This is a genomic window from Rhodococcus sp. NPDC055112, assembly GCF_053607505.1.
Genome location: NZ_JBSGTR010000021.1, coordinates 1 through 57,671 on the forward strand (window position 1 = coordinate 1; position 57,671 = coordinate 57,671).

Genomic DNA, 57,671 nt, shown 5'->3' on the forward strand with positions numbered 1-57,671 from the left:
GGTGGAAACGAAGTTGTTCTGGAAACGGTGGGCGGCATCGCTTCTGAACTCGATCACCGCGTAGTCGCCGCCATCGACGACCGTCTTGTCGAAGGAGCCGAGGAGAAGGAATGGGGTTCCCCCCTCCCTCACCTCCGTGGCCCTCCACCCGCCCGCGTTTTCGGGGTGCCGGTCACAGTGTCCGGCGGTGATGTTCACCACGTCGCCGTCACCGTCGGTGCCGTTGAAACCGAACGAGCATTCTTTATCGGCGGTGTCGCCCATGGTGTATCGGGTGCCACCCATGATGGCGTCGGGGGCCGGCGTGGGCTTGGTGGTGGTGGTGGTGGGCTTGGTGGTGGTGGTGGCTGCGGGTGCGACGGTGATCTGCTGGGTGGTGGTGGATCCGGTGACGCCGTCGCGGCCGGAGAAGGTGGCCGTCATGGTCAACTTGCCAGCGGTCTCGGGGGGGTACCACTGCTCGGTGGCGGTGCCGTCGGCGCCGACCGGCACCTCTTCGTGGTAGTGGGGGTCCTCGAATACGACGGTGCCGCCCGCTGCTGCGGGGCTGACCTTTGCCTTCAGCATGATGAACTTGCCGCCGGCGATGGCTCCCTTGATGGGGTCGAGGGTGATCGTGGAGGCAACCGGGTTACTGCCTGCGGGTGAGACCGTGACTTGCTGGGTGGTGGTGGATCCAGCGACGCCGTCGCGGCCGGAGAAGGTGGCGGTGATGGTGTGCTTGCCGTCGGTTTGGGCGTACCAGATCCTGGTGGCAGTGCCGTCGGCCTCGACCTGTTCGGTGGCGATGATGTCGTTGCCGTCCTTGAATTCGACGGTGCCGCCCGCTGCTGCGGGGGTGACCTTCGCCTTCAGCGTGTACTCATTGCTGTCGGGTGCGGCGGTGATGGGGTCGAGGGTGATCGTTGAGGCCACGGGGTTGGTGGTGGTCGGTTCGGTGGGCTTGGTGGTGGTGGTGGTGGGTTCGGTCGGCTTGGTGGTGGTGGGCTTGGTCGGGTCGGACGAGCCGGAGGAACCGAGTGAGCCGAGCCCGGACAGGTCGGACGAGCCAGCCGGTCCCTTCGCCACGCGCACGAAGTTGAGGAAGTCGGGCAGCTGCAGGCCCTGACCGCCCGCGGCGGTGTCCTTGACGTCCAGCGCGATGTCGTTGGCGGCGGGGTCGATCGCGGTGCCGTTGACGAGGCCGGCCAACGGCGCGGGGAGCTGCTGAACCCAGCCGTTGACCTGGCCGAGCAGATCGGACAGGACCTTCTCGCTGCGCGCCTGGTCCTTGACCTGATAGCCGGCGGCCTCGACGGCGGTGCGGGCGGCGGCCTTGTCCGGTCCGTCGGCCAAGCCGACCAACGGCACGCCTGCCGCATCGAGCCACACACCGGCGAAGGCGGTGGGGAACTTGCCGCGCAGCGTCTCGGCGAACCTCACCAGCTCCTGCCCGGTGTCGGCCCGCTCGAGGTACTGGGCCGGGCTGAGGCCGAGATCGCGCTGGATCGCGGCCACCATCTCCGCGGGCAGCGCCGGTGCCGGGGCGGCGGGTTCGGCCTGCGCTAGGGCCACGCACGGCGCGACCAGAAGCAGTGCCGCGGTGCCGATCATCGCGGCACGGCGGGCGCGAGTACTACGCATGGGGACCCTTCGGTTGAGCGTTGCCGGTACGACCAGGCGCTGGGGCCGGGTCAGCGCCAGAGACTGTATTGGTAATGATTGCCATTGACTACCGAAAATTGATGGGATGAATGCGGTCACAGCGACGTGGGTCGGCGGCCCGAACCCGCGAGTCGGGGCGTCACCCCACAAAGCGATCTTCTCCAACCACCCTCATGGGTTGGCGTCCACCTCATGACAACTAGAATCAGTTCTAGTTTTGTGGCCACCGGATTCGCAGATCTCCACACCTCAGTGATTCACGACACCAAATCCGGACAACCTGCCGACGTACGGATTCCCATGAGGAACCAAAGAGCCATGTTTAGCTGCACAAATCTGGGTAACCATCGCCGGCACACGGCAGGGGCCGGACCCACAGCTAAAGAAACCAATGAGTTCATTTCACTTTCGCATACCTGGAACATGTTCTAGTTTTGGCTCCAGTAAGCCGGCAACTCCTACCGAGACGAGGAAGTCATGGGTCAGGTTCACGAGCGGATCGAGCAGTACGCGGACGAGATCCGCGCCAACGGTGTCGAGGGCGACAGGCTCATGCGGCTCACCGATGCCTCGGCCAAGCGACTGCGGGAGTCCGGGGTGATCCGGATGCTGCAGCCGAAGGATCACGGGGGCCTCGAATCGCATCCGCGGGAGTTCGCCGAGACCGCCATGGCGATCGGCGCGATGGACGGTGCCACCGGCTGGGTCAGCGGCATCGTCGGCGTGCACCCGTGGGAGCTGGCGTTCTTCGACCCGAAGGCCCAGCAGGAGGTGTGGGGAGAGGACCCCGACACCTGGATGGCGTCGCCCTACGCACCCATGGGTGTCGCGGTCCCGACCGACGGCGGCTACATCCTCAGCGGCCGCTGGTCCTTCTCCTCGGGTACCGATCACTGCCAGTGGGTGATGATCGGCGCGGCCGTCGGCGACCGGGACGGCAACCGGCTGATGCCGCCGAAGATCCTGCACGTGCTGCTGCCGCGCAGCGACTACGACATCGACCAGGACAGCTGGGACGTCGTCGGCCTGCGCGGCACCGGCAGCAAGGACCTGATCTTCTCCGGCGCCTTCATCCCGACGCACCGGACCCTGGACGCGGCGAAGGTCTTCGACGGCACCGCGCCGAGGGAGGCCGGCCGCACGCAGACGCTGTACAACTTCCCGTTCTCGTGCATCTTCCCGCTGGGCATCACCTCGTCGCTGATCGGCATCGCCGAGGGCGCACTTGCCTGCCATCTGAACGCGCAGCGCGAGCGGATCACGGTGTCCGGCACGGCGATCAAGGACGATCCCTACGTGCTTTTCGCGATCGGTGAGGCCGCCGCGGAGATCGCCGCGTCGCGGGCGGCGATCCTCGAGACGGTGGACCGGTTCTGGGACCTCACCGACAGTGGCAAGGAGGTCACCTTCGAGCAGCGTGCGATCGGTCGACGGACCCAGACCGCCGCCGCCTGGCGGGCGGTGCGCGCGGTCGACGAGATCTTCGCGCGGTCGGGTGGCGGTGCGCTGCAGATGAAGACGCCGATGCAGCGCTTCTGGCGGGACGCACACGCCGGTCTCTCGCACGCCATCCACGTGCCCGGCTCGATCTTCCATTCGTCGGCGCTGACCCAGCTCGGCGGGGAGCCGCAGGGTGCCCATCGCGCGATGATCTGACGGGATCGATAGAAACGTGGGCGCCCCGCGAGCTGTGTCGGCTCGCGGGGCGCCGTGCCGCGATCAGGCGAGGTCGAACCGGTCCAGGTTCATCACCTTGTCCCACGCGGAGACGAAGTCCGCCACGAACTTCGGCTGCGCGTCGTCGCTCCCGTAGACCTCGACCAGCGCGCGCAACTGCGAGTTCGAACCGAATACCAGGTCGACGACTGTGGCCGTCCACTTGACCTCGTCCGTGCCGCGAGCGCGGCCCTCGTAGACGTTCTCGGACTCGGCCGAGGCCTTCCACTCCGTGCCCATGTCGAGCAGGTTCACGAAGAAGTCGGTGGTCAGGGCCTCCGGCCGGTCGGTGAGGACACCGTGCGCGGACTCCCCGACGTTCGCGTTCAGAGCCCGCATCCCACCGATGAGAACCGTCATCTCCGGGGCGGTCAGCCTCAACAGGTTCGCCTTGTCCAGCAGCAGACGCTCGGCGGGCAGCTTCTCCCCGGCGCGCAGGTAGTTGCGGAACCCGTCGGCCCTTGGCTCGAGCACCGCGAACGACTCCACGTCGGTCTGCTCCTGGGCGGCGTCGGTGCGGCCCGGCGCGAACGGGACCGTGACGTCCTGCCCGGCGTTCTTCGCCGCCTGCTCGACCGCCGCGCAGCCCGCCAGCACGATCAGGTCGGCCAGCGAGATCCTCTTGCCGTCGGACCGCCCACCGTTGAAGTCGTCCCGGATCCGCTCGAGGGTCTGCAGCACCTCGGCCAGGCCTGCCGGATTGTTGGACTCCCAGTCCTTCTGCGGCGCAAGCCGAATCCGCGCCCCGTTGGCACCGCCGCGGTTGTCGGTGCCGCGGAAGGAGGCAGCCGACGCCCATGCTGCCCCGACCAGCCGGGGAATGGACAGACCCGACCCCAGGACCGTGGCCTTGAGCGCGGCGATCTCGTCCGGCCCGACCAGGTCGTGATCCACATCGGGGACGGGGTCCTGCCACAGCTGCGGCTCCGCAACCCACGGGCCGAGGTAGCGCGAGACGGGCCCCATGTCGCGATGCAACAGCTTGTACCAGGCCTTGGCGAACTCCTCGGCGAGCTCCTCGGGGTGGTCCAGCCAGCGCCGGGTGATCGGCCCGTAGACCGGGTCGAGCCGCAGCGCGAGGTCCGTCGTCAGCATCACCGGGCTGTGGGACTTCGACGGATCGTGCGCGTCGCGGACGGTGCCCGCCCCTGCGCCGTCCTTGGGGATGTACTGCCACGCGCCCGCGGGGCTCTTGGTCTTCTCCCACTCGTAGCCGTACAGGGTCTCGAGGAAGCTGTTGTCCCACTTGGTCGGCGTTGGCGTCCAGGTGCCCTCGAGGCCGCTGGTGATCGCGTCCCCACCGACGCCGGTGCCGTATGAGCTCTTCCAGCCGAGGCCCTGCTGCTCGATCGGCGCCGCCTCGGGCTCGGGCCCGACGAGATCGGCCGGTCCCGCGCCGTGGGTCTTGCCGACGGTGTGGCCACCGACGATCAGTGCGGCGGTCTCGACGTCGTTCATCGCCATCCGGCGGAAGGTCTCACGGATGTCCACGGCCGCGGCGAGCGCATCGGGGTCTCCGTTGGGCCCTTCCGGATTCACGTAGATCAGGCCCATCTGCACGGCGCCGAAGGGACCGGTGAGCTCCCGGTCGCCTGTGTAGCGCTCGTCGCCGAGCCAGGTGTCCTCCGGCCCCCAGAACACCTCGTCGGGCTCCCAGATGTCCTCGCGGCCGAAACCGAAGCCGAACGTCTCGAAGCCCATCGATTCGTAGGCACAGTTGCCCGCGAAGACCAGCAGATCCGCCCAGGAGAGCTTCCTGCCGTACTTCTGCTTGACCGGCCAGAGCAACCGGCGCGCCTTGTCGAGGCTCGCGTTGTCGGGCCAACTGTTGAGGGGGGCGAAGCGTTGGGCGCCCTCGCCGCCACCGCCACGGCCGTCCGCGATGCGGTAGGTGCCCGCCGCATGCCAGCTCATCCGGATGAACAGCGGCCCGTAGTGTCCGAAATCGGCTGGCCACCAGTCCTGCGACGCCGTCATCAACTCGATGACATCCCGTTTCAGCGCGTCCACGTCGAGCGTCGCGAACTCCGCCGCGTAGTCGAAGCCCTCGCCCATGGGGTCGGACAGCGGCGAGTGCTGATGGAGAACCTGCAGGTCCAGCTGATTCGGCCACCAGTCCCTGTTGGTCCTGGGCGGGTGCTCCTGCGGCGTCGGGGAGTCGATTGCCGGGCTTTCGCTTTCACTCTTGGACACGACGGTCCTTCCTTCCGGGAGTGGGTGAATCGGACTGCGATCGCGAACCTGGTCGCGAAGCCTGTGCTGCCGTGCAGTCGGGGCACGATCCCCAGTACGTGACCTCGGCCTCCTCGACGACGAAACCGCTGTCGCCGGGCGCGGTCAGGCAGGGCGCCGCGCCGCGCACACAATCGACGTCGACGATGACCCCGCAGGTACGGCAGACGAAGTGGTGGTGGTTGTCGCCGACACGGGCCTCGTACCTGGCATCGGTGCCCGCTGGCTGGATCCGCCGCACCAGGCCCGCGTCGCTGAGCGCCTGCAGCACGTCGTACACGGTTTGGCGGGAGACCTCGGGCAGGACGGCGCGCACGGCTCCGAGAATCGTCTTCGTGTCGGCGTGCGGGTGCTTGTGCACAGCCTCGAGCACCGTGGCCCGGGGGCGGGTCACGCGAAGCTCGGCCGTGCGCAAATGCGCTGCGTATTCCCTCGCGGAGGGCACCTCAATACCATGGCGCATCGTTCTGGACTCGGTCAAGAGTTTCGGGGTGATCGCGGACTACCGTCCGCCCAGCGGAACCGCGGCCGTCGCCGGCAGTGGGGGAAGCGCCCCGAGCGGTGACGGCGTCAGCGTCGTCGACTGCGGGTCCGCCCGGCCAAGGCCGAACTTGCGGACCTCGGATCCCGCCGCACCCGCGCCGCTCACGAGCAGGTCCGCGCCTGCGGTGGTGCTGGTGGTGGCCACCTGCACCCCGCCGCCCGCGAACGGCTCGAACGAGGCGATCTGCCGGAAATCCACGGGGTCCGAGTGATGGTCCGGACTCTCGAGGTACATCCCGGGCGCGCCGTCGAGCCGCGAACCGCTGGACCACACGCGCACCGTGCCTGCCCCGCCTGCCATGCCGGTCACGATGCTCTTCGCGCCGCCCTCCGCGCCCGCCACCCAGCCCGTCGAGAGCGAGACGCCGTCGCGGTAGCCCTCGTCGAAGGCCAGGAACTCCGACGTCACGGTCGGCTCGTCGGTGCCGCCACCCCCGCCCATCCCGCTGTGCCCGCCGTGGCCGCTCTTCGACGCCGCCGCGGCCGCGGTCGGCTCGAACAGGTCGTAGCGGAAGGTCTTCACCCGCGGCGCCTCCCCCTTGCCCGGCGCGGTCACGATGCTGGGCCTGCCCGAGGCGGTGTCCACCAGCCCCGTCGCGACGGACACCCCCGCCTCGGACCCCGGGTACGGCGTGAAGGTCGAGAACACCTCCGGCGCCTCGCCCTTGCCGGCGGGCAGCGTCGAGGAGAACACCTTCACCTGCGTCTCGACGCCGGGGCCGGTGCCCACGATGATGTTGTCGGCCAGGGCGTTTCCGTCGATATCGGCGCCCGCGACGTTCACCCCGCCGCGGAATCCGGAGTCGAACGGGGCGAACCGGGTCAGCTCGGCGCTGAAGGCGCCTGCGGCGCGGTCGGCGCCGTCGTAGGCCACCACCTCCGGCTCCGTACCAGCGCCGGTGCCGACGACGAGGTCGAGCACCATGTCGCCGTTCACGTCGGCCATCGCCACCGTCGGGGTGCCCTCGAACGACGGGAACGGCGTGACCGCGGCGATCACCCTGTCACCGGCGCCGTCGTGGACCCGCACCGTGCCGGGCGTGCCGGGCGAGCCGGGTACCGCGACCGCGTACGTCGACACCTCGGGGATCACGTTGACGAGCGCCATCAGGCCGTTGTCCTCGTGGTTGAGGCGGTGGCAGTGGATCACGAAGGTGCCGGTGTACTCGGTGAACTTCGTGCGCAGCGTGACCGAGGCCGGTTCGAGCGCGGTCTCGTTCTCGTCGGTCACCGGAGCGGGGACGTTGACGTTGTCCATCCCCCACGGCTGCACGCCGGTCCTGGTGCCCGCCACCGGATCCACGACCTCCATCACCTGGAAGTCGTTGACATGGATGTGCATCGGATGCTCGTCGTTGTTGAGGTTCGTGATCGACCACTCCTCGACGGAGTTCAGTCGTGGCTGGAGCAGGGGGATGTTCGGGAAGGTGTTGTCGTCGAACTCGTAGGTGAACGCCTTCGGATCGCTGCGCGAGGCCTTGTCGTTGCCGAAGCCACCCGAGACCGTCAGCGTGCGTTTGACGTCGGGCGTCATCACGGACGTGTCCACGAACGAGGTGTATGCGTCCAGGTTCTGGCCGGGCACGAACGCGGTAGTCTGCCCCTCCCCGCTCGCGGGCGTCGCGCGCAGCAGCGTCTGGGTGGGGAAGGTGAAGAAGCCGTCGGCGTAGCTGATCACCGACGGGTCAACGGTCACCGTGCCCAGCACCGCGGGCGGGTTCTCGGTGCCGTCGTTGGTGTAGAGCACGCCCGGTCCGGTGACGGGCTTCGCGCCCTCCAGCGGCGGGATGTCGAGGACGAGGTCGCCGGTCGTCGGCATCGTCACCGCGATCGCGAACCGCGAGCCGGGCGGGATGACGAGCCGGGTGCCGTCGCCGCCGACCGGCGGCTCCACCCGGGTGAAGGGGTTACCGTCCTGCCCGACGATGGCGAAGGTCGGATGGTCGCCCGTCGCCGTCTCGGTGAGCCGGACCGGCATATAGGCGATGTCGCTGATGTTGGCCAGCACCCAGATCTCGGTCTGACCCGGTTCGAGTTTCAGCTCTGGCTGGAACTGACCGTTGACGGTGAACTGGACGTCCCGCTGGTTGTCCGGCAGCGACGGGTCTGCCGGGACGGTCACCGTGTCGCTGGTGAAGGTCTGCAGGTTGCCGGGTATGAACTGGTTCTGCCCACGATGGTTGGCCGGGGACAGCGGCCCGGTGTACCAGTTGGTGATGTACCGGGAGCCCTTCGTCGTCTCGTCGAAGTTCACCGGGGCCAGGCTCGGCCGGTAGCTGCCGTCGGCGAGTTGCTCTCCTTCCGGAGGCTTCAGGGTGCTCACCCATTGCGGCCAGTACGCGTTGTTCAGCTGCCTGCCGCTGCCCTTGCGGTCGAAGACGAAGTTGTACTGCAGCGCCATGTCGCGGATCGGGATCTCGTTCCGCGTCACCAGCGGCAGGTTTCCGTCGGGCCGCCCGATCTCGAGGAGGCCCGCGAGCCCGGCGTAGGTCTGCTGGGCGGTGAGGGTGTGGCGATGACTGTGGTACCAGTACATTCCGTTGGGCATGTCGTCCGGGACCGCGTAGTCGTAGCGGTTGCCCATCCCGGCGGGGATGTCGAGCAGCACGTTGTCGGCGTTGCCGTCGGGGCTGACGTGCAGCCCGTGGGTGTGCAGGTTCAGTGGCGCGGACGCCAGCGGCTGCGGATAGATCGGCACGTCGCCGCCCGCCGGGGTGAAGGCGGGGTCGTTGAAGTCCTCGATCGTCAGGCCCCGCAGGTCGTTGTCGTAGTGGATGATCAGGCGCTCTCCCGGATCGACCCGCAGCGTCGGCGCCGGGTAGACGTCCTTGCCCTCGGTCTCGCCGTCCGAGGCCGTCCCCCGGATGACCTCGTACCCGAACAGTAGGAAATTCGAGACCGGCCCCGACGCCGTGTCGAGAGCGACCGTGCCCTGGTGCGCCGACAGTCGCACCTCGAGCACGCCGTCCTCACTCGACAGCTTGACCGGCTCCCGGTACGCGGCGGGGGTGCCGTCGGGGCCTGCATTGACCCCTGGCTCCCCCGTCGTCGAGAAGCACGAGGTGAGGACCAGTGCCATGGTGACAACTGTGCACGCGAAAACGGAGATCGGCCTTCGACGATTCGCGACCATCTCGCCGCCCCGTTCGTGAACGAATACGGGCACCGGCGCTCCAGCGTCAGCGCCACAAAAGCCTAGTTCGCCGCCGCGGCGGTCGCACGCGAAACGGCGCTCGGCCCGTGCACGGCCCCCGCGGCGGGAAACCCGATAGCGTGGACGGCATGAGCACCTCGGAGATCGCCACGGTTCTCGCGTGGCACGACGCACTGAACGATTCCGACATCGACACCCTCCTCGCGCTCTCGAGCGACGACATCGAGATCGGCGACCCCAGCGGGGCCGGACAGGGCCTGTCCGTGCTGCGCGAGTGGGCCGCCGAGTCCGGGCTGACCCTGATCGCCGGACGCATGTTCGTGCACGAGGGCGTCGTCGTGGTCGAGGAGGAGGCCAGCTGGGCCTCGAAGCCCGACGAGAAGTCGACGGTCGCCACCGCCTTCCGAGTGGTGCACGATCAGGTGACGTCGATCTTTCGGCACAACGACCTTGAATCTGCTTTCGCGGCAACGGATCTGAGCGAAGCGGACGCGGTGTCCTGACGTGGCGAGGGGGCGCCTGCGCGACGCACTCACCTCGCTGAACCGGCTGATCGGTGAAGAGCGGGCGGTGGTCGACGACCAGACGTCGGCCCCCGCGCCGCTGCAGCCGATCGATCTGACCGACGACGCCAAGGTCGCGGAGGTCCTCGACATCGCCCTCCGCTCCGGCGAGGTGCTGCTCGCGTCCGGCACCTCCGCGATGGACACCGCCGCGCAGGTCCAGTTCGTCGCCGCGAGCTACGGGCTCGCGCGCTGCGACGTCGACGTCACCTACAACGCGATCCGCATCAGCGCGCACCGCGGGCCGACGATGCCACCCGCCGCCACCATGCGGATCGTGCACTACCGGGCCCTGGACTTCACCCGGCTCGCCGCGGTCGACCGGCTCACCCGCAGGCTACGGACGGAGGCGGTCAGCCCGGACGACGCGCACGACGAGCTGACCCGGATCACCAGGGCGCCGCATCCCTACAACCGCTGGACGGCGACGCTGGCGTGGGCGTCGATGGCGGCGTCCGCCTCGGTGCTGCTCGGTGGCAACCTGCTGGTGGCGGTCGTCAGCTTCCTGACCACCATGGTCATCGACCGGGTCAACCGCCGACTGAACGCCATCGGGCTCCCGTTCTTCTTCCAGCACGTCATGGGCGGACTGATCGCCGCCGCGCCTGCCAGCCTTTTGTACACCTTCAGCGACCAGCTGGGCATCACCATCCGGCCCTCACTGATCATCGCGGCCGGGGTCATCGTGCTGCTGTCGGGGCTGTCACTGGTCGGCTCGGTGCAGGACGCCATCACCGGCGCGCCGATCACCGCCGTCGCGCGGTTCTTCGAGGTCCTCATGATGACCGGCGGCATCATCGCGGGCGTCGCGATCTCGCTGCGGATCGCGGGCGCCCTCGGCTCGACGCTGCCGGTGCTGACCACCGTCCCGCCGCCCGCGCTGGCCCAGATCCCGGTGCAGGTGGTCGCGGGCGCGTTCACCTCACTGTTCTTCGCGGTCGCCTGCTACGCGGAGCGACGGGCCCTGCCCATCGCGGGCATCGGCGGCGCCGCAGGCATCCTCGTCTACAGCCTGGCGTTGAGCGTGAGCATCGGCCCGGTCATCGCCTCGGCCATCGCCGCGACCGTTGTCGGCTCGGTCGGCGGCATCCTGGCCCGCCGGGCGCTGACGCCGCCGCAGGTGATCGCGGTCGCGGGCATCACCCCGCTGCTGCCGGGTCTCGCCCTCTACCGCGGTCTGTACGCCCTGCTCAACAACGAGCTGCTGGACGGGTTCAGCGCGCTGCTCTCGGCGTTCGGCATCGGGTGCGCGCTCGCCGCGGGGGTCACGCTCGGCGAGTGGATCGCCAGGACCATGCGGCGGCCGCGGATCCTACGCCGCACCGGAACGCTGAAACGCCCGACCCTGAGCCGACGGAGGTCGGGTCAGAATCGGGCGTCGTAATCAGTGCGCCGGCGCCGGTGGCGCCGGGTTGTCAGCTCTGGTTCCCGCGCTCGGCAGCGTCGCGTTCCATGGCCTCACGCAGGCTCTTCGGGCGCATGTCGGTCCAGTTGGCCTCGACGTACTCGACGCACGCCTGGCGGCTGTCCTCACCGAACACCACACGCCACCCCTGCGGGACGTCCGAGAACGTCGGCCACAGCGAATGCTGGTCCTCGTCGTTGACGAGCACATAGAAACGGCCGTCTTCGTCGTCAAAGGGATTGGTGCTCATCTGGCCTCGCTTGTCGCAAATTCGTTCATCGGTGTTTCCCGCGCTGAGGTTTCCGCCCCAGCGGACGCCTCGACCCTATCAAGATCGCCGTGGTCGGGACGATTTTCCAGCACAGAATTCAGGATCTCACCGGCGCGAACCGCGACGTTGGACAGCAGCGACGAGGTGAGGCCGTGCGTCTTCTCGGTGCCGCCCTGGAGATAGATGCCACCGCGGACGTTCCCGGGGGTGACCAGCCGGTAATCGCGATCCACCTCGGTGGCCACCCCGCCCTCGGGGGCCAGGTCGCCGATGAGGTTGCTCAGCGGGGTGGGGGTGAACCCGGTGGCGAGCACCAGTGCGTCGCACATCAGCGAGTCGGTCAGGCCGTCGAGGTTGCTGCGCACGCTCACCTCGATGCCCTCCTCGGTCTCGACCACGCCGTCGATCTCGGAGGCCCTGCGCATGAACAGGCGCCGCTGGCCGCGCACCAGTTCCTGGTATTCGGTGGTGTACAGCTCGTTGATCAGCTCGATGTCGACCACCGAGTAGTTGGTGCTCTTGTGCAGGGACAGGATCCGCTCGCGCTCGGTGCTGTCGGCACCGTGCAACTCGTCGACGGCGCCGGGGTCGAAGATGCGGTTGGCGTACGGGCTGTCGTCGGCCGGGCTGTAGCCGTAGCGGGAGAACACGCTGTGCACCTCGGCCTGCGGGTAGTTGCGGTGCAGGTACTGGACCACCTCGGCCGCGCTCTGGCCGGCGCCGAGGACCACGAAGCGCTGGTGCCGCAGCTCGGGCAGCTCGTCGATCCGGAACAGGAACTGATGGTTGTGGAAGCAGCGCGCCGACGGCGTCGCCCACTCCGGGATCCGCTCGCGCAACCCGGCCCCGACGATCAGGTTCCGCGTCCGCAGGACCTGCCCGTCGGCCGTCTCGACCGCGAACTCGTCCACCGCCCCGTCCGCGGCGGGCACGCCGCTGACGCCGGTGACGGCGGTGCCGTATCGCACGTCGGCGTCGACCCGGCCTGCCGCCCACTGCAGGTAGTCGTTGAATTCGTGCCTGGTCGGGAAAAAGGTCTGGTGGTTGACGAAGTCGACCAGCCTGCCCTTGTCGAACAGGTAGGAGAAGAAGCTGAACGAGCTGGCCGGGTTCCGGAAGGTCACCAGGTCCTTCGGGAACGCGATCTGCATGGTCGCGCCGTCCAGCAGCATGCCGGGGTGCCAGCGGAAGCGGTCCTGCTTCTCCAGGAAGCGCGCCTCGATCCGGTCCTCTTGGGCACAGCTCGCGTTGTGCTCCTCGATGGCGATGGCCAGCGCCAGGTTGGACGGGCCGAAGCCGACGCCGACCAGGTCGTAGGTCGGCGACTGGTCGCGGTCAGCGGCCGAGAGAGTCGTATCCATGACGCGTCATCCATCCTCGCCGGTTCGGCCGGCGGCAGTGCTGCTTGTTGCTGACATAGCTCGGGGTCCAACATTCGGGCCGCGCTGAATAGTAGCGCAGCCTACCCTAATTCGGGTGGCGGGGCGGGTCATCATCCGGTCAGCCCGATCCGGCGATCCGCGTCGGCGCACGCGGCGGCGAGCACGGCCAGCAGTCGGTCCGCAAGAGCCGACGCGACGGTGGGCTCGAGCACGTCCGCCCGGTAGCCGAGGTAGGCGTGCACGGGCCCCTCCCCCACCGGCTCGTAGAAGCTCAGCGTCAGGTCCGACACCGGCTCCCCCACCGGGACCGGCAGCAGTCCCCCGAAGACCCCGTCCACCTCGCCGAGGCGCGCCTGTTCGTGGTGCACGACCATCACCTGAGGCCGCAGCGCGTCGCCGCCGAGTTCGGTTGCCACGTCGTCGAATCCGACATCCTGATGCTCGAGCGCGGACAGGTTGCTCTCCCTGACCCTGGCCAGCAACTCCGCGAAGGTCGGTTCGCCCGAGGTGTCCGTCCGCAGCACCACGGTGTTGAAGAAGCAGCCGATCAACCCGGACAGCGCCTCCTCGGTCCGGCCGGCGACCAGGGCCCCGATCGGAAGGTCTTCGCCCGCACCGGCCTCGGTGAGCGCGACGGCCAGTGCCGACTGCAACACCATGAACATCGAGGTGCCGGTCCTGCGGGCCAGCGCGTCGATCTCGCGATGCAGTGACTCGTCGATCGGCAGCGGCGCCACGTCGCCGCGGCGGGGACCGCCAGGCCGCTCGCCTGGCATGGCCAGGGCCGCGGGGATGCCGGACAGGCGCTGCCGCCAGTACCCGAGTTGCCTTGCATGCCTGCTCGACTCGTCGGCGGGATCGCCGAGTACCTGCCGCGACCACAGCTCGTAGTCGCCATAGGTCACCGGCAGCTGCGGCAGCTCGGGCGCATGTCCCGCCTGCCGCGCCAGGTAACCGGCGAGCAGTTCCCCGAGCAACGGCACCACGGACCACTCGTCGACGGCCAGGTAGTGCATCACCAGCAGCAGGGCCTGGCGACCCGACCCGTCCTCCACGAGTTGCACCCGCAGCGGCGCCTCCTCGGTCAGATCCATCGGCTGCTGGGCCAGCTCGAAGACCCGCGCGTGCAGATCGTCGTCGCCGACGTCGACCAGCCCGACCTGCGGACGCACCGCCTCTTGGCCGAACACCTCACCGTCGCGCTCGAAGAACACCGTGCGCAGGGGCTCGTGCCGCGAGACCACGTCGTCGAGCGCCAACGCCAGCGACTCGGCGTCGAGTCGACGCTCCGGGTAGAGCGAGAGGGCGTGGCTGGCGGTCGGTGACTCCCGGTACATCCGCCACTGCCTGCGCTGCGGCGGTGACAGCGGCGCGGCGCCGTCGCAGGGCTCGCCCGCGAGCAGGGCAGGCCTGCCCTCACCGTTGTCCGCCTCGGTCAGCTCGGCGAGCTCCGCGACCGTCGGTGCGTCGAAGACCTCCCGAATGCTCAGCTGCGCACCGAGTTCCGTGCGCACGCGGCCGACCAGTTGCATCGAGGCCATCGAGTGGCCGCCGAGGTCGAAGAAGTTGTCGTGCACACCGACCGAGGGCAGGTGCAGGATCTCCGCGAACAGGTCCGCGATCACCCGCTCCCTCGGCGTCCGCGGCGCGACGTCGCCGGTCAGCTCCGACCAGTCCGGCGCGGGCAGCGCCTTGCGGTCGAGCTTGCCGTTCGGCGTGAGCGGCAGCGGCCCGTCCAGCACGATGACCACGCTGGGCACCATGTAGTCCGGCAGCGAGGACGCCACGTGGGCGCGCACCGCGGCCGGATCGACCACCTCGCCCTCGAGCGGAACCACGTACCCGATCAGCCGGGCGATCGACCCGTCCCGGTCCGTGACCACCGCGGACTGGTTGACGCCCTGGCTGCCCGCGAGCGCCGCAATGATCTCGCCGAGCTCGATGCGGAAACCCCGGATCTTCACCTGGTCGTCGACCCGGCCGAGGAAGTCGATATTGCCCTCCGCCCGCCAGCGCGCCAGGTCACCGGTGCGGTACATGCGGCCGGGGCCGAACGGATTGGCGACGAAACGCCCCGCCGTCAGCGCCGGTTTGCCGAGGTAGCCGCGGGCCAGCCCGCGGCCGGCGATGTACAGCTCACCCGCGACGCCGACCGGAACCGGCCGCAGTCGCGCGTCGAGGATGAACGCCTGCTCGTTGGGGTCCGGGATGCCGATCGGCACGGCCTGGTTCCAGCCCGGCTGCGCCTGCCACAGTGTGTTGTTCACCGTCGCCTCGGTGAGGCCGTAGGCGGCCAGCAGGTTCAGCCGCTCCGCCCAGCGCCCGATCAGGTCCGGCGGCACGGTCTCGGTGCCGACCAGGACCGTGCAACCCGCGGGCACAAGGGCGCCCGGCGGCAGCGCGGCCATCAGCGACGGCGGGATGATCGCGTGCGTGACCTCGTGCTCGTGCATGAAGTCGGTCAGTTCCGGGCCCGCGACCCGCGAGCGGTCCGGCACGATCACCAGGCGCGACCCGGTGCACAGCGCCATCGACAGCTCGAACACCGCGACGTCGAACCCGACCGAGGCGAACTGCAGCACGGTCGACCCCTGCGTCAGCCGCATCCGGTCCTCGGCGGTGGCGACCAGGCTGGAGATGCCCTCGTGCGAGACCACCACGCCCTTCGGCCTGCCGGTGGATCCGGAGGTGTAGATGACGTAGGCGGCGTGGTCGATTCCCGCGGGTACCGCGGGCACCGGCTTCGATGCCGCGGCGAGTTCCGCGACCGTCCCCGGCTCGTCGAGCAGCACCCGGCGCAGGCCCGGCGCCTCGTCGATCCGTGCCGACTCCGCGGCGGTGCTCAGCAGCACCCCCGCGTTCGAGTCGGCCAGCATGTACGCGATCCGGTCCGCGGGGTGGCTCAGGTCGAGCGGCAGGTACGCCGCGCCCAGCTTGAGCACGGCGAGCACCGAGGCGACCATGTCCACCGAGCGCGGAACGGCAAGGCCCACCACCGATTCCGCGGCGACGCCGCGGTCGGCAAGCACCGAAGCGATCCGGTCGGACCGCTCGTCGAGCTCGGCGTACGTGGCGCTGCCGTGCTCGTCGAGCGCGGCAACCGCGTCCGGCGTGGCCGCGACCCAGCGCGCGAACGAGGCGTCGAGGGTCTCCTCCGGCACCTCCCGGCCGGTGTCGTTGAAGTCCACCAGCACCAGGTTCCGCTCGCCTGGCAGGAACACGTCGACCGCGCCGATCGGCGTCGACGGCTCCTGCGCGACGGCGTCGAGCAGCGTCAGCTGACGGTGCGCGATCGCGTCGGCGGTGGACCGGTCGAACAGGTCCGCGCCGTACTCCAGGCGCAGCGTGATCTTGCCGTCGCCGGAATCCGAACCCGCTCCCGCGGGAAGGAACTCGGTGAAGTTGAACACCAGGTCGAACTTCGCCGTCCGCTCCTGCAGCGGCACGGGTTCGAGGGTCAGCCCGCCCAGCTCTGTGATGTCGGCGGCCCGGCTGTGATAGCCGACCATCACCTGGAACAGCGGGTTCCTGGCCAGCGTGCGGGCCGGGTTCAGCCGCTCGACAACGGATTCGAACGGAACGTCGGCATGAGTGAACGCCGCGAGGTCGAGCTCGCGGACCCGGGCCAGCAGTTCGCCGAACGTCGGGTTGCCGCTCACGTCGGTGCGCAGCACCAGCGTGTTGACGAAGAACCCGACCAGGTCGTCGAGGCCCTGTTCGGTGCGGCCCGCGATGGGCGCACCGAGCGGCAGGTCCTCGCCCGCGCCGATGCGGTGCAGCAGCGCCGCGGCTGCGGCGTGCAGCACCATGAACATGCTCGCGCCGCTGTCGGCGGCCAGCGCCCGCAGTGACGCGGTGGTGCGCGGATCCAGATCCAGCTCGATCGCGCCGCCCGCGAAGCTCGGCCGCGCGGGCCTGGCGCGATCTGTGGGCAGCGTCAGCTCCTCCGGCGCACCGGACAGCGTCCGCTCCCAGTACGAGAGCTGCTCGCTCAGAACCGAATCCGGGTCCACGGAATCGCCGAGCAGCTCGCGCTGCCAGAGCGTGTAGTCCGCGTACTGCACGGCCAGCGGCTCCCACTGCGGCGCCTGCCCGTGCGCCCGTGAGGCGTAGGCGAGCATCAGGTCGCGCAGGAACGGCCGGTCCGACCACTCGTCGGTGGCGATGTGGTGCAGCACCAGCGCGAGGACGTGATCGTCCGCCGCCAGCCGGATCACGGTGCCGCGCACCGGGATCTCTCGGGTCAGGTCGAAGGGCCGCAGCACGGCGCCGCGGACCAGGCCCGCGATATCGGCCTCGGTCCCGTCCACCGCCGTCAGCTCCGGGGTCGCCTCGTCGAGGATCCGCTGCACGGGCAGGCCGTCGACCTCGCCGAACACCGTGCGCAGCGACTCGTGCCTGCCGACCACGTCCGCCAGCGCGATCGCGAACAACTCGGCGTCGAGTTCGCCCTTCAGGCGCAACACGATCGGGAAGTTGTAGGCAGCGGAGTCCCCCTCGATCTGCTGGATCAGCCAGAGCCGCTGCTGCGCGGAGGACATCGGCAGGTTCTCGGGGCGGACCGCGGGCGCGAGCACCGGGCGCACCGCCTGGCCCCGCGCGCGGACCCGCTCCGCCAGCTCAGCCACGGTGGGCGCCTCGAAGAGGTCCCGCATCGTCAGCTCGGTCGACAGCGCCGACCGGGCCCTGCTGATCAGCCTGGTCGCCAGCAGCGAGTGCCCGCCGAGGTCGAAGAAGCTGTCCTCGACGCCGAGTTCGCCGACATCGAGCACCTCACCGAACAGCTCGCACAGCGCCTGCTCGATGTGGTCTTCCGGCGCGCGAGAGCCCGAACCGACCGCGTCCGGCACCGGCGGCAGCGCTCGCACGTCGAGCTTGCCGTTCACCGTCATCGGCAAGGTCTCGGTCGGCACGAAGGCCGCCGGGACCATGTAGTCCGGCAGGCTGGCGCGCAGCGCCTGTGCGTACTTCTGGCCCGCATGGGGACCGAAACCACTCACGGGCCCGGAGGGCACCACGTAGGCCACCAGCCGCTTGACGCCGCCGGGGCCCGGCGCCGCGATGACGGCGCACTGCCGCACGCCGTCGAGGCCGGCCAGGACCGCCTCGATCTCGCCCAGCTCGACGCGGTGACCGCGGATCTTCACCTGGTCGTCGGTGCGGCCCAGGAAGTCGATGTTCCCGTCGATGCCGCGCCGCACCAGGTCGCCGGTGCGGTACATCCGACCGCCCGCCGTGAACGGATCGGCCACGAACCGCTCGGCGGTCAGGCCGAAACGGTCCAGGTAGCCGCGGGCAAGGCCGATGCCCGCGATGTACAGCTCGCCGGCCACCCCGTCCGCGACGGGACGCAGCCACGAGTCGAGGATGTGGGCCCTGGTGTTCCAGATCGGCTTGCCGACAGTCGGCGTCGCGGAGTCCGACGTGCCGCCGCCGAGGGTGTTGATCGTGTACTCGGTGGGGCCGTACAGGTTGTAGCCGAACGTCCCGTCGGTGTCCCGCAGCCGGCTCCACACCGAATCCGGCACCGCCTCACCGCCGAGCAGCACCAGCGGCGGCCGGTGCTCGCCCGGACCGTCGCCGAGCAGGCCCTCCTCGAACAGGTGCTGCGCGTAGGTCGGCGTCACGTTGACGACGTCGATGGCGTGCGCGTTGCAGTACGCGACCAGGGCCTCCGCGTCCCGGCGCAGGTGCTCGTCACAGATGTGCACCTCGTGACCCTCGACGAGCCAGAGCAGCTCCTCCCAGGACATGTCGAAGGCGAACGAGACCGTGTGCGCGATGCGCAGCCGCCTGCCGCCGGTCATCTCGATCGTCGGATCGAAGATCTCCGCGCGGTGGTTGAACTGCATGTTGGTCAGGCCGCGGTACCCGGTGACCACGCCCTTCGGCTTGCCGGTCGAGCCGGAGGTGTAGATGACGTACGCCGGGTGGTCCAGCCGCCCGGGGGCGCCGGGGGCGAAACCGCCCAGCTCGGCGTCCGTCAGCGGTCCGGTGCCGTGGTCCTGGCTCGTACCACCATCGAGCACGATCGCCGCGCCGTCGAAGCCGACGAGGGTCTCGCGGACCGCGACGGTGGTCACCAGCGCCACCGGCCTGGCATCGTCGAGCATCCCGAGCAGACGCTCCGCCGGGTGGTCCAGCTCGAGCGGCAGGTACGCCGAACCGGTGCGCAGCACCGCGAACAGCGCGACCACCATCTCCACCGACCGCGGCAGGCCAAGCGCCACAATCCGTTCCGGACCGGCACCGTGCGCCAGCAGCAGCCGGGCCATGGCGTTGATCCGGCCGTCGAGGTCCCGGTAGGTCACCGACTCCGAACCGAAGACCAACGCGACCTGGTCCGGGGTGCGTGCGGCCGCCTCCGCGAACAGGTCCGCGATGGTGGATTCGGGCAGCTCATGCTCGGTCGAGTGGGACGCCAGCGCCGCACGCTCGCCGGGCAGCGACAGGTCCAGCGATCCGACCGGTGCGGACACGTCGTCGGCGAACAGTTCGAGCAGCCCGACGAACCGGGCCAGCATCGACTCGACCGCCGCCTCGGCGACCGCCTCCGGGCGGAACTCGAATTTGATCTTCACCCGGTTGCCGGGTGTCACCACCACGGTCAGCGGGTAGTGGGTGTGGTCGACGCTGTCGCCGCCGCTGATGTCGTGCGCGCTGTTGAGCGCCGACACCTGGTTCTCGTCGACGAAGTTCTGCAGCACGTAGAGCACGTCGAAGAGCTGGCGGTGATCGGACTCGCGTCCGATGGTGGCCAGTCCGAGATAGTCGTGCGGCATGAGGCCGAGGCGCTCGGACTGGCTGCGCCGCAACAGGTCCTCCACCCGCTCCGCCGGACGCAGCGTGGTGCGAACCGGGACCGTGTTGAGGAACAGTCCGGCCACCGTGTCGAGGCCCTCGACCTCGGGGGGCCTGCCTGCGACGGTGATGCCGAACACGACGTCGTCGCGCCCGGTCGCGGCGCCGAGCACCAGGGCCAGCGCCCCGCTGAGGACGGCGTTGAAAGTGACCCCGCTCGCCGATGCCCTGGCCCGCAGCCGCTCGCTGAGCTCCGCCGTGAGCACGGTGTCGCGACGGCCGGGCAGTGCGGGCGCCCCCGCCACGGCCGACCCGAGCAGCGTGGGCTCCTCGAGACCGGCAAGCGCGCGCCGCCACTCCGCCTTCCCGGTCTCGCTGTCGCGGTCGCGCAGCCAGCCCAGGTAGTCGTCGAAACCGCCCGTCGGGGTCGGGAACCCGCTGTCGTCGCCCGCGGACTCGTAGAGCGCGAGCAGCTGGCTGACGACGATGCCGTTCGACCAGCCGTCCCAGAGCAGGAACTGCCGGTTGACCACCAGGCGGTCGCGGTCGTCGTCGAGGCGGATCACCATGGCCCGCCACAGCGGCGGCGCCGTCAGGTCGAACGGGGTGAGCCGGTCGGTGGCCATCAGCTCGGCGGCGTGGGCCTCGCGCTCGGCGTCCGTCAGCTCGCGCAGGTCGAACTCGACGATCGGGACGTCGAGGTCCGCGGTGATGAACTGCACCGGCGCGGTGAGGCCGTCGCTGAGGAATCCCGCACGCAGCGTCGGGTTCCTGCGCTGCAGGGTGCGCAGCGCCGAGGCCAGCCGCTCGATGTCGAGCCGATGCTCGAAGTCCAGCGAGAACTGCGCGGTGTAGATGTCGGCACCCTCGTCGAAGGTGGCCTGGAAGTACAGGCCCTCCTGCAGCGGGGACAGCGGCCACACCGCGTCGACCCCGGCGGGGCTGCGCTCGGCGATCAGGTCCAGCTCCGCCTGGGTCAGCGCCACCAGCGGCACGTCCGACGGCGTCAGGACGCCGGGTCCGTCGTGGCGCGCAGCGGTCTCGACGAGCTCGCGCAGCGCCTGCGCCCAGCCCTGGCTCAGCGCCTCACCGTCGGACTCGGTCAACCCCAGGTCGGAGCGGCCGAAGTTCGCGTGGAGCACCGGTCCCTCGGCCGTGTCCTCGCAGATCGCATTGACGATCAGCAGGTAGGGCCCGCCCATGTCGGCGTCGGGATCGGTTGACAGCGCATCGGTCTCGGGTGCCGGGGCCCACGGGACCGCGATGCCGAGATCGGCCGACGGCATCCGGCCCAGGTAGTTGAACAGGACCTGCGACTCCGCGCGGGCGGCGAGCAGGGCGGCGGTGCGGGCGTTCGAGTACCGCAGCATGCCGAAGCCGATGCCGCCGTCGGGCGCGTCCCTCAGCCGCTCCTTCACGTCCTTGAGCACGTCCAGCGGTCGCTCGCCGGCCCGCAGCCGGACCGGGCTGATGCTGGTGAACCAGCCGACGGTGCGGGACAGGTCCACGCCCGACGTCAGCTCCTCGCGGCCGTGCCGTTCCAGGTCGATCAGCAGGTCCGAGGCGGCGCGGCCGGTGTCGCGGTGCCATCGGCTGACGGCGATCCGCAGCGCACTGAGCAGCACGTCGGTCACGTCGGCGTTCGCCAGTGCGGGCACGGTCGTCAGCGCGGCGGCGGTGTCGTGAACGGACAGCGAAACCCGGTGCTGGGAAGCGGTTCCGATGGTCGCGTGACCGCTGACCTCCGGCACAAGCGCCGCTCCTGGCGCCGTCACGGCGGTCCAGTGCGCCAGCTCGGCGAGGCGATCGGCGCCCTGGGCCTGCTCGGCGACGATCCGGCCGAACCCACGCAACGAGGTGCCGACGGGATCTAGCGCCGCATCCTGACCGGATGCCGATGCCACGTTCGCCATCGCGAGGTCCTCGAGCAGGATCCGCCAGGACACCCCGTCCACTACGAGGTGGTGCGCGACGATCAGCAGGCGGCCGGTGGCCTCCGGTCCCGCGTCGAACCACACCGCCTGCAGCATCACGCCCGACTCGGGGTCGAGACGCTCGGTCGCCGACTCGGAGTGCTCGGTGACGATGTCGCGCAGCGACTCCGGGTCCAGGGCGTCAACGGTGGTGAAGATCGAGGCAGCGCTCACCGAACCGGGTTCGGTGGTCGCCGTCGACCACACGCCGGGTGCATGCCGGGTCAGGCGGGCGCGCAGGCCGTCGTGGTGGTCGAGCAGGGCCTGCAGCGCCTTGCGGAGTGCGCGCTCATCGGCGCCTACCGGGGTGTGCAGCAGCACCGCCTGGTTGAAACGATCTGTGCCGCCGGACCATTCGGAGAGCCGATGCACGACCGGCAGCGGGATGACCTCGCCGATGCCGTCGGCGACGGGTGCGTCGGGCATGACCGCCTGAGCGACCGGGTCCGCCTCGCCGACCAACCGCGCGATCGCGGCCGGGGTGCGCTGCTCGAAGATCTGGCGGGGGGTGAGCGTGATGCCGTCCCGGCGGGCCAGGTTCACCAGCCGGATCGCCAGGATGCTGTCGCCGCCGAGGGTGAAGAAGTCGTCGCCCGCTCCCACCCGGTCCAGGCCGAGCACCTCGGCGAACTGGGCGGCGACCCGTCCCTCCGTGCCCGTGCTCGACGCAGGCGCCGACACCGCGACGGAGAAGTCCGGCGCGGGCAGGGCCTTGCGGTCCAGCTTTCCGCTCGGGCTCAGCGGCAACGCGTCCAGCTCCACGAAGGCGCTGGGCACCATGAACTCCGGCAGCGAGGCGGCCAGCGCCTGTGCGTACTTCTGGTCCCCCTGGACACCGGAAGTGCTCACGGGCCCGGAGGGCACCACGTAGGCGACCAGACGCTGCTGGCCGGGGCGGTCCTCGCGCACCAGGACGGCGGCCTGTGCCACCGACGGATCGGCCAGCAGCGCGGCCTCGATCTCACCGAGCTCGATCCGGAAGCCGCGCAGCTTCACCTGGTCGTCGGCGCGGCCGACGTAGTCCAGTTCGCCGTCCACGGACCGCACCAGGTCGCCGGTCCGGTACATCCGGGTACCGGCGACGAACGGGTCGGCGACGAACCGGTCCGCGGTCAGCGCGGCGCGGCCGAGGTAGCCACGGGCCAGCTGCGGCCCGGACAGGTACAGCTCTCCCTCGGCACCCGGCGGCACCGGGTTCAGGTACTGATCGAGCACGTACAGCCGGGTGTTCGCGACCGGCGCGCCGATCGGCACGCTGAGCGCAGCCGACGAAATCTCCTGCGCCCCGAAGAAGTAGCTCACCTCGACCGCGGCCTCGGTGGGTCCGTAGAGGTTGTCCAGACGCACACCCGGCAGCACCTCGGCGAAGCGCCGGGCCGACGCGGCGGACAGCGCCTCACCCGAGCAGCCGACGACCCGCAGCGCGGTGCAGGCGGCGGCACCCGGCTCGGCCAGGAACAGGTCCAGCATGGACGGCACGAAATGCGCACGGCTGATGCCGCGTTCGGCGATCAGGTCGGCGAGGTACGCCGGATCCTTGTGCCCGCCCGGACGGGCCAGCACGACGGTGGCGCCGGCGATCAACGGCCCGAAGAACTCCGGCACCGAGACGTCGAAGCTCGACGGCGTCTTCTGCAGCACCCGGTCCCCCACCGTCAGCGGATGCTCGTTCTGCATCCAGAGCAGCCGGTTGACGATGGCCTCGTGCGCCACCAGCACACCCTTCGGCCTGCCAGTCGAGCCCGAGGTGTAGATGACGTAGGCGGGATTGCCCGCCACGGCCCCGGCGACCGCCGGCGGCATATCCGAATCCCTCAGCGGCTCGGACAGATCCACCCTCTGCACCGGCAGCCCGGTGTCGAAGGGCTCGCCGTCGGTGAGCACGCATACGGGCGCGGCGTCGGCCAGCATGTACGACAACCGGTCGGCCGGGTAGTCGAGGTCGAGCGGCAGGTACGCGCCGCCCGCCTTGCCGATCGCCAGCAACGCGACCATCAGTTCGAGCGAACGCCCGAGCGCGACGGCGACGAGCGACTCCGGTCCCACCCCGCGGTCGACGAGGTCTCGCGCCAGCCGGTTCGCCCGCGCGTGCAGCTCGGCATAGGTCAGCGACCGTCCCTCGAACTCGACGGCGACCGCCTCCGGGGTCCTGGCGGCCTGCTCGTCGAGCAGGTCGGTGAGGGTGCGGTCCTCGGCGGATCCGAGGGACGCGGCCCAGCTGGCCTCCAACTCGTCCCGCTCGGCCTCGGTCACCAGCGCCAGCGCGGAGATCGGCTGGTCGCCGTCGCGCACCAGCTCGCCGAGGAAGGACACCATGCCGTCGGCCAACCGGTCGGCGGTGGCCGAGTCGACCACCGCGGCCTGGTATTTGACCTCGAGCCGCAGCTCGTCGCCGGGCGCGACGATCAGCGTCACCGGGTACGGCGGGTTCTCCTCGAAGGTGATGCCGGTGATCTCCACCCGGCCGCTGGGGTCGGCGACGGCGCCCTCGCCGATCGGGTAGTTCTCGAACACCACCAGGGTGTCGAAGAGCTCCTGCAGCCCGGTCAGCCTGCGCAGCTCGCTCAGTCCGATGTACTGGTGCTCGAGCAGCCTCGACTGCTCGTCCTGCCAACGGGTCAGCGCCTCCGCGGCGGATTCCCCTGCGCGGTACCGCAAGCGAGCGGGCACGGTGTTGATGAACAACCCGACCATGGTCTCGATGCCGCGCAGGTCGCCGCCGCGCCCGGACACCGTCGAGCCGAACAGCACGTCGCGGCGCTTGGTGAGCCTTCCGAGCAGCAGGCCCCATGCGCCGTGCACCAGGGTGCTCAGCGTCAATCCGCGGGCGCGGCCGAACGCGATGAGGTCCGCTGTCTGTGCCGCCGACAGGTTGACCTTGACCTCGCGCACGCCGACCTCGGTGCCCCGCTCGGCCTTGCTGAGCCCGGTCGGCTCGTCGACGCCGTGGAGCGCGGCGCGCCACACCTCGATCGACGCTTCCCGATCACGGGAGCCCAACCAGCCCAGGTAGTTCCGGTACGGCTCTGCGGCGGGCAGCGCCGCGGGCTCCGAGCCCGCGGGCGCGTAGAGCGCCATCAGCTCGCGCAGCATCACCGGCACCGACCAACCGTCGGCGACGATGTGGTGGATCGACTGCAGCAGCAGGTGCTCGTCCGGACCGATCTGCACCAGCACGTAGCGCAGCAGCGGCGCCTGCTCGAGGTCGAAGCCGCGCACCCGCTCGTCGGCGAGGATCTGCCGGACCCGGGACGAGACCTCGTCGGCACCCAGTCCACGCAGGTCCACCGCCTCCATCGGGACGCGGGCGTCGCCGGACACCACCTGCACCACGCGGCCGTCGGACACCGCCCGCAGCCCGGTGCGGAGCGCCGCATGCCGGTCCACGACCGTCTGCAGCGCGGCGTGCAGCGCCTGCGGGTCCACCGGGCCGGTCAGCTCGACGATCTGCTGCACCACATAGGGATCGGAGTGCTCGGTCTCGAACGCGCTGTGGAAGTAGATGCCCTCCTGCAGCGGGGTCATCGGCAGCACGTCGACCAGGTCGACGGCGGCCGCCTCGAGCTGGTCCACGTCCGCCTGGCCCAGCCGCGCGTGTGGGAAGTCCGAGGGGGTGTGGCCGCCGAACGGGGCGCTCGCCGCGAGCGCACGCAGCACCGCGGTCCAGGCCTCGGACAGGGCGGCGATCCGCGCCGCGGGGAACAACCCGGGAGCCCAGGTGATGGTGGTGCGCAGGGTCGGCCCGTCGGGTCCGTCCTCCGCGATCGCGTTGAACTCGATGCCGTGGCCCATCGGCGCATCGGGGTCGTTGGCGCCGTCCATCGCGATCGGCAGCCAGTCCGCGCCCTCGGAGGCGGACACCCTTCCCAGGTAGTTGAACAGCACCTGCGGGGTGACGCCGCCTGCCAGCTCGGCACCCGAGGCGCTCAGGTATCGCAGCGCGCCGTAGCCGATGCCGTTGCCGGGCACCGCCCGCAGCTGTTCCTTGACCGTCTTCACCGCCGCGCCGAGCGCGGCCGGGTCGAGGCCGTCCGCGAGCGCACCCGCGTCGATCCGGACCGGGTACAGGCTGGTGAACCAGCCGACCGTGCGTCCCAGGTCGACCGGCCTGCCCGCGGCGTCCTCCTCGCGGCCGTGACCCTCGAGGTCGATGACCACCTGCGTGTCCGGTGAACCCGCGCCGTGGCCGGCCCGGCCGCGCCAGTCCGCCAGCACCACGGCGAGTCCGGTGAGCAGCACGTCGCCGACCTGACCGCCGAACGCGGCGGGCACGGCTCCGAGCAGCGGCCCGGTGAACTCGGGCGCCAGGCTCACCGTGATCGACTCGGCTGCGCCGCAGCGGTCGAGCGCCGGGTCGAGCGCGCGGGAGCCGAGCGCGGGGTCCGGCGTCCGCGACACCGAGAGCCAGTGGTCGAGTTCGCCGTCGAAGGCACCGGATTCGGCCCGCCCGGACAGCAGCTGGGACCACCGGCGCAGCGAGGTGCCCACCGGGGCCAGCTCGACGGGAATGCCCGCCGTCGCCGCCGTTCCCGCCCTGGCCAGGTCCTCGAGCAGGATCCGCCAGGACACGCCGTCCACCACCAGGTGGTGCACCACCAGCAGCAGCCGGCCAGGGCGGTCCGCCCCGCCGTCGAACCAGACCGCCGCGACCATCAAGCCCGCGTCGGGGTCGAGTCGCGCTGCGGCGTCGATTGTTTCGCGTGAAACCACGGCGTCCAGCTCGGCCGCGGACAGGTGCTCCGCATCGACCCGGTGCAGGTCCGTCGCGGTCGCGGTCTCGGGTACCGACAGCGCCCAGCGCTCACCGCGGATCAGCGCGGCGCGCAGCGCATCGTGGCGCTCGATCACCGCGGCCAGAGCGGCGCGCGCCGCGTCCGCGTTGAACCCGATCGGCGTCTGCACGAGCACCGACTGGTGGAACCGGGCGATGGCCTCGCCGGATTCGCTGGTGTGCGCGATGATCGGCGTCGCGGGGACCTCGCCGAGCGGCACGTCGAGCCGGTCAACCAGCGCCTCCGCCCGGCCCTCGATCTCGCGGGCGAGGGCCTCCGCGGTGCGCAACTGGAAGACCTCGCGGGCACTGAAGTTCAGGCCTGCGCCGCGCGCGTGGTTCACCAGCTGGATGGCGACGATGCTGTCACCGCCGAGCGCGAAGAAGTCGTCGGTGACGCCGACGGAGTCGACGCCGAGCACCCCGGCGATGATGGCGCACAGCTGCTGCTCGCGCTCGGTGCGCGGAGCCAGCCCGGGCAGCGCGGCACGCAGGTCCGGCTCCGGGAGCGCCCGCCGGTCCAGCTTGCCGTTCGCGGTCAACGGGAACTCGCCGAGGACCAGCACGGCGGTGGGCACCATGTACTCGGGCAGCTTGGCCGCCGCCCAGGCCCGCACCTCGTCGGAGGTCAGTGCCGGGTGGTCCGCGTGCGAGACCACATAGCCCGCAAGGTACTTGGATCCGTTGTTCTCGCGCACCAGCACCGCGCAGTCGCGGACGCCCGGGTGCGAGGCGAGGGCGGCCTCGACGTCCTCGAGCTCGAGGCGCATGCCGCGGATCTTGACCTGGTTGTCGGCGCGACCGATGAAGTCGAGACTGCCGTCCTCCGCCCACCGTGCGAGGTCGCCGGTGCGGTAGAGCCGGGCCCCGTCCTCGGCGAAGGGGTTGGCGATGAATCGGGAAGCCGTCAGGGCGGCCGCACCGACGTAGCCGCGGCCGAGCAGGTATCCGCCCGCATACAGTTCGCCGCCGACTCCGGGCGGCACCGGCCGCAGCTGCGAATCCAGCACGTACAGCTGGGTGTTGGGGTTCGGCCTGCCGATCGAGGACGCGATCCGCTCGGCCCGGTCACGGTAGATCACATGGGAGACACCGATCGTCGCCTCGGCGGGGCCATAACCGTGGTACAGGGTGGTGCTGAGCCGGCGCCGGAAGCGGTCGAACAATTCCGGGGTGAGCACCTCGCCGCCGCACCAGACGTGCCGGAGACCGTCGAGCGAGCGGCCGCCCTCGGCCAGGTCCAACAGCACGCTCAGCATCGACGAGACCAGGTACACGAAGGTGACGCGTTCGCGTTCGATGAGATCGAGCAGGTAGTGCGGGTCGCGCTCGCCGCCCGCCTCGGCGACCACCAGCCGGCCACCGGAGACCAGCGGCAGCAGGATCTCGTTGACCGAGATGTCGAAGGAGAGCGGCGCCTTGAACAGTGAGGCGTCGTCGACGCCGAACCCGAGCACCTCCTCGACCTGCCACAGCAACCGGGCGCAGATCGCCTCGTGGCGGATCATCGCGCCCTTGGGCCTGCCGGTGGAACCGGAGGTGAAGATGACGTAGGCCAGCGACCGGCCCTCGATCTCGGCGTCGAGGGGATCCGCAGACTGCCCCGCGTGCGCCCAGTCCGCCAGGTCCACCGCCACCGCGGCGTCCGGTGCGGCTTGCACCCCGCCAGGTCCGGTGAGAACCAGCCGGGCGCCCGCGTCGGCGAGCACCTGGTCGCGGCGGTCCTGCGGCCAGGCCGGGTCGAGGGGCACGAAGGCGCCGCCAGCGGCCATCACCGCGAGCAGTCCGACGACCATCTCGGCGGAGCGCGGAACACCGACCGCGACAACTTCTTCCGGCGCCAGTCTACGCTCGGTCAGGTGCCGGGCGAGCTGGTTCACCCGCGCGCCGAGGTCCCGGTAGCTGAGCCGGACCTCGCCCGCGATCAGCGCCTCCCGGTCCGGGGTCGCCGCGACCTGAGCGGCGAACAGTTCGGGCACAGTGTGGCTCGGCTGCGGCCGGGCTGTGTCGTTGAAGTCCACCAGCACCTGGCGCCGCTGCGCGTCCGACAGCACGTCGAACCGCGAGACCGGGGCCTCGGGCGCGGCGGCGAGCTGGCCGATGAACTCGGTGAACTGCACGCGGTGCCGCTCGAGTTCGTCCTCGAGGCCCGCACCGACGCGCAGGTCGATCCTGATCGACTGGCCCTCCTGACCGCCCTGCACGGTGAAGTCCAGCTCGCCGATCGCGCCGGTGACCATGTTCTGCGCGGATGCGGGGCTGCCGCCGAAGGTCATGGGGTGCTCGAACATCACGATGTTCACGCCGGGGCCGAACACGCGCCGGGACGGGTCGAGCGCGCGCATTTCCCTTGCGAGGTCCTCACCGCGGTAGCGGCCGTGCCGGAGCAGCCCGACCAGCCCCTTGTCGATGTGTGCCGCCAGCGCGGCCAGCGTGCTGTCGCCGTCCACCTGCAGTCGCATCGGCAGGATGGTCGAGGCCATCGACGGCAGGTTCCGCAGCGCCCGCCCGGTGCGGCCGGTCAGCGGCACCGACAGCATCAGGTCGGTCTGGCCACTGACCCTGTGCAGGTAGGCGGCGATCATCGCGAACGGGATCCGGGTGCGCCTGATGTCCTGGGCGTCGGCGAACCGGAACAGCCCGGCGACGGTCTCGGGGTCGAGTTCGACGGTCGCCTTGATCGGCGGTGCGGTGGGGTCCGGCGAAGGCGGCAGCAACGCAGGGGGTTCGGGGGCGTCGGCCAGCGATTCGAGCCAGTGTTCACGATCCGACGCGTAACGCCCGGACTCGCGGTACTCGACGTCCGCGTCGATCGCGGTCTGCAGCGACCAGTCCTGCTCGTCGAACAGCAGCTCCGGGTGTTCCTGCCTGCCGACGACCTCGGCGACCAGCAGCACGATGCCGTAGCCGTCGATGATGCTGTGGTGGTACCGCTGGTGCCACCACGTGAGCTCGTCGTCGATCCGCAGGATCGCCTGGGTGAACAGCGGCCCGTCGCTCTCGAGCTCGGCGACGGTCTGCATGTCGTTCTCGACCCACGCGCGGGCGGCGGCCGCGGGATCCGGCTTGCCGCGCAGATCGACGATCCGCAGGGTCCACCCCTGCGGATCGAGTCGCTGCTGCCGCAGCACCTCGTCCGCCCCGACCGCGAACCGCACGTGCAGCGCCTCGGCGCGCCGGATGGTCATGTACACGGATTCGACGGCGCGGGCGATGTCGAGCGGCCCGTTCACCTCGACGGTCAGGGCGATGTTGTAGGCCGGGCTGGCGGGGGTGAGCTGCTGTGCGACCCACACCTCGGACTGGGCGGCGGTAACGGGAAGCCACTGGCCGGTGGCGTGCGGGAGAGCCGTCGAATCCGAGGGAGAAGACATACAGGTCCGATCTTCGTCGCGCGGCGCCGGTCGTCGCCGTGATTTCGGACCTTAGGATAGGCTACCTACCCTTAGGGTAGGCAAACTACCCGGTACTAGCCGGTGAGGAAGTCCAGGATCGCGGAGTTAACCGCGTCGGGGCGTTCGAGGTAGCCGTAGTGGCCGCAGTCCGGCAGCTCCACATAGTTCGCCCCCGGAATGGCCTTGGCGACCTCGGCGGCCAGGTGAGCGGGCACCAACCTGTCGTCGGCGAACCCGATCGCCAGGCAGGGCCGGGTGATCCGGCGGTAGGCCGCGAGGCGGTCGCCGAAGTCGTCGAGGTTCTGCTGGGCGCGCACACCCCGGCTGGTCTCGGCCTTGGAGAAGGCGAAGATGTCCAGCCAGTCCTGGGCCGCCATCTGATCCACCAGCGAGGCGGGCGAGAGGTTGAGCACCGCGGTGATCGCGGCCCGGTAACTCGCAGGCAGCGTGATGCCCTTCGCGTCGAGTTCCCGCTCCCCCTCGGACAGCGCCTTCTGCAGCGCGACCCGGCGGCCGTGCGCGGCGAGGAAGACCGCCTTGCGTACCAGCTCAGGGCGCGCCAGCGCGAGTTCCTGCGCGACGCGGGCACCGAGCGAGGTGCCGACCACGTGGGCCGGGCCCCCGAGGTGCTCGATCAGCGCCGCGGTGTCCGCGACCATGTCCTCGATGGCGATGCCGTCAGCGCACTCGTCAGTCGGGGCGATGCCGCGGTTGTCGAAGGTGCACACGCGGTATCCCGCGGCCAGCAGCGCGGGGACCTGATGGAGATCCCACACCCGGCCGGGGCTGCCGGTCCCCATGATCAGGACGACCAGATCTCCTGAGCCTTTGACCTGGTAATTCAGCTGAATCCCATTGATCGTGGCGAGGGGCATCGACGAGCCTTTCTGGCGAGAACCGGGGACACGGCCCGGTGCCAGCGCTATGGATAGCCTAAGCTAGCCCCGCGTCGATCACTCGACGGCAATTGTCGCGCTCGTCCAGGAGGAACCCGTTGAGAGTCGCCACGCTCGGATACCAGACCTGGGGTCACCGTACCCTGCAGGCGCTGCTGGATTCCAAACATGAGGTGGTGCTTGCGATCACGCACCCCAAGAGCGACCACGCGTACGAGCGGATGTGGGCCGATTCGGTCGCCGACCTGGCCGCCGAGCACGGGGTGCCGGTGCACATCGCGAACAAGCCCGACGAGGATTTCAAGGCCGCGCTGAAGCAGGCAGACCCCGACATCATCGTGGCGAACAACTGGCGCACCTGGCTACCCAAGGACGTCTTCGACGCCCCCCGCTACGGCACCCTCAACATCCACGACTCGCTGCTGCCGAAGTACACGGGGTTCTCCCCGCTGATCTGGGCCCTGATCAACGGCGAGCCCGAGGTGGGCCTCACCGCACATTTGATGGACGAGGAGCTCGACGCGGGCGACATCATCCTGCAGCGCAGCACCCCGGTCGGTCCGAAGGACACGGTCACCGACCTGTTCCACCGGACCGTCGACATGATCGGCCCGATCACCGTCGACGCCCTCGACCTCATCGAGTCCGGCCGCACGGACTGGACGCCGCAGGACCGGTCGCAGGCCACCTTCTTCCACAAGCGCGCCACGGAGGACAGCCGGATCGACTGGACCTGGCCCGCCGAGGTCATCGAACGACTCGTCCGCGCACAGTCCGACCCGTACCCGAACGCGTTCACCCACTTCAAGGGCCAGCGCATCCGCGTCCTCGAGTCCTCTGTCTCCAAGGGCTGCTACGGCGGCACCCCCGGCCGGGTCTTCATCCACGAGGGCGACGGCATGGTCATCGTCGCCGGGCCCGACGCGTGGAGCGGCTGCAACCGGGGCCTGTCGATCGAGCGCGTGCGCCTCGACGACGGCACCGAGATGACCGGCAAGGAGTTCTTCCCGCACGGCGGCGGCTACCTGAGCTGACGACCCCGCTCGGTGACGGCCGTCACCGAGCCGCATCGAGTGTGGGCAACCACACCAATTTTGCAGAGCTCTGCAACCTTGCAGAGTTCTGCAAAATTCGTACAGTCGATGGAGTGATCCAAGAACTGCCCTTGCGCGACCGCAAGAAGGCCGCCACCCGCCAGGCACTGAGCGATGCCGCGGTCCGGCTCGCCAGGACCCTCGGTGTCGACGGCGTGACGGCGGACGCCATCGCGTCCGAGGCGGGCGTCTCCACGCGCACCTTCCACAACTACTTCCCGTCCAAGGAAGAGGCCATCCTCTATCACTTGGAGACCGAACTGACCGAGTGGGTCCGGCGACTCCACGAGCGCCCGGCCGAGGAGTCCATCTGGGACTCGCTCGAAGCACTGGTCATCGGGATCGTGATGGATCACGAGCGCGACCTCACCGACACCTTCGCCGTGATGACCCTCATCAAGGAAAGCCCCGCGCTGCTGGCCCGACAGCTCGAACTGGACGGCCACGTGACCCGCGTCTTCGGCGAGGCGATCGCCGAACGCACCGGCACCGACATCGAGCGCGACCTGTACCCGAACCTGCTGCAGATGGCCTCAGCCGCCGCAGCCAGGGCGGCAATCGAACTCTGGATGCAGGGCACCACCGAGTACGAGACCCCCGGCGAGCTCGTCACCGAGGCGTTCCGCCAACTCCGCGCGGGCATCCCGCAGCCTTCCCACTCCACGCAGCACTGACCGACCCGTCCCACCTCGAACGAAGGGTCCTCCATGGCCACCTATCTCTATCGGATCGGCAAGTTCGCCTATCGGCGAAAAGGCACGGTCCTGTCCATCTGGCTCACCCTCCTCGTCCTGATGGGCGTCGGCGCCGCGACCCTCTCCGGGCCGACCAACGACTCGTTCTCGATCCCGGGCACCCCCGCACAGCAGGCGCAGGACCTGATGGCCGAGCGCTTCCCCGAGGCCGCGGGCAACGACCCCTTCAACTCGCTCAGCGCGCGCTTCGTCTTCGCCGCTCCCGAGGGCCAGACGCTGACGGACCCGGTGAACGAGGCCGCGATGGACGCGGCGCTCGACCGGGTGCGCGACATCGAGCAGGTCGAGCCTGCCGCGAAGGCCGACCCCGCCACTCCGCCCGCCGCCGGCGAGCGGAGTGCGGCCCTTGTCAACCCCGTCGTGGCGCATGACGGCCTGATCGAGATGGTCACCCAGCAGGCACAGCAGTCCGGCAAGCCGCTCGACCGCGCCCTCGCCGACGCACAGGCCCTGTCCTCGCTCAGCGCGGACGCGACCGTCGGCTACGTCGACGTGCCCTTCACCGGCGAGGCCACCGACGTCACCGACGAAATGACCGCCGAGATCGATGCCGCGGCCCAGGTCGGCCGCGACGCCGGGCTCAATGTTCAGCTCAGCGGCAGCGCCGCGCAGGTCCAGGAGGCCCCGGGAGGCACAACCGAGCTGATCGGCATGGCCGTGGCCGCGGTCGTCCTGATGATCACCTTCGGTTCGCTCGTCGCCGCGGGTCTGCCGCTGATCTCCGCGATCATCGGCGTCGGCATCGGCAGCCTCGGCATCACCATCGCGACCGGATTCACCGAACTCGGATCGATGACGCCGACGCTGGCGATCATGATCGGGCTTGCCGTCGCGATCGACTACTCGCTGTTCATCGTCTCGCGCTTCCGGCACGAACTGACCGTCACCGACAACCGCGAGGAAGCGGCAGGACGCGCGGTCGGCACCGCCGGATCGGCCGTGGTCTTCGCCGGACTGACCGTGATCATCGCGCTCGTCGCGCTGCGGGTGGTCGGTATCAAGTTCCTCACCGACATGGGCATGGCCGCCGGTTTCGCCGTGTTCATCGCGGTGCTGATCGCGCTGACCTTCCTGCCCGCGATGCTCGGGCTGTTCGGCAGCAAGGTGTTCGCGGGCCGGATCCCGTTCGTCAAGGCCAAGGATCCCGAGTCCGGCTCGATGCAGCCGGGAGCGTCCATGCGCTACGCCCGCTGGATCGCACGCGTCCCCTTGGTCCCCCTGATCGGCGGCGTCCTGCTGCTCGCCGTGCTCGCGGTGCCGACGACGGGCCTCAAGCTGGCCCTGCCGAGCCAGGCGACCGCCGACCCCGCGACCAGCGCCCGTCAGGCCTACGACCTGATCGACGACGGCTTCGGCCCCGGCCGCAACGGCCCGCTGGTGGTGGTCGTCGACGCACGGGACGCCACCGTCCCGGCGATGCAGGCATTCGGCGACGTCGCCACGACGATCTCCAAGCAGCCCGATGTGGCCAACGCCCAGGTGGTCGGCGTCAACCAGGCGGGCGACACCGCGCAGATCCTGGTCACGCCTGCCAGCGGACCGACCGACCCGACGACCGTTGACCTCATGCAGTCCATCCGCGACGGCGAGGCCGGGATGCACGAGCAGATCGGCGTCAACTACGGCGTCACCGGTCAGACCGCGCTCGAGACCGACATCTCCGACCGGCTGCAGGACGCCCTCATCCCCTACCTGCTCGTGGTGGTCGGCCTGGCGTTCATCCTGCTGACGCTGGTGTTCCGATCGCTGCTCGTGCCGCTGACCGCCACCCTTGGCTTCCTGCTCAGCGTCGCGGCCACCTTCGGTGCCACGGTCGCGATCTTCCAGAACGGCTGGGGCGGGCTGGTCGGGAATCCGCAGCCGCTGGTCAGCTTCATGCCGATATTCCTGATCGGTGTGGTCTTCGGCCTGGCGATGGACTACCAGGTGTTCCTGGTGACCCGGATGCGCGAGGAGTACGTGCACGGCGCCTCCGCCAAGGACGCGATGACGATCGGGTTCACCCACGGGTCGCGGGTGGTCACCGCCGCCGCGCTGATCATGATGTCGGTGTTCGCCGCCTTCATCGCGGAGCCGAACTCGTTCATCAAGTCGATCGGCTTCGCCCTGGCGGCGGCGGTCTTCTTCGACGCCTTCGTGGTCCGCATGGTGATCATCCCCGCGGTGATGGCCCTGCTCGGCGACAAGGCGTGGTGGCTCCCGGCCTGGCTGGACCGGATCCTGCCGAACGTCGACATCGAGGGCGAGAAGCTGCAGCGCGAGCTGCCGGCTGAGGCGCTCGAGAGCGAGGAGACGGTGGCCGCCCGCTAGCGGCGGGCGACACCGGGGACGGATCGAGGAGGCCGGCGGCGCTATGCGCTGCCGGCCTCCGTCGTTGCTGCGACAATCGGCACACCAATATCCGCGGACGAGGAGTTGCCCCTGTGACATCGCTGAGGCGAGGTTCGACCGACCGTCCGACGCATGTCGTGCGCACGCCCCGATTCTGGTTGGCGCCGCTTGTCGTGGTGTCCCTGCTGATGTCCCTGCTGGCGGCGCTGTACCTGGGCGGGATCCTCGATGCGAAGGGCAACCTGCACGACTTCCCCCTCGCGATCGTCAACCAGGACGAGGGCGACACGGTGTCCACCCCCGAGGGCGACAAGCCGGAGAACTTCGGCAACCAGATCACCGAGGGGCTGGTGACGAAGGTCCCCGCGGACAAGGTCGACCTGCAGCAGATCGGGATCGCGCAGGCCCAGTCCCGGCTGGACACCGGCGAGATCTACGGCGCGATCGTCATCCCGAGCGATTTCACCAAGCGACTGCTGATCCTGGCCAAGGCGAGCGTCATCCCAGGGGACATCGAGAAGCCGATCATCACCGTCTACACCAATCCCCGCGCCGGGACGTTCGGCGTCGGACTGACCACGGGCATCGCCTGGCCCGCGCTCAACGCGGTCAACGACAAGGTCGGGGCGCAGCTGACCGAGCAGGTCAACGCCCAGCTCGCCGCGATTGCGGACGCACCGGCGCTCTCGGGCGCCGCGCGGCTGAGCCTGGCCGAACCCATCAAGGTGCTCACCACCGCGCACAACCCGCTACCCGACGGGACCGGCAACGGCCTGTCCGCGTTCTACTACGCGCTCCTGCTGGTGCTCGCCGGGTTCACCGGGGGCATGATCGTGAACGCGCTGACCGACGGGATGCTGGGTTTCGCGCCCACCGAGTTCGGTCCGCGGTACGTGCACAACCCGGCGGTCGAGATCTCACGGTTCCGGACACTGTTGGCCAAGTGGGCCGTGATGGTCGTGTTGGCCCCGCTCGTCTCGGGCCTGTACATCGCCATCGGCCACGCCCTCGGCATGCCGATCCCCAACCAGCTCGCGTTGTGGATGTACGGCACCTTCGCCATCGCCGCGGTCGGCATCACCGCACTGTCGGTGCTCGCGGCGTTCGGCACCGCCGGGCTGCTGGTCAACCTCATCCTGTTCGTCGTCCTCGGACTGCCGTCCTCGGGCGGCACCATCCCGATCGAGGCGACCCCACCGATCTACGGCTGGCTGGCGAACTTCGAGCCCATGCATCAGGTGTTCCTCGGCACCCGCGCCCTGCTCTACTTCACCAGCGGCGGCGCAGGCGACCTCACGCACGCCGTGATGATGACGCTGATCGGCCTGCTGATCGGGCTGACGCTCGGCGCCACGGTGACCCTGCTCTACGACAGGAAGGGCTTCCACCGCGGGGCGGCCCGCCCCGGGCACGCTCAGCCGTTGTGACGCTGGTGGTAGCGGGCGACCCGAACGCGGTTGCCGCACAGCGCAGGTGAGCACCAGCGCCGGCGTGGGTGTGCGGGCAGGAACAGCTGCGTGCAGTGCGGGCCCTCGCACCCTCGCACCTTGACGACGTCGGGGTCGGTCAGCAACTCCACGGCGGCCTCGGCCAGACCGGCGAGCAACCGGTCCCGTTCGTCGCCGTCTCGGCGCACCTCGGCGACGAGCCTCTCGCCGTCCCAGGCCGCGACCGTGTACCGCGGTGCCGCCCGGACGGCCCGATTCAGCGCCTCCACCGTTTCCGGCGAGGGCCGAGCTCCCTGCCGCGCCTGCTCAACCGCTTCGGCCACGTACTCACGTAGCTGACGGACCGCCGCCCGGTCGGCATCGGTGGGCGCCTCCGACAGCGGGGTGAGCCGGTCGGCCTGTGCATCCATCCAGGACCGAAAGGTCTCGCCTGTGTCCAGTGCGTCGATCTCGCCGCTCGGGGTGTGTGCGCGCGTGTTGACCAGATCCAGCGCCAGCGGCTCGCCTGTCAAGAACCTCATCCAAGTAATGCTACCTGAAGCGCTTGACACATTAATTGGGCTCTCGCTATAACTAATGCAACATCAACCGAAAGAGGCATGTGGCATGACGATCCAGATCCCCCGCATCAGCCACGGATACGTCGACGTCGAAGGCGTCCGGGTCTTCTACCGGGAGACCGGGCCCGAGGATGGCATTCCGCTCCTGCTGCTGCACGGCTTCCCGACGGCCTCGCACCAGTTCAGTCGACTCATGGACGCGCTCGGCTCGCGCTACCGGCTGATCGCGCCCGACTACCCCGGATTCGGCCACACCGAGACGCCCGACGACTTCGTCTATTCCTTCGACCGGTTGGCCGACGTGATCGAGGCCTTCGTCACCGCGAAGGGTCTGGACCGATTCGTCATGTACCTCTTCGACTTCGGTGGCCCGATCGGCCTTCGGCTGGCGACCCGGCATCCGGAGTGGATCACCGGCCTGATCGTGCAGAACGCCAACGCCTATGAAGAAGGACTGTCCGACCTGGCACTGGACACCATCGCCGCGCCCGCAGACGCGCTCGATGGCCTGTTCACCCTGCCCGTGACCCGCAGCCAGTACGAGGGCGGCACCACCAGGCCCGAGCTGATCGCCCCCGACGGATGGACCCTCGACCAGCATTTCCTCGACCTGCCCGGACGCAAGGACGCCCAGCGCGCGCTGGCCTTGGACTACAAGAGCAACGTCGCCCTCTACCCGCAGTGGCAGGCGTGGCTCCGGGAGCACCGGCCGCCCACGCTGATCCTGTGGGGTCGCGGCGACGCCTTCTTCACCGAGCCAGGGGCCCGCGCGTACCTGCGCGACCTACCGGACGCCGAGCTGCACGTCTTCGACACCGGCCACTTCGCCCTGGAGGAGAACCTCCCCGAGATCGCCCCCCCTCATCGGACATTTCCTCGAAAGGCAGACGCGCATGAAGGTGGCGATCATCGGCGCCACCGGCAATCTCGGCGGAGCAGTGGCACGAGAGGCCGCCGCGCGCGGACATCAGGTCACCCCGCTGGGCAGCAGCGATGTCGATGTCGCCGACCCGGCCTCGATCACGGCCGCCGTCGCAGGCCACGATGCCGTGATCGTGTCCGTGAAGGGGCCCGAGCAGTTGGTGCCGCGCGGCGCGCGGGCCCTCCTCGAGGCCCTCCCGGTGGCGGGCGTGCACCGCCTGGTCTTCCTGGGCGGTGGCGGCAGCCTCGAATCAGCGCCGGGGAAGCGCTTCGTCGACTCCCCCGACTTCCCCGCGCAGTACCTGGAGACCGCGCTGGATCAGACCGAGGCGCTGCGGATCTTCCGCGACTCGGACAGCCCGGTCGAGTGGTCCTACGCCAGCCCTCCCCCTGTCCACCTGGTCCCCGGCGACAAGACGGGGTCGTACCTGGCAGAGGCCCGCGACACCCCCATCACCGACGAGGCCGGGGACAGCCGCATCACCACCGGCGATTACGCCTCCGCGATCGTCGACACCCTCGAAACCCGGTCCTTCATCCGCGAACGGTTCACCGCCGCCGCGAAGGGCTGACCTCGGGCGGCGGCCGTGGGCGGCCCGGTCCTACCTGCCGGACCAGGCCGCCCACAGCTGCGCGTACCGTCCGCCCGCCGCGACCAGCTCGTCGGGGGTGCCCGCCTCGACGACCTCGCCGTGCTCGAGCACCAGCACCCGATCCGCGGTGGCCGCCTGCGTGAGCCGGTGGGCCACCACCAGCGTGGTGCGCCCCCTGGTCGCCGCCTCGGCCGCCACCTCGAGGTCCCGCGCACCTGCACTGCCCGCCTCTGCGGTGGCCTCGTCGAGCACCGCCACCGCGGGGTCGGCCAGCACCAGGCGGGCCAGGGCCAGCTGCTGCGCCTGGGCCGCGGTCAGGGTGTGTCCGCCCTCGCCGACCTCGGTGTCGAGCCCGTCCTCGAGGGCATCCGCCCAGCCGAGCGCGCCGACGGTGGCCAGCGCCGCCCGAGCCTGCTCCACGGTCGCGTCCGGCCGGGCCAGTCGCAGGTCCTCGATCAGCGGTCCGGCGAAGACGTGCACCTCCTGGCTCACGATCACCACCTGTTCACGAAGACTCTCGCCGAGCTCCGCCAGCGGGACCCCGCCGATGGACACCTCGCCCGCGGTGGGCGTGACCGAGCCCGACGCGATGGCCGCGACGGTCGTCTTCCCGGCACCGGTCGAGCCGACCAGCGCCACCCGCGTCCCCGGCTCGATGCGAAGGTCGATGCCGCGCACCACCTCCCGGGATCCGTCGTAGCTGTGCCGGACCCCGGTCAGGCGTAGTTCCGCCGACACGGGCACCGCCCCCGACGGGGACGCGTTCTCCGCCGGGATGTTCACCACACCGACCAGTCGCGCCAGGCTGGCGCCCGCCGACTGGATCTCGCCGAAGGTGTACATCAGCATGCCGATCGGGTTGAACAGGCGGTGGAACAGCAGCGCGGCCGCCGTGGTCTCGCCGACGGTCACCAGATCGCCCTTCACCAGCGCGAAGCCCACCACCAAGATCACCGAGAGCCCGACGAACTCGGCCCGGTTCCCGCGGCCCGCGAACCGGGTGAAGAGGGTGAACACCCCGGTCGCGATGTCCCTGGCCTTTCCCGACGCCCGGTCGATCTCCGCCAGATGCACGTCCTCGAGCCCGTAGGCGCGGACCGTGCGTGCGCCCTGCATGCTGCTGATCAGCGCCTGGGACCGCTCCCCCATGGCGACCCGCTCCGCGGCGAACATCGGGCCCGACCGAGGCAGGTACCAGCGCAGCGCGAGCGCATACATCGGCAGCGCCACGGCGCCTGCCAGCCCGAGCCGCCAGTCGATGCCGAGCATCGCGATCATGCTCAGCACCACCAGCAACACCGCGGAGACCAGGTTCGGCACCACGTCGGAGACGGCCTTGCCGATCACCGAGATGTCGTCGCCGACGCGGGACAGCAGGTCCCCTTTGCCCACCCGCTCGACCGTCGCGATCGGCAGGGTCAGTGCCCGCTCGACCGTCCGCTCCCGTAGCCGCGCGAGCATGCCCTCGCCGAGCCGACTGATCAGCACCGAGCCCCAGCCGGCGAACAGCCCGCCGAGCAGTGCGGCGACGGCGATGACCGCGACCACCCCGACGATGATCTCGGTCGGCGCCTTCGCCTGGACCCGGTCGACCAGGATCCCGAACACGTAGATCGGCACCAGGGACACGGCCGCACCGACCGTCCCGACGGCGAGCGTGAGCCCCGTCAGGCGACGGACGCGCGCGAACTCGGCTCGCAGCCAGACCCAGCTCTCCCCCGCGGTCGCGATCGGGAGCAGGGGCCGGTGCTCTGCGGTGACGCTCATCGCAGCACCACCTTTCGGTAGTTCTCGTCGGCCGTGGCGAGGTCGCTGTGGGTGCCCTCGCGGACCACGCGGCCCTCGTCGAGCACCAGTACCCGGTCCGCGACCGCCAGCAGCGCGGGGCTGCTGGTGATCAGCACGGTGGTGTGCACCCGTTCGGGGGCCTCGTGCCCGTTCACTCCATGCCTCAGCCGCGAAATGCCCTCCGCGATGGCCTGCTCGGTCACCGCGTCGACCGCGGTGGTCGGATCGTGCAGCACCAGCACGGGTGCCTGCGAGAGCAGCGCCCTTGCCAGCGCCACCCGCTGCCGCTGACCGCCGGACAGGCTCGCGCCGCGGTCGGTGACCGGCAGGTCCAGCCCGTCGGGGTGCGCATCGACGACGTCCACCGCGGCGGAGGCCGTCAGCGCCCGGCGCACCTCCGTGTGGTCGGCGTCCGGGCTGCCCGCCACCACGTTGGAACCGACGGTCCCCGCGAAGAGGTCAGAGTTGTGCGGCTCCACGAGGACGGCGCCGCGCGCCTGCGCCAGATCGATGTCGGCCAGGCGCACCCCGCCGACGGTCACGGTGCCGCCGTGGTCGTCCGGCGCGACGTGCCCGGACAGCAGGTGCGCCAGCGCCTCCGCATCCTGCGGGCGATGCGCCAGCACCCCCACCAGCTCGCCGGGGTGCGCATGGAGGTCGAGGCCGCGCAGCGACCGGTAGCTGACATCGGCCAGCTCCAGGGTGACGCGGGGCGGCAACGTCTGCGACCCGGCAGGGACCATCGGGTCCGCATCGAGCACCAGCGCGAGCCGATCGGCGGAGGCCCTGGCGGTGGCGAGGAAGCCCGGCATCCGCGCGAGGGTGCCGAGCGGTTCGATGATGAACTGGGACAGCCCGACCACGGTGATCAGCTCGCCGATCGAGATCCGGCCCTGCAGCGCGAACCAGCCGGCCACGCCCGCGACGCCAACGGCCAGCAGCGCGCTGACCGTCACCGAGGTGCCGACAAAGATCCCGGTGGCCTTGGCCGCGTGCAGCGTCGAACGCAGCGCATCGGCGCTGGCACCGCGGTAGCGCGCCGCCGCCGCTCGCTCCGCGCCGAGCCCGCGCAGCGGACGCAGCCCGCTCACCAGGTCGGTGGCCGACCCCGACGCGCGGGCGGTCGCCGCCTGCGCCGCGGTGGCGCGACGGGTGATCAGCGGCGCCGCGAGCTGCATCAGGCCGAGGATCACCGGCGTGCCGATCAGGACCGCGAGGCCCAGCGGGACGTCGATCACGAGCAGGGTCACCGCGGAGGCAACCGCGGCGACGAGCGCCGCGACGATGCGCGGGATCACGTCGAGGATCCAGGCCTCCCGATCCGCGTCGGAAGTCGAGACGGTGAGCAGCTCACCCGAGCGCAGGTCCGTCCGCACACCCCTGGGGTGCAGGATCCGGCCGGCCACTTCCACCCGGAGCAGGTGTGCCTCGTTCTGCATCGCGAACACGATGAATCGGGCGCCCATCCGCCAGGCCACCGTCAGCACCAGGAACAGCGCCGCCAGCCCCAGCATGGAGACGACGAGCGCTCCGGTGTCCCCGGTCGAGATCGCGCGGCCGACGATGATGCCGATGGCGACGGGCACCATCGTCTCGGCGATCTGGTGCACGGCCAGCAGCGCCGTGCCGATCGCGAGCCGTCCCCGGTTCCTGGCGACGGTCCGCCGGAGAATCCCGGCACCGCCGCCGCGCCCATTGGCGGCACCGCCGCCGCGCGCAGGTGTGCGCCCCATCAAGCCTCCCGATGATGTGCGGCGATCCGACGCCGCTGAAGTTAGTACACCCTAACTGACGTGGAAGTAGCGCCGGACCGCCCGGTTCTCATAGAGTCGCGGACAAGTACGACCTGCCGCAGCACGCGTACTCCGCCCGAGAGGAACAAGCGACATGGCCGCCAAGACGACCACTGAGAACGACATCGCCGACGAGGAGCTCGAGCCGGTAGCGGACGAGACCGCCCGCCAGGCACAGCGAGTTGTCGCGGCATATGCGACGGATGCCGACGAATGCCGGATGTTGCTGTCTATGCTCGGAATCGGCCCCTCGGCCAAGATCGACTAGTCAGCCGGCGCCGGCCGCGGTCGCGGCGGCATCCGAACAAAGGAAGATTGTGGGCTCCGCCTCGGAATTTGTTGTCGTTGCCAACCGGTTGCCCGTCGATCTCGAGACCCTGCCCGACGGCAGCACCAGGTGGAAGCGCAGTCCGGGTGGCCTCGTCACCGCGCTCGAACCGATCCTGCGTGGCAAGAAGGGCGCCTGGGTCGGCTGGCCGGGCGTGCCCGACACCGATCTGGGTCCCATCGTCGAGGACGGCATCGAGCTGTACCCCGTGCGCCTGAGCGCACAGGAGGTCGCCGACTACTACGAGGGCTTCTCCAACGCCACCCTGTGGCCGCTGTACCACGACGTGATCGTCAAGCCGGTCTACGACCGCTCCTGGTGGAACGCGTACGTCGAGGTCAACCGCCGGTTCGCCGAGGCCACCTCGGCGGCCGCAGCGCACGGCGCGACGGTGTGGATCCAGGACTACCAGCTCCAGCTGGTCCCGAAGATGCTGCGGATGCTGCGCCCGGACCTGACCATCGGGTTCTTCCTGCACATCCCGTTCCCGCCGGTCGAGCTGTTCATGCAGATGCCTTGGCGGCGCGAGATCGTCGAGGGCCTGCTCGGCGCCGACCTGATCGGCTTCCACCTGCCCGGCGGCGCGCAGAACTTCCTGTACCTGGCGAGGCGGCTGGCCGGCCAGCCGACGTCGCGGGGCAATGTCGGGGTCCGGTCCAAGCTCGGCGTCGTCCAGGTCGGCTTCCGCAACGTGCGGGTCGGTGCGTTCCCGATCTCCATCGACTCGGGCCAGCTCGACGAGCTCTCCCGCAAGAAATCGATCCGGGACCGCGCCAAGCAGATCCGCAAGGAGCTCGGCAACCCGGACAAGGTCATGCTCGGCGTGGACCGGCTGGACTACACCAAGGGAATCGACGTCCGCCTCAACGCCATTCGCGAGCTGCTCGAGGAGGGCCGGATGGACCCGGCCCAGAACATCATGGTCCAGCTGGCCACCCCAAGCCGGGAGCGGGTCGAGAGCTACATCCAGATGCGCGGCGACATCGAGAAGCAGGTCGGCCGGATCAACGGCGAGTTCGGCCAGGTCGGCAGGCCGGTCGTGCACTACCTGCACCGACCGATCCCGCGTGAGGAGCTGATCGCCTTCTTCGTGGCCGCCGACGTCATGTTGGTGACCCCGCTCCGGGACGGCATGAATCTCGTCGCCAAGGAGTACGTGGCCTGCCGCAGCGACCTCGGCGGCGCCCTGCTGCTGAGCGAGTTCACCGGCGCCGCAGCCGAACTGCGACAGGCGTATCAGGCCAACCCGCACGACCTCGACGGCGTCAAGGACGAGATGGTCGCGGCGCTCACCCAGGACCGCGAGGCCGGCAGGCGCCGGATGCGCGCGATGCGCCGTCAGGTGCTCGCGCACGACGTGGACCGCTGGGCCAAGTCGTTCCTGAACGCGCTGGCGCGGGATTCGGTGGCGGGCGGCGCGCTACTCGGCGACGAACTCAAGGCGTAGCGCCACACTCATTTGTAAGAATGCGGACTGGAGGGGCTGTGCCGATGGGTGGACGAACATTGCCCGCGGGGGTAGGCAACGTATTCACGAAGCTGCGGCCAGGACGGACGAACTCGGAACAGCCCTCCTTTGACGAGTTGCAACGACTCCGCCTCGCCGAGGCCGTCGCCTTCGCGCGAGCGAATTCCCCCTACTTCCGAAAGCTGTACGACGGCTTGCCGGAAGATGTCTCGGATGTCGAGGTCCTCCCGATCACCGACAAGCCCACGCTGATGGAACATTTCGACGAGTGGGTGACCGACCCCGCGATCACGCGCGCCGAGACAGACGAGTTCATCGCCGACTCCGCTCGGGTCGGAGAGGGCTTCCTCGGGAAGTATCTCGTCGCAACAACATCCGGTTCGTCGGGCCGTCCAGGGGTCTTCCTGATGAGCCGAGACGAAATGCGCACGGCCGCCGCCGTGGCCGGCGGGGAGATGAATCGTCAGCTCATCCGCCGCCTCGTGCGATCGACCGCCATCGTGCGTCTGCTGCGCGGAAGGAGGCGAATCGCGAGCGTCATCCCTACGGGTGGGCATTTCGCGATGTACTCGGTCTGGAAGTCCGGTTCCGACGGCACCGAGACGAAACGGCGGGCCATCCATGCCGGAGACCCGCTGCCGGACATAGTCGACGCGCTCAACGAGTTCCGGCCCGCTGGACTCGTCGGATGCGCCGGAACCGTCTACATGCTGGCGAACGAGAAGGAAGCCGGGCGCCTGAAGATCGACCCGGGGTTCATCCAGCTACTCGGGGAAGGCCTGCCGGAGGATCAGTTCACGAAGGTGGAATCGGCCTTCGGCGCCGTGACCGTCGATACGTATGCGTGCACCGAGGCGCCCGGGCTCAGCCACAGTTGTACCGAGGGCTGGCACCACGTTCACACGGATTCGGTGATCTTCGAACCGGTCGATTCGCTTCACCGCCGCACGCCTCCCGGTGAGCGTTCCCACGCCGTGCTGCTGACGGTCCTGTACCGGCGCACGCAACCCATTCTCCGGTACGAACTCGCCGACTCGGTCCTCCAGCGGCCGGACCCGTGCCCCTGCGGCAGTCGCTACCCCGCGTTCCGTGTCCAGGGCCGAACTTGGGACATTCTCGAAACGGCGGACGGCCGACCGGTAGCGCTCGCGCAGTTCATCCTGCTGGCCCTGCGCAGGCGGGTCGGCGGAGTACGGCTGATTCAGCTCGAGCAGGTCTCACCGAGCCACATGCAGATCCGCATGGAGGCACAGGAGGGCACCGATCCGGAGGAATTGTGGACTGCAGTGCTGCGCGAACTCCCCGACCTGTTCGCCGAAAATGGCTTGGGCCACTTCACATTCAGCAGATCTGACGAGTGCCCGGAATTCAGCCCCAGTGGCAAGTTCCGCTATTTCCAGAAGTCACTCTGATTCAAGCACCGCGGCAGGTGTAGATCCGGTAGTACTGATGCCACAGCTTGCCTCGGGGCGGGTGTACTCCGAAGTCCAAGGACGCACCCGTGAGCGTTTCCTCCCACCGCGGCACATCTAGCAGATAGTTCAGTCCGCGAAAGGCCGATCTCCGGAGGACCCCCAGCTCCGTGTCGGTGATGCCGAGCGTCGCCACTGCGGCATCGATCTCGTCGAATACCCTGGCATTGTCCAGAATCGAGCTCGCTCTGTCGTAGGCCTCCTCGAAGAACCCGAACAATCTGGCACCGAGACTGAACTCGGCATCGTCGATCTCGTTGTCGCGAAACCGGGCGAGCAGCGTTTCGAATTCCCAGTCCGCCGCCCGAAAGTCCGGCGGAACAACCGCCATTCGGGTGACGAATACACCGCCAGGGCGGAGTGCTCGGCGAATGAGGTCTACCAGCTTGAAGCAATCGTCACCGCTCGGGACATTCCCGAAGATTCCATCGCCGAAAACCGCGGAGAAAGTCGAAGGATGCTGGGCGAGGAAGGATCCCCAGTCGTCCAACACGATCTGCTCGTCAATGCCCGGGCCAACCCAGTCGCGGTAGATGTCGATGGCAGGAGCGGAAGCATCCACGGACGTGAGCCGACCGAACTCCTGCCCGGCCATACATCGCAACTCTGGTGTCATTCCGAGTACAAGGGCACGCCCCTCGCCCCCGAGCCCACTGACGGCCTGCCGATAGATGTCGATCTCCTCGACGTCGGGTGAGGCAGCCGGGAACCTGCGCCGCTGGTCGCTATTGTCGATTCGCGCGCGAAATGTCGCTTCCTCCCACATGGAATCCCCCGTTGAGTCCACACGCATGTCAGATCGTCACTTCACCGCGGATCCGAAACAGCTGCACGATGACCGCCGCTACGCCGGGTTGGTTCGAGTCGCTTCGCCGCCTAGACCGGGGTGAGCCGGCCGGTGAGCCAGCGGTCGCCGTCCTTGTGCATCTCCATCCGCACCCGGCTACCGGTGGTCGCCGCATCGGGGGCGTCGGCGCTGGTGGTGATCTGGTTCAGGAACAGCAGCACGACGGCATCGTCGGGATCGGCCGAGACAACGGAGCCGCCCTGCACCGTGACCTGCACGGAGAGCTTCTTCTCCTTCGCGCCCGGCGCGATCACCTCGGCCACGAGCGTGTTGTAGTCCTCCTTGAACGGCCCGGTCAGGCCGTCCGCGGCCTTGGCGAGGTCGGCGTCCACGGTGTTGTAGTTGTAGGACAGCATGGCCACGGCCTGCTCACCCGCCGCCGCCACCGCGTCGGTCCGCGCCTGCTCGGTCTTGTTGTCCTGGAGGTGCTGATAGAACAGCACCCCGACGCCCGCGGCGAGGGCGATGACCAGTGCCGCGGCGACCGCCGCGAGCACGGTGCGCCGCATGCCGCGGGGAGTGTCCGTGGTGGTGTCCGAACCGGCCGACGCATCCGTGACCGCCTCGGTCGACTCGACCTCGACTACCTGCTCGCTCGCCTCGTCCTGGGTGACCTGCTCGGTCGACTTGTCCTCGCTCATGGCACAAACTCCACCTTCGACGCCGTCATGGTCCCGCCGTCGTCCGTCACCGTCACGCGCATCCGGAAGTCGCGCGGTCCGGACTGGGACTGATCGGGCGTGGTCACGTTGGCCCGCGCGGCGACCAGCACCTGCGCCTTGTTGCCGTCCTCGCGCTCGAGTCCGGCCTCGATGATCTGGCCCTCGGTGGTGACCGAGGCCTCCTTCACGACGCTGACGAAGGGATCCTGGCGGCCGTCGAACTCGGCCTTGAAGTCGCCGCTCGCGCCCGCGAGGATGCGCTCGACGTCCTCCTTGGCGGTCTCCGGACGGATCGTGGTCAGGTTCAGCACCGTCTGCCGCGCGGTCTGCACGTAGGCGTTCCGCTTGGCGTCCCGATCGCTGGCCGCATTCTTGTCGAACAGCAGCACGATCCCAGCCGCGATCAGCGCCAGCACCAACACACCAGCCACGACCATCGGGACGGTCGGCCGGCGACGGGGTGCCTTCGCAGCCGGCTCGGCGTCCACCGACTCTGCATCCACTGCCGGCTCGGCGTCCGGTGCCGGCTCCGCGCTCACCGACTCGGCGTCAGTTGCCGCCTTGGGTTCGGCTGCCTTGGGCGTGACACCCTCGGCATCGGCCTTGGGTGCGCTCTGCTCGGGGGCGGCCTCGGCCGTCACCGTCGTCGTTGCGCCCGTAACCTCGGCCCGGTCTTCCACCGGGGGTCCCGCGCTACGGCTCGCGCGCCTGCGGGGAGCCGGCTTGTTCGCGTTGGTCAGCTCTGCTGACCGGTCATCATCGTCTGCCATGTCGACTCCTTTCCGGACGAGCCCCCCGACGCCAATGCCGGTTGGGTATACAGCCGGCCATCAGGACCGGTGTACTTGCCCGTCTTCGGGTCGTAGGGCCGCGCCGTCACAGGCGCTTCCACCGACTCGCCATAGGAGCTGGGAACTGTCGTGTACGAGGGTACATTCGCCGGCATGATCGGCCCGTTGGGCGGGTTGTTGCCCAGCGGGACGTAGCCCGTGCGGCACGCCTCCGGGGTCGGCGCCCGCCTGCCGGGGAATTCCATGCATGGGCTGTTCCTTGCTCCGCGCACGGTGCTGGGATCGTTCGGCGCCACCTTGCAGAACAGGTCGGGCGGAGTGTCCGGCGTGGACACCTCGTTACCCGATCGCCACTGGTCGGGCGGGAGGAAGCCTGTGGTGCACGGCGGCGGGTCGTTGACCTCCAGCATGAAGTTCACGATCGCGCCCTCTTCCATGGGCCCTTGGAACGCGGCGGTCGCCAGCCCCGCGGTGATCGGCGGGTACAGCACCAGGATCTGCTCGAGGCTCTTGTTGTAGATCACGCCGACCTCGCCGACGCTCACCAGGTTCGCCAGCAGCAGCGGGAGCGTCGGCTTCAGATCCTGGAACAACGCATTGGCCTCCGCGGCGGTGCCGGGGCCTTTCTCGATCACGGCCCGCAGGTCCGGGTCGCTGGCGCGCAACTGATCGGAGAACGTCGCCAGGTTCTTGGTCCAGGACCGGATCGCGTCGCTGCTGACCACCTGGGTGTCCAGCAGGGGGCCGATCTGATCGATCAGCTGCACGGTCGCGTCGGAGTTCGCGTTGGCCTCCTGGACGAACAGCCGCGCCGAATCGATGAGCTGCTGCAGCTCGGGGCCGGTGCCGTTGAAGGCCTTGAAGGCCTCGTCGACCACCAGCTTCAGCTGGGTGTTCGAGACACTCTTGACCAGGGTATTGGCCTGGTCGAGCAGCGCACCGACCTCCTGCGGCACCGAGGTCCGGTCCTCGGGGATGACGTCCCCGTCCGACAGGTACGGCTCGGAATCCTCGCGTGGGATCAGGTCCACGTACTGCTCGCCGACCGCGGAGACGCTCTTGACCTCCGCGTCCACGTCGGCGGGGATCTTGTACTTGCTGCCGATGGACAGCTTCGCGTCCACACCGGACTCGGTGAGCACCACCTCGTCGACGGTGCCCACATTGGTCCCGCGGTAGGCCACGTTGGCATGCGGGTACAGGCCACCGGTGGACTCCAGCTGGACGGTGACGTCGTATCGACCGATCCCGAACAGCGCCGGGAGTTGGACGTACTGCGTCGCCATCACGGACAACCCGATCACCGTGAGGATCGAGAAGATGACCAGCTGAACACGGACGAACTTCGACAGCATCATGGCTTGGGTGCTCCTAGCTGCGGGAGTCCGGGGATCTGCGGGAGCTGGATCTGGGGCAGGCCGGGGATCGACGGGGCGGGCGCAGGGGCAGCGGCCGGCTTGGCCGGCGGCTTCGGGCTGGGGCTCTGCAGCGGGTTCGTCGACTGCCCGGCCACGCCTGCGGCCTTGCCGAGCGCGCCCTCGATACCGCCGAGCGTGCCGCCGAGTCCGGTACCGGTCAGGAAGTTCGTGTCCAACCGCCTGCCGGTCAGGTCGATCAACATCATCAGGTTCGCGTAGTCCCCCCGGAACACCTGGTCCAGGTTCTTGAGCGCGAACGGGTAGCTGAGCAGGAGGGAGAGCACCTCCGTGAGCGAGTTCCCGGTGTTGGCAAGCGTATTGAGCACCGGTACCAGCGAGTGCAGGTTGGCCTTGAGGTCGTCGCCGCTCTCGTTGATCACCCGGGTCGCGGTGGTGCTGAGGTTGCCCAGTGCGATCAGGGCATCGGTCAGGTTCTGCCGCTGGCCGACGAGGACCTCGAGCGCGGGCGGGATACCGTCCAGCGCCGCGGTCAGCGTCGCGGACTGCTGATTCACGTTGGTGGACAGCCGGTCCAGGCCCTCCATCGCCGTGATGATATCGCCGCGCTGACGGTCCAGGCTGCCCACCAGCTGGTCGAGCTGCGGCAGCAGGTCGCGGATCGAGTCCTCGCGGCCGACGAGGCCCGCATTGAGTTCCCTGGTGATGTCGTTGATCTGGGCGAGTCCGCCGCCGTTGAGCACGACGGACAGCGAGGACAGCGTCTGCTCGGTGGTCGGGTAGGCGCCCGCGCGTGCCTCCGGGATGACGTCCCCGTCGGAAAGCGTTCCCTCAGGTGCGATCCCGACCGGCGGTGCCAGCTCCAGGTGCTGCGAGCCGAGCAGGCTGGTCTGGCCGATCTTGGCGGTCGCGTTCGCGGGCAGCACGACGTCCTCGTTCAGCGAGACCGTGACGACCGCGTGCCAGTTCTGCACCTCGATGGAATCGACCGTGCCGACCGTGACGTCGTTCACCCGCACCGGCGAGTTCTCCGACAGGGTGGTCACGTTCGGCATCTCGATCTTCACCGAGTACGCGCCGTCCCCGCTGCCCTCGGTGCCGGGCATGGGTACCGAGTTCAGGCCGGTCCATTCGCACCCGGTGAGGGCGATCGTCAGACCGAACGCGATCGATCCGATCGCGACCCGGCGGTGGGTGCTGGTGCGTGTCATCGGCCACCTCCCGGCTTGAGCAAGGACTCGAGATCCTTGGGCACGTTGATGGTCGGCAGGCCGGCGAGCGGCCCGGCGATGGGCTTGATCGTCGATTTGGCGGCCCGCGCCGGGATCTGGTTCTCCAGGCTCGGGGGGCTGAAGGTCAACTGATCCGGCATGGCCTGGACGCCCGTGGCCGGGTTCGTCAGGATCCCCGGGTAGTTCATCTTCACCGAGTTCAGCACCGGCCCCAGGAACTGCGCGCAGAGGTCGGCGCTCTTGCCGGAGTCGTTCGTGTCGAGGCCGTCGATCATGCCGCAGATCATGTTGATGGGATTGTTCGCGTTGCTCGCCGCGATCACGCCGGTCAGCGAGCCCGCCGCGGGCTGATAGATATTGTTGAAATTCGCGAGCGCGTTCGGCGCGATGTGCAGCACCCGCTCGATCTCGGGCCGCTTCTGCGCCAGCACCTGGGTGGCATCGGCGAGCCGTTCCACCGATTCGGTGAGACCGGCCCGGTTCTCGCTGACGAACCGCTGCACGTCGCCCATAGCCACGTTGAGGTCGCTCAGCGCCACCCCGAGTTCGTCGGTGTTGTCGGCCAGCACCGAGGACACCGACGCGAGATGGCCGCTGAACTGCACGATCTGCTGGTTGCTCGCGGACAGTGCGGACACGAAGGCCTGCAGATTCCGGATCGTGGAGAACAGGTCGGTGCGGCCCTGCGAGAGGGTGTGCATGGTGTCCGAGAGCTCACGCAGCGTCTTGTTGATGCTGTCGCCGTTGCCCTCGAGGTTCTCGGCGGCGGTGTCGATGAACCTGCCGAGGGAGCCCTGGTCGGCGCCGCCCTCCGGCCCGAGCGCGGTGGAGAGCTTGGCGAGCTCTGCCTTGATCTCGTCCCACTCGACCGGAACGGCGGTGCGCTCCACCGGGATCTCGGCGTCGTCGCCCATCGTCTCGCCGCCGGTGTACACCGGCGTCAGCTGGATGAAACGGGCCGCCACCAGGCTGGGCGCCACGATGATCGCCTTGGCGTCCGCGGGGATGTCCACGCCCGAATCGACGTCCATCTCCACGCGCGCGTTCTCACCCTCGGGGTCGATGCTGGCGATCTTGCCCACCGTCACGCCGAGCACCCGCACGTCGTCGCCCGCGTAGATGCCGGTGGTCGTCGGGAAGTACGCGGTGATCCGGTTCTTCCCGAGCCCCGGGAACAGGAACAATGTGCCCGCCACCAGCGCGGCGATCACCACAGCGGCAGAAACACCGCGCAGGATCCATTTCTGGCGGTCGGTCATCGGGGCGCTCACCGGTTCGGGTCCACGGGAGTGACGGTCAGCGGCGGGAACTGCTGCAGATCCTTGGGCACGTGCTCGGGCCACACCAGCGAGTCCGTGAAGGTCTGGGTCATCGCGCCGACTTGGAAGTTCGCCACGTACGCCATGAAGAACGGGCCGCTGCCGACGGATTCGCCGAGCGCGGTCGCGTAGGGGCCGAGCCCGTCGAGGGCCTTCCCGATGTTGTCCTTGTTCTCCTGCAACACCGCAACCACCGAGTTCAGCTTCTCCAGAGTCGGTTTGATCTGTTCCTGGTTGTCCTGCACCACACCGGACAGCTGCCGGGACACCGCGGAGATGTTCACGATCAGCTCACTGATCGCGTTCCGTCGCCGGTCGAGCTCGCCGAGCAACTGGTTGCCGTCCACCAGCAGAGCGTTGATCTGGTCACTCCTGGTCGCCAGGATCCCCGTCACGCCTTCAGCCCGATGGAGCAGCTCGCGCAGGCTCTCGTCGCGGGAGTTGATGCTCGCCGAGAGCCGGGTGACCCCGTCCAAGGCGGTCCGCAGCTCGGGCGGGGTGTCCTGGAGCGTGTCGGACATCGCGTTCAGCGAGTTGTTGAGCTGGTCGGTGTCGAGGTCGGAGACCGTGTTCGACAGGTCGCCGAGCGCATCGTTGAGCGAGTACGGGGAGTTGGTGCGCTCCAACGGAATCGTCTCGGACTTGCGCAGCGTCCCGCCGCCCGCGGGGGTCACCTTGAGCGACTTGCGACCGAGGATGGTGTTGGTTTTGACCGCGGCGCTCGTCTCGTCGCCGAGCGCGATCCCGTCCTGCACGGTGAAGGTGACCAGCACCTGCGGGCCGTCCAGGTCGACCTTGTCGACGGTGCCGACGTTGACGCCCGAGACGGTGACCTCGTCCCCGGTCATCAGTCCGCCCGCATCGGCGAAGTGCGCGGTGTACTGGCCGCCACCGGAGATGAACGGCAGCTGGTCATACTGCATTCCGGCAATCACGAGGGAGCCGGCGACTACGAGGCCGATGATCCCGATCTGAACGGGGTCTCTTTCGCGTGGCTTCGTCACTTGAACGCGCACCTCCCTGTCGTCTGCGTCGGGGTCGTGGGGAGATCCACGATCAGGTCCTTGCCATCCGGGCCGTCGAACTTGAACTTCACGCTGCAGGTGTAGAACTGGAAGAACCCGCCGTACGCACCCACCCTGATCAGCTTCTTGTATGCCTCGGGCAACGCCCCGAGCACCCAGTTGATGTCATCCTGACCCAGATCGAGCTGGGTCGCGACGCGACCGGTCTCGGTGATGGTGGACTGCAGGTCCGGCCGCGCACCCTGCAACAGTTCGGCGAGATCTCCCGTGGCGGTAGCGATCTGCGGGATCGCGTTACCGATGGGATCACTGTCCTTCGCGAGCCCGCTCACCAGCTGCTGGAGCTGATCGATCGTGGTGGAGAACTGTTCGCCCTTGTTGTTGATCGTGCCGAGCGTGGTGTTCAGGTTGGTGATCACCTCGCCGATCAGCTCGTCCCGGTCGGCCAGGGTCTTGGTGAACGAGCTGGTGCTGCCGAGGAGCGAGACCAGCGTGCCGCCCTGGCCCTGGAAGACCTGCAACAGCGCACCGGAGAGGTCGTTGACCTGCTCGGCGTCCAGGCCCTTGAGCAGCGGCTTGAACCCGCCGAGCAGCAGATCGAGATCGAGCGCGGGCGAGGTCTGATCCTCCGGGATGGTCCCGCCGTCGTCGAGCTGCTCCATCGACCCGGCGCCCTCGAGAAGCTCGAGGTACCGGTCACCGACGAGGTTCTCGTAGCGCACGGTGGCCCTGGTGCTCTTGAAGAGCTCGTACTGGCTGTCGACATTGAAGTCGACCTCGGCGAGGTTGTCGCTGTCGATGCTCACGCCCTTCACCGAGCCGACCGGCACGCCTGCGATGCGCACCTTGTCGCCCGGCTTCACGCCGGACGAATCGCTGAACTGCGCGGTGAAGGAGTTCGAGCTGCTGAAGCGATACTGACTGAACACGATCGCCAGGCCGGCGAAGATCAGCGCCATCACCGTGGTGAAGACGAGCAATTTGACGGTGGTAGGCCGCATCAGTTCCCCCCCTCCGGGTAAACGCCGGCGTACAGCAGCTGGAAGACCTTGGGCATGTTCGTGCCCACCTTCGTCGACGGCACATACGGCACCGTCCCGGTGTCCGTGACGAGGAAGTTCGCGTTTCCATCGCGGCGCACGTCGAAGTCAGGCAGGCCCATGCAGTTCGGTCCACCGGTGGCGTTCACCTTCGGGAGGTCCTTGGGGTTGGTGTACGGCTCGGCGCCGTACTGGAAGCTCGCGCTCAGCGCGAAGCCCGGCTGCATGCCGCCCTCGAGTGCCTCGGCGGCCGGACGGAGCTTGTTCAGCCCGGTGATCAGGCACCCGATCACGGGCGAGTACTCGGACAGCAGCTCGGTCGTCGGCTTGAGATCCGCCAGCGCCTTCGTCAGGTTGGCCTCGTTCTCGGTGAGCACCCCGTTCGCGTTGTTCGCCAGCCCGGTCACGTTCATCAGCAGCAGGTCGAGGTTCGCCTGCTCGTCGACGATGGTGCCGCTGGTCGCGGTCGCGTTGTCCAGCAACCGCATCAGGTCCGGCGTGACGTCCGCGTACACATTGGTGACCGTCGAGGCGGCCCGGAGGTCGCGCTGCAACTGCGGCAGTGCGGGATTCACCTTCTTCAGGTACTGGTCGGTCTCCTCCAGCAGCTGGCCGAGCTGGTCACCGCGGCCGTTGAGCGCCTCGGAGATCGCGCCGAGCGTGGCGTTGAGCTTCTCCGGCTCGATCTGCTGCAGCAGCGTCGAGAGGTTCTCGAACAGCGTGTTGAACTCGACGGTCACCGAGTCGGCCTCGATGGTGGTGCCGGCCGACAGCGAGCTCGACGACGGGTTCTCCGGCACAACGAAGTTGACGTACTTGGCGCCGAACACTGTGGTGGACTTGATCTCGACCTGTGCGTTCGACGGGATCAGGTGCATGGACGCCGGATCCATCGCCAGCTCCAGCTTGGCCTGGTCGCCCTCCTGCCCGATTGAGGCGACACGACCGACCTGGACGCCGCGCATCTTCACCTTGGCGTCGGGGTCCATCACCAGACCGGCGCGGTCGGCGGTCACCGTCACCGGCTCGCTGTCGGTGAATCCGCCGGAGAACATGGTCAGCGAGACGGCCGCGACCGCGACGAGGCTGCCCACGAGCGTCAGCGCCGCGACCTTCTTCTTCCATTTGGGTTCAGGTTCAGACATGCGCGCTATCCCGAGAGGTTGAAGTTGCCGGACCCGCCGTAGATGGCGAGCGAGATGAGGAGGGTCACGGTGACGACCGCGATCAGCGACGTACGCACCGCATTACCGACCGCAACGCCCACGCCGACCGGACCGCCGCTGGCGTTGTACCCGTAGTAGGTGTGGATGAGCATGACGGCCAGCGCCATCACGATCGCCTGAGCGAAGGACCAGAGGATGTCCGTCGGTATCAGGAACGTCGAGAAGTAGTGGTCATAGACACCAGGCGACTGCCCGTAGATCACAACCGTCGCGAATCGACTGGCGATGAACGAGGCGGTCACGGCCAGCGCGTAGAGCGGCACGATCGCGATCATCCCCGCCATCACGCGGGTGCTGACCAGGTACGGAATCGACGGGATCGCCATCACCTCGAGCGCGTCGATCTCCTCGGTGACCCGCATCGCGCCCAGCTGTGCGGTGGAGCCTGCGCCGATGGTGGCCGCGAGCCCGATGCCCGCGATGACCGGCGCGACGATGCGCACGTTGATGAAGGCGGCGAAGAATCCGGTCAGGGCCTCGACACCGATGTTGCCGAGCGAACTGAAGCCCTGCACGGCGATGGTGCCGCCCGCGAAGAGGGTCAGGAAGCCGACGATCACGACGGTGCCACCGATCACGGCGAGCGCGCCGGTGCCCATGCTGATCTCGGCGATCAGCCGGATCGTCTCTTTCCGGTAGTGGATGAGCGCGCGCGGAGCCGAGGCGACCGCCCGCCAGTAGAACAGTGCCTGCTCACCGATGCTGTCGATCGAACCGGAGAACTTGCCGATCCGCTTCCTGGTCCCACGGAAACGCCCTGTCAGTGCGAATGCCATCCCGTCACCCCGCCGTCAGCTTGACACCGACGGCGGTGACGAGAACGTTCACCACGAACAGCGCCATGAACGCGAAGACAACCGTCTGGTTCACCGCGTCACCCACACTCTTTGCGCCACCCTTTACGTTGAGCCCGAGGAAGCAGGCGACCAGGCCCGCGATCATGCCGAACAAACCGGCCTTGAGCTGCGAGAGCATCAGCTCACCGAAGCCGGTCAGCAGGGTGATCCCGTTGATGAAGGCGCCGGGGTTCACGTCCTGCAGAAAGACAGAGAAGACGAAGCCGCCGACGATACCGATGGTGGACACCAGCCCGTTGAGGAGCAGGGCGACCACCGTCGAGGCGAGCACCCGGGGCACCACCAGTCGGTGGATCGGGTTGATGCCGAGCACCTTCATCGCGTCGATCTCTTCGCGGATGGTTCGCGCGGCGAGGTCGGCGCAGATCGCGGTGGCACCCGCACCGGCGACGATCAGCACGGTGACCATCGGCCCCACCTGGGTGACCGCGCCGAGCGCGGTTCCCGCGCCGCTGAGGTCGGCGGCGCCGATCTCGCGCAGCAGGACATTGATCGTGAAGACCACCAGCACGGTGAACGGGATGGCGACGAGCACCGTCGGCACCATCGACACCCGGGCCACGAACCAGGCCTGGTCTACGAACTCACGACGCTGGAACGGCCGCTGGCCCATCGCCTTGAAGGTCTCCCCCGCCATCGCGAAGAAGCCGCCCACGGCGCGCAGCGGCACCAGAAGGAGGTCGTCCATCGTGCCTCCTCGTCAGTGTTCTCGCGCAGGGCACCACTGGGGGGCAGTGAAATCCCCCCGGATGCCTGTGATGCAGGTCATATTAACTAGAACGTGTTCACCTGTCAAAGGTGTTCCCCTCCGGACGCATCGGTGCTGTTCAACTCGTACCACCGGGAGGGCAGACCCGGCGGCCGGGCACCCGTGTTCAGTGGGGCCGGGCCGGCGGGATCGGTGGCCGGCGCCGCACACCCGGAGCCGAGCTCCGAGCATGCGACATCCGGCCACGTTGACTCCCTTTGTCTTTCATGAATCAGGTGCATGGTGAGCCCGATGGTCACCGACCACGACATCGAGTATCCACACACGTGCGAAGGCTCTCCCCCACGCTCGTTCGGCCACTCGGGCTCGTGCCGCGACCACTCCGGGATTCGTCCCCACCCCACCCGGACCTGCGGATATCTAGAACGCGTACTCATTGCTGTCCGGGGCAGGTCAGACCCACCCCGGACATCATCTTCACTCAGCCGATCTACCTGCGTGCCGAAATGCGCACGTTTCTCAGGTACGGCTGAACGCGCCGCTCAGCCGAGTGACTTGACCGCTTCGGTCGCCGCGAACATCCGAGCCGGGTCGCGCCCGTCGAAGTAGCCGCCGAGCGAGTCCGCGAGGCCCTCGGGGGTCCACACCGCATCGGGCGAATCGAATCGCTGCTCCACGACCGGCGCGGCCATGAGCGCCACCATCGGTCCGTAGACGATGAAGACCTGGCCGTTGATGGCGTCGGCCGCGGGCGAGGCCAGGTACGACACCAGGTTCACGACATGCTCGGGCGAGAGCGGATCGGTGCCGTCCTCGGGGGCGTCGCCGAAGACGTTCTCCGTCATCGCCGTGCGCGCCCGCGGGCAGATCGCGTTGGCGCGAACGCCGTAGCGCTCGAGGCCGCGCGCCGCGGACAGGGTGAGGGCGGTGATCCCAGCCTTGGCCGCACCGTAGTTCGGCTGCCCGGCCGGACCGAGCAGGCCGGCCTCGGAGGACGTGTTGATCAGGCGGCCGTAGACCGGTGCGCCCGCCGCCTTCGACTCGGCGCGCCAGTGCACCGCCGCGTTGCGGCACAGCAGGAAGTGACCGCGCAGGTGGACCTTGAGCACCAGATCCCAGTCCTCGTCGGACATGCTGAAGAGCATCTTGTCCCGCACGATGCCGGCATTGTTGACGACGATGTCGACGCCGCCCGCCTGCTGGGCCGCTTCCATCAACGCGTCGGCGGTGGCGCGCTCGCCGATGTCGCCGGGAATGAACACCGCCTTGCCACCGAGGGTCTGGATCTCG

34 protein-coding genes and 1 pseudogene (1 of these 35 running past the window's edge) are annotated in these 57,671 nt (G+C 69.2%); 12 read left to right on the forward strand and 23 right to left on the reverse strand.

Annotated features, from left to right (window positions below; all coding sequences use genetic code 11):
* Positions 1 to 1,623: Ig-like domain repeat protein (locus ACWFRB_RS12215; RefSeq protein WP_452641281.1), on the reverse strand; the 1,623-nt coding region annotated here is incomplete at its 3' end.
* Positions 1,624 to 2,121: 498 nt separating this feature from the next.
* On the opposite strand from ACWFRB_RS12215, the gene ACWFRB_RS12220 reads away from it, so the two are divergent.
* Positions 2,122 to 3,300, forward strand: a complete 1,179-nt coding sequence (locus tag ACWFRB_RS12220; protein WP_452641282.1) for a hydroxylase — start codon at positions 2,122 to 2,124, stop codon at positions 3,298 to 3,300.
* A 63-nt stretch (positions 3,301 to 3,363) separates the two neighbouring features.
* On the opposite strand, the gene katG is transcribed toward ACWFRB_RS12220, so the two are convergent.
* The 3 genes from katG to ACWFRB_RS12235 are packed head-to-tail and all read right to left on the reverse strand — an operon-like array spanning position 3,364 to position 9,268.
* Positions 3,364 to 5,553, reverse strand: coding sequence for a catalase/peroxidase HPI (katG, locus tag ACWFRB_RS12225; protein ID WP_452641284.1), 2,190 nt, complete (start codon positions 5,551 to 5,553; stop codon positions 3,364 to 3,366).
* Positions 5,540 to 6,055, reverse strand: coding sequence for a Fur family transcriptional regulator (locus ACWFRB_RS12230; protein ID WP_452641285.1), 516 nt, complete (start codon positions 6,053 to 6,055; stop codon positions 5,540 to 5,542). Before ACWFRB_RS12230 ends, katG begins: the two co-directional genes overlap by 14 nt.
* Before the next feature lie 39 nt (positions 6,056 to 6,094).
* Entirely contained in the window at positions 6,095 to 9,268 is a 3,174-nt protein-coding gene (locus ACWFRB_RS12235) for a multicopper oxidase family protein (RefSeq protein ID WP_452641345.1), read from the reverse strand.
* A gap of 149 nt (positions 9,269 to 9,417) precedes the next feature.
* On the opposite strand from ACWFRB_RS12235, the gene ACWFRB_RS12240 reads away from it, so the two are divergent.
* Both ACWFRB_RS12240 and ACWFRB_RS12245 read left to right on the forward strand, forming a co-directional pair.
* Positions 9,418 to 9,792, forward strand: coding sequence for a nuclear transport factor 2 family protein (locus tag ACWFRB_RS12240; RefSeq protein ID WP_452641287.1), 375 nt, complete (start codon positions 9,418 to 9,420; stop codon positions 9,790 to 9,792).
* 1 nt (position 9,793) lies between these two features.
* Entirely contained in the window at positions 9,794 to 11,236 is a 1,443-nt protein-coding gene (locus tag ACWFRB_RS12245) for a threonine/serine ThrE exporter family protein (protein WP_452641288.1), read from the forward strand.
* A 31-nt stretch (positions 11,237 to 11,267) separates the two neighbouring features.
* Here ACWFRB_RS12245 and ACWFRB_RS12250 read toward each other — a convergent pair whose 3' ends face one another.
* The 4 genes from ACWFRB_RS12250 to ACWFRB_RS12265 form a co-directional block, all read right to left on the reverse strand.
* A complete protein-coding gene (locus tag ACWFRB_RS12250) occupies positions 11,268 to 11,507 on the reverse strand; it encodes an MbtH family protein (protein ID WP_027503481.1) in 240 nt (79 codons plus the stop codon).
* On the reverse strand, positions 11,504 to 12,889 hold the full coding sequence (locus ACWFRB_RS12255) for a lysine N(6)-hydroxylase/L-ornithine N(5)-oxygenase family protein (RefSeq protein ID WP_452641289.1): 1,386 nt from the start codon (positions 12,887 to 12,889) through the stop codon (positions 11,504 to 11,506). The genes ACWFRB_RS12250 and ACWFRB_RS12255 overlap by 4 nt, the downstream gene beginning before the upstream one ends.
* Positions 12,890 to 13,020: 131 nt before the next feature.
* The gene (locus tag ACWFRB_RS12260; protein WP_452641291.1) at positions 13,021 to 29,829 is read right to left on the reverse strand and encodes an amino acid adenylation domain-containing protein; all 16,809 of its coding nucleotides are present in this window, start codon (positions 29,827 to 29,829) and stop codon (positions 13,021 to 13,023) included.
* Positions 29,830 to 29,924: 95 nt separating this feature from the next.
* Positions 29,925 to 30,725 (reverse strand): alpha/beta fold hydrolase, encoded by an 801-nt coding sequence (locus tag ACWFRB_RS12265; RefSeq protein ID WP_452641293.1) that lies wholly within the window; start codon positions 30,723 to 30,725, stop codon positions 29,925 to 29,927.
* Between the two features lie 119 nt (positions 30,726 to 30,844).
* Between ACWFRB_RS12265 and ACWFRB_RS12270 the strand changes: the two genes are divergently transcribed.
* From ACWFRB_RS12270 to ACWFRB_RS12285, 4 genes are all read left to right on the forward strand, one after another.
* A complete protein-coding gene (locus tag ACWFRB_RS12270) occupies positions 30,845 to 31,780 on the forward strand; it encodes a methionyl-tRNA formyltransferase (RefSeq protein ID WP_452641295.1) in 936 nt (311 codons plus the stop codon).
* 113 nt (positions 31,781 to 31,893) lie between these two features.
* Positions 31,894 to 32,514, forward strand: a complete 621-nt coding sequence (locus tag ACWFRB_RS12275) for a TetR/AcrR family transcriptional regulator (RefSeq protein WP_452641297.1) — start codon at positions 31,894 to 31,896, stop codon at positions 32,512 to 32,514.
* Positions 32,515 to 32,547: 33 nt separating this feature from the next.
* The gene (locus ACWFRB_RS12280; RefSeq protein WP_452641299.1) at positions 32,548 to 34,905 is read left to right on the forward strand and encodes an MMPL family transporter; all 2,358 of its coding nucleotides are present in this window, start codon (positions 32,548 to 32,550) and stop codon (positions 34,903 to 34,905) included.
* A 122-nt stretch (positions 34,906 to 35,027) separates the two neighbouring features.
* Complete coding sequence (locus tag ACWFRB_RS12285; protein WP_452641347.1) at positions 35,028 to 36,353, forward strand: YhgE/Pip domain-containing protein; 1,326 nt, start codon at positions 35,028 to 35,030, stop codon at positions 36,351 to 36,353.
* Here ACWFRB_RS12285 and ACWFRB_RS12290 read toward each other — a convergent pair.
* The gene (locus tag ACWFRB_RS12290; RefSeq protein ID WP_452641301.1) at positions 36,341 to 36,895 is read right to left on the reverse strand and encodes a CGNR zinc finger domain-containing protein; all 555 of its coding nucleotides are present in this window, start codon (positions 36,893 to 36,895) and stop codon (positions 36,341 to 36,343) included. The two genes, ACWFRB_RS12285 and ACWFRB_RS12290, sit on opposite strands and share 13 nt — an antisense overlap.
* 232 nt (positions 36,896 to 37,127) lie before the next feature.
* Here ACWFRB_RS12290 and ACWFRB_RS12295 point away from each other — a divergent pair.
* Together ACWFRB_RS12295 and ACWFRB_RS12300 are read left to right on the forward strand one after the other, a co-directional pair.
* A pseudogene (locus ACWFRB_RS12295) lies at positions 37,128 to 37,715 on the forward strand (alpha/beta fold hydrolase); the annotation flags it as partial.
* A gap of 112 nt (positions 37,716 to 37,827) precedes the next feature.
* A complete protein-coding gene (locus tag ACWFRB_RS12300; protein WP_452641303.1) occupies positions 37,828 to 38,427 on the forward strand; it encodes an NAD(P)-dependent oxidoreductase in 600 nt (199 codons plus the stop codon).
* Positions 38,428 to 38,457: 30 nt separating this feature from the next.
* Here ACWFRB_RS12300 and ACWFRB_RS12305 read toward each other — a convergent pair whose 3' ends face one another.
* Together ACWFRB_RS12305 and ACWFRB_RS12310 are read right to left on the reverse strand one after the other, a co-directional pair.
* Complete coding sequence (locus tag ACWFRB_RS12305; RefSeq protein ID WP_452641304.1) at positions 38,458 to 40,215, reverse strand: ABC transporter ATP-binding protein; 1,758 nt, start codon at positions 40,213 to 40,215, stop codon at positions 38,458 to 38,460.
* A complete protein-coding gene (locus ACWFRB_RS12310) occupies positions 40,212 to 41,969 on the reverse strand; it encodes an ABC transporter ATP-binding protein (RefSeq protein ID WP_452641306.1) in 1,758 nt (585 codons plus the stop codon). The genes ACWFRB_RS12305 and ACWFRB_RS12310 overlap by 4 nt, the downstream gene beginning before the upstream one ends.
* Positions 41,970 to 42,123: 154 nt before the next feature.
* Between ACWFRB_RS12310 and ACWFRB_RS12315 the strand changes: the two genes are divergently transcribed.
* From ACWFRB_RS12315 to ACWFRB_RS12325, 3 genes are all read left to right on the forward strand, one after another.
* A complete protein-coding gene (locus ACWFRB_RS12315; protein ID WP_169310548.1) occupies positions 42,124 to 42,297 on the forward strand; it encodes a hypothetical protein in 174 nt (57 codons plus the stop codon).
* A 49-nt stretch (positions 42,298 to 42,346) separates the two neighbouring features.
* Positions 42,347 to 43,804 (forward strand): alpha,alpha-trehalose-phosphate synthase (UDP-forming), encoded by a 1,458-nt coding sequence (locus ACWFRB_RS12320; RefSeq protein WP_452641307.1) that lies wholly within the window; start codon positions 42,347 to 42,349, stop codon positions 43,802 to 43,804.
* 293 nt (positions 43,805 to 44,097) lie between these two features.
* Entirely contained in the window at positions 44,098 to 45,237 is a 1,140-nt protein-coding gene (locus tag ACWFRB_RS12325) for a hypothetical protein (protein WP_452641308.1), read from the forward strand.
* A 1-nt stretch (position 45,238) separates the two neighbouring features.
* Here ACWFRB_RS12325 and ACWFRB_RS12330 read toward each other — a convergent pair whose 3' ends face one another.
* The 12 genes from ACWFRB_RS12330 to ACWFRB_RS12385 form a co-directional block, all read right to left on the reverse strand.
* Positions 45,239 to 45,892 (reverse strand): class I SAM-dependent methyltransferase, encoded by a 654-nt coding sequence (locus ACWFRB_RS12330; protein WP_452641309.1) that lies wholly within the window; start codon positions 45,890 to 45,892, stop codon positions 45,239 to 45,241.
* A gap of 281 nt (positions 45,893 to 46,173) precedes the next feature.
* Positions 46,174 to 46,785, reverse strand: a complete 612-nt coding sequence (locus ACWFRB_RS12335) for a h domain protein (RefSeq protein WP_452641311.1) — start codon at positions 46,783 to 46,785, stop codon at positions 46,174 to 46,176.
* A complete protein-coding gene (locus tag ACWFRB_RS12340; protein ID WP_452641312.1) occupies positions 46,782 to 47,576 on the reverse strand; it encodes a hypothetical protein in 795 nt (264 codons plus the stop codon). Before ACWFRB_RS12340 ends, ACWFRB_RS12335 begins: the two co-directional genes overlap by 4 nt.
* A complete protein-coding gene (locus ACWFRB_RS12345) occupies positions 47,543 to 48,955 on the reverse strand; it encodes an MCE family protein (RefSeq protein WP_452641313.1) in 1,413 nt (470 codons plus the stop codon). Before ACWFRB_RS12345 ends, ACWFRB_RS12340 begins: the two co-directional genes overlap by 34 nt.
* Positions 48,952 to 50,184, reverse strand: a complete 1,233-nt coding sequence (locus ACWFRB_RS12350) for an MCE family protein (protein WP_452641315.1) — start codon at positions 50,182 to 50,184, stop codon at positions 48,952 to 48,954. Before ACWFRB_RS12350 ends, ACWFRB_RS12345 begins: the two co-directional genes overlap by 4 nt.
* Positions 50,181 to 51,464, reverse strand: a complete 1,284-nt coding sequence (locus ACWFRB_RS12355) for an MCE family protein (RefSeq protein WP_452641348.1) — start codon at positions 51,462 to 51,464, stop codon at positions 50,181 to 50,183. The genes ACWFRB_RS12350 and ACWFRB_RS12355 overlap by 4 nt, the downstream gene beginning before the upstream one ends.
* Positions 51,465 to 51,472: 8 nt before the next feature.
* Positions 51,473 to 52,528: an MCE family protein gene (locus tag ACWFRB_RS12360; RefSeq protein WP_452641316.1), complete on the reverse strand. Its 1,056-nt coding sequence runs from the start codon at positions 52,526 to 52,528 to the stop codon at positions 51,473 to 51,475.
* Positions 52,525 to 53,550 carry an MCE family protein gene (locus tag ACWFRB_RS12365; RefSeq protein WP_452641317.1) on the reverse strand — a complete coding sequence of 342 codons (1,026 nt, stop codon included), beginning with the start codon at positions 53,548 to 53,550 and terminating at the stop codon, positions 52,525 to 52,527. The genes ACWFRB_RS12360 and ACWFRB_RS12365 overlap by 4 nt, the downstream gene beginning before the upstream one ends.
* A complete protein-coding gene (locus ACWFRB_RS12370; RefSeq protein WP_452641318.1) occupies positions 53,550 to 54,734 on the reverse strand; it encodes an MCE family protein in 1,185 nt (394 codons plus the stop codon). Before ACWFRB_RS12370 ends, ACWFRB_RS12365 begins: the two co-directional genes overlap by 1 nt.
* Positions 54,735 to 54,739: 5 nt before the next feature.
* Positions 54,740 to 55,591: an MlaE family ABC transporter permease gene (locus tag ACWFRB_RS12375; protein ID WP_452641320.1), complete on the reverse strand. Its 852-nt coding sequence runs from the start codon at positions 55,589 to 55,591 to the stop codon at positions 54,740 to 54,742.
* Positions 55,592 to 55,595: 4 nt separating this feature from the next.
* A complete protein-coding gene (locus tag ACWFRB_RS12380) occupies positions 55,596 to 56,360 on the reverse strand; it encodes an MlaE family ABC transporter permease (RefSeq protein ID WP_452641321.1) in 765 nt (254 codons plus the stop codon).
* 563 nt (positions 56,361 to 56,923) lie between these two features.
* Positions 56,924 to 57,671, reverse strand: partial view of a 3-oxoacyl-ACP reductase gene (locus tag ACWFRB_RS12385; protein ID WP_077042894.1) — the 3' portion only. The gene runs 167 nt beyond the window's last position; 748 of the gene's 915 nt are visible here — the last part of the coding sequence; the start codon falls outside the window, past its right edge — the gene reads right to left on this strand; its stop codon occupies positions 56,924 to 56,926.

Coding starts and splice junctions, on each gene's coding strand:
- ACWFRB_RS12220 (WP_452641282.1), top strand. CDS start 2,122: ATGGGTCAGGTTCACGAGCGGATCGAGCAGTACGCGGACGAGATCCGC.
- ACWFRB_RS12230 (WP_452641285.1), bottom strand. CDS start 6,055: ATGCGCCATGGTATTGAGGTGCCCTCCGCGAGGGAATACGCAGCGCAT.
- ACWFRB_RS12235 (WP_452641345.1), bottom strand. CDS start 9,268: ATGGTCGCGAATCGTCGAAGGCCGATCTCCGTTTTCGCGTGCACAGTT.
- ACWFRB_RS12240 (WP_452641287.1), top strand. CDS start 9,418: ATGAGCACCTCGGAGATCGCCACGGTTCTCGCGTGGCACGACGCACTG.
- ACWFRB_RS12250 (WP_027503481.1), bottom strand. CDS start 11,507: ATGAGCACCAATCCCTTTGACGACGAAGACGGCCGTTTCTATGTGCTC.
- ACWFRB_RS12255 (WP_452641289.1), bottom strand. CDS start 12,889: ATGGATACGACTCTCTCGGCCGCTGACCGCGACCAGTCGCCGACCTAC.
- ACWFRB_RS12260 (WP_452641291.1), bottom strand. CDS start 29,829: ATGTCTTCTCCCTCGGATTCGACGGCTCTCCCGCACGCCACCGGCCAG.
- ACWFRB_RS12265 (WP_452641293.1), bottom strand. CDS start 30,725: ATGCCCCTCGCCACGATCAATGGGATTCAGCTGAATTACCAGGTCAAA.
- ACWFRB_RS12280 (WP_452641299.1), top strand. CDS start 32,548: ATGGCCACCTATCTCTATCGGATCGGCAAGTTCGCCTATCGGCGAAAA.
- ACWFRB_RS12290 (WP_452641301.1), bottom strand. CDS start 36,895: ATGAGGTTCTTGACAGGCGAGCCGCTGGCGCTGGATCTGGTCAACACG.
- ACWFRB_RS12300 (WP_452641303.1), top strand. CDS start 37,828: ATGAAGGTGGCGATCATCGGCGCCACCGGCAATCTCGGCGGAGCAGTG.
- ACWFRB_RS12305 (WP_452641304.1), bottom strand. CDS start 40,215: ATGAGCGTCACCGCAGAGCACCGGCCCCTGCTCCCGATCGCGACCGCG.
- ACWFRB_RS12310 (WP_452641306.1), bottom strand. CDS start 41,969: ATGGGGCGCACACCTGCGCGCGGCGGCGGTGCCGCCAATGGGCGCGGC.
- ACWFRB_RS12315 (WP_169310548.1), top strand. CDS start 42,124: ATGGCCGCCAAGACGACCACTGAGAACGACATCGCCGACGAGGAGCTC.
- ACWFRB_RS12330 (WP_452641309.1), bottom strand. CDS start 45,892: ATGGCCGGGCAGGAGTTCGGTCGGCTCACGTCCGTGGATGCTTCCGCT.
- ACWFRB_RS12335 (WP_452641311.1), bottom strand. CDS start 46,785: ATGAGCGAGGACAAGTCGACCGAGCAGGTCACCCAGGACGAGGCGAGC.
- ACWFRB_RS12340 (WP_452641312.1), bottom strand. CDS start 47,576: ATGGCAGACGATGATGACCGGTCAGCAGAGCTGACCAACGCGAACAAG.
- ACWFRB_RS12345 (WP_452641313.1), bottom strand. CDS start 48,955: ATGATGCTGTCGAAGTTCGTCCGTGTTCAGCTGGTCATCTTCTCGATC.
- ACWFRB_RS12350 (WP_452641315.1), bottom strand. CDS start 50,184: ATGACACGCACCAGCACCCACCGCCGGGTCGCGATCGGATCGATCGCG.
- ACWFRB_RS12355 (WP_452641348.1), bottom strand. CDS start 51,464: ATGACCGACCGCCAGAAATGGATCCTGCGCGGTGTTTCTGCCGCTGTG.
- ACWFRB_RS12365 (WP_452641317.1), bottom strand. CDS start 53,550: ATGCGGCCTACCACCGTCAAATTGCTCGTCTTCACCACGGTGATGGCG.
- ACWFRB_RS12370 (WP_452641318.1), bottom strand. CDS start 54,734: ATGTCTGAACCTGAACCCAAATGGAAGAAGAAGGTCGCGGCGCTGACG.
- ACWFRB_RS12375 (WP_452641320.1), bottom strand. CDS start 55,591: ATGGCATTCGCACTGACAGGGCGTTTCCGTGGGACCAGGAAGCGGATC.
- ACWFRB_RS12380 (WP_452641321.1), bottom strand. CDS start 56,360: ATGGACGACCTCCTTCTGGTGCCGCTGCGCGCCGTGGGCGGCTTCTTC.